We start from the raw sequence: 57,671 nt of genomic DNA on the forward strand, positions 1-57,671 counted from the left end.
ATTATAAAAATCGATGTATTCTTCGATCTGAGATTTTTTCTTCCCTTCCGCCGGTTCATTAATAGGAAACTTGATACGACCATTCCCATTACTCATTACCTTACTCATAAGAGCAGTATATTCGGTAGAAATATCCTTATCATCGAATGAAACCAATTGAGCGAATCCCATCACTTTAGCATAGAACTCAACCCATTTGTTCATCTCGTTCCAGCCCACATTACCCACCATATGATCAATATACTTAAGACCTGTGTCTTCTGTTTCTGCTTTTGTGGTCCAGGTCCTGTAGCCTGGAAGGAATGGGCCTTCATATTCGTTTCTTTCCACAAAAAGATGAACGGTTTCTCCGTAGGTATGTATCCCCGAGATTACTGCTTTCCCATTTTCATCTTCCAGTTCATAAGGCTCCGCATAAGATTTAGCGCCCCTTTTAGTAGTTTCTTCATGGCTTTTTCTTGCGTCGTCCACCCAGAGAGCCACAAATTTAACTCCGTCTCCATGCTTATTGATATGCTCATTCACATCCCCACCTCTTTCAAGCGGAGAAGTTAAGACCAGTCTTATTTTCCCCTGTTGCAGCACATAGGAAACCGTATCTTTTTTCCCGGTTTCAAGTCCGGCATAAGCCACAGGCTGAAATCCCCATGCATGCTGGTAATAATAAGCTGCCTGCTTGGCATTACCTACATAAAGTTCAACGAAATCTGTCCCCAGAATTGGAAGAAAATCCTCTGCATCGGGAACAACTTTTTCCAGTTTTAATGATGTGTTATCTGTAGTCATAATATTTTTAATTTTTAATGTGCGAAATAATAAATCCTTTTGAAAAAACTTCAAAGTTTACCACATCGCCCTGTCCTTGGCTAAAAGATCTTCTTTCATACTTATTCCCTATCCTCTTCTTCCAGCCATGATTTGTGATAGCTTTCATCTGCTATTTCCATAGCATCCTCGGTAAGCATCAAAGGTTTGAAAGTATCTACCATTACGGCAAGTTCTTCGGTCTCCACCTGGCCAATACTTCTTTCAACCGCTCCCGGATGAGGCCCATGGGGTATTCCGGCAGGATGAAGTGAGATATGACCAGCCTCAATATCGTTACGACTCATAAAATCTCCATCCACATAATAAAGCACCTCATCACTATCTATATTACTGTGACTATATGGTGCCGGAATAGCATCAGGATGATAATCATATTTACGCGGGCAGAAGCTGCAAACCACAAAAGCATCAGTCTCGAAAGTTTGATGTACCGGAGGTGGCTGGTGAATTCTTCCGGTTATTGGCTCAAAATCGTGAATTGAAAATGCGTAAGGATAATTATAACCGTCATAACCCACCACATCAAAAGGATGGGTTGCATAAACCATGTCAAATATCTTCCCTTGTTTTTTGATCTTGATAAGAAAGTCCCCTCGTTCGTCGTTGGTCTCCAATTCATTAGGTTGCCTTAGGTCACGTTCACAGAAAGGTGAGTGTTCCAGCAACTGGCCAAACCAGTTCCTGTATTTCTTAGGTGTATAAATAGGCCTTCTTGATTCAACGATAAACAGCCTGTTATCCTCTTCATCAAAATCCAGTTTATAGATAGTTCCCCTGGGGATCAGCAGATAATCTCCATATTTAAAATCAAGATTTCCCAGATGGGTGCGCAGCTTTCCAGTTCCTTTATGTATAAAAATCAGTTCATCAGAATCTGCATTCTTGTAAAAATAGTCATCAGTGGACTGCTGCGGAGAAGCCAGAATAATATCACAATCTGAATTTGTAAGAACCGTCTTCCGGCTTTCCAGATAATCTGGATGGGGGGTTACCTGAAATCCCCTGAACCGGTATGACTTCAGGTTATTTTCAACAGCCACCTTAGGTGTAACATCATAGCTACCCTTAATCTCCTTTACCTGAGTGGGACGATGTTCATGATACAGGTTTGATGACATACCATCAAATCCAATTGTTCCAAATAGTTGTTCATAATAAAGACTTCCGTCTGGCTTTCTGAACACCGTATGACGTTTATGTGGGATTTTACCAAGCTTATGATAAAAAGGCATAATTTTTAGATTTAAAATCGATCAAAACGCTATAGTTTTTTGAAAGATTCCGATTATTTCTACTTTATTTTTCGATTTATACAAATATCATGAAATTTTAGCGAATTATTCTTAAATGTAGTCTAAAAACCGAGGCTTAAAAGTGAAAACAACTTACTGCCAGCCAAATAAGCAAAACAGGCACTAAAACCAAAACCCGAGACTGAAGAACCAAAAGCTTTCTCCTACTTCAGGCGAATAGGTATATTTCACCTCCATAGGACCTAAAAAAGTATCCAAACCATAGCCCAGCGCATAGCCAGAGTAGTCTGGCCAGGTGAACCAGTTCCCGGTAGTATATAAACGGTTTTCTACATTGGCGAAATTGGCACTGGCGATAATATGATTCTTGGGATACGCCTCATAATCAAGCTCAAGTAACCCCCTAATATAACTATCCCCCGAAAGGCTAATAAAATCGTATCCATAAAAAGGAATGAAATTATTAATCAGATTATTTCCGTAGCCTCCGAGGAAAAAATCGAATACATTGATATTATCGTTCCCTACCTTAAAACCGGTATCTGTAGAAAGCCTTATCACAAATTTATTTGACAATGGTGCGGCATAACCAATCTCTCCCTTGGCGATGGAAAATTCAGCAAAATCGGGATCATCATTAGAAGCCAGAAGATAAATATGGAAATCTCCATTGAAATAAAGCCCCTTTCTTGGAAAATACTTATTGTCGTAACTGTCATAAGTGAGATACCCGAAGGTGCTGAAATAATGGTTGTTCTCAAACACATTACTACTGTTTTGAGGCATTGGATTATTGATGGTTGAAGATGCAATTTTCAGATATTTATGTTCGGCTCCCATCCCAAATAAGAAAACCTGTTTGAACAGGGTTTGAACGTAAAACTGATTTGTAAAATCCTTATAGTCCACTTCTATTTCCCTAACTCCGCCAAGATCATCCAGACCTGCATTTTCCCTGGCAAGGTCAAAACTTACCTCCTTCTCGAAATTATTATACCTTGATTTCAAACCTATACTCCAGTAATAACCTTTGTCAAGATAATAATCAAAATTATACCTGAACTTATCCCCCAGGATCACGTCCAGAGAGACCACATCGTTGGTGAACATCAAACTTTTTTTAGTAAGGTTCACCAGAGCCGCACTCTGATATAGCTCATCATAATGAAGCCCCAGCCGAAGAAAGGTCTTATTTTCACTTTCCTCGATCTGCATTGCCAGGGTATAATCCATTGGTTTCTCAGTGGGAATGAGCTGATAGTTTATCTTATTGAAGTTCCCGGTTGCCGACAGGTTATTTATCCCAATCCCAAGATCATCCAGATCGTAAGGTTCATCATAATCCAGTTTCAGCTTTCCGAGTATATAAGATCTCGGGTAATCACTGTTACCTTCCAGTACTAGTCCGCTAATATTGAATTTTTCAATTTTTGGAACCGAAAACTTCTTTGACGGAGACTGATTTTTAGCCAGCTCCTTTAATTTATCTATTTTTCTCCGGCTTGCTACCCTACCGGAATCAATTATTGCTGCCCCTTCATCAAATGACAATATGGAAAAAGAAGAGATATCGGGCTTAATATAAATATCTGTGAGCGGGCGCTTCTCCTTCATATCAGCAATTGTATGAAAATTGTTGATCTGGGTGAGGATATCAAAAACACTTCTTAGATCTTCCCTCGCAATCAGACTATCCTGGACATCCACACCAATTATGATCTCAGCCCCCCGTCGGCGAAGTTCTTCAACCGGATAGTTATTTGCCACACCTCCATCGGTTAACAACCTGTCATCGATCTTAACCGGACTGAACAAAGAAGGTATCGCGCCGCTTGCCGAAATAGATTTAGCAAGCGATCCTTCATCCAGCACCACTTCTCCACCGGTTTCAATATCGGCTGCGACACAGAAAAAAGGAATAGGAAGGTTGTCAAAATCATCTATTTCGCTCACATGCATGGTAAGACGATTCATAAGGTTGTATATGTTCTGACCTTTGGATAAGCCCGAGGGAACCCTTACCTGAAAATCATCAAAAGGAAGGGTAAGTGCATATTTCTCGGTATCTTCCTTCTCATAAAATGTCTTGGCGCTTCTTGGAATATTATCCTGAATAAGGATATTAAAGTTGGTAGCATGAAAAATTGAATCGAGCTGGTTAGCCGAATAGCCTGCAGCATATAACCCGCCAATGATAGCACCCATGCTTGTGCCACCTATATAATCTACCCGAACCCCGGCCTCTTCAAGCACCTTTAAGGCACCGATATGAGCAAGTCCCTTTGCTCCCCCTCCACTCAAGACAAGTCCCACCTTTGGATCGTCATTTTTTTGAGCGTATCCAAGCATGGTGAAGACAATAAAAAGTAAAGGGAGAAATTTCCTCATTTAACCTGTATGATAATGCTGATAAATAATTCCGGCTTTTGATGATCCTACCACTTCAGCCAGTTCATTTTGAGAAGCCTCCTTCACCCTTTTCAAAGACCTGAAATGCTTCAGTAATTCTACTACGGTCTTCTCTCCTATTCCCGGGATAGCTTCCAGCTCTGTATTTAGCGCTGTTTTACTCCTTTTATTGCGATGGAATGTAATTCCGAACCTATGCGCCTCGTTTCTAAGCTGCTGAATTATTTTTAAAGTTTCCGATTTCTTATCAAGATATAAAGGGATTGGATCTTCGGGATAAAATATTTCTTCTAATCTCTTTGCTATACCAATAATCGCGATTTTTCCTCGTAAACCCAGTGTTTCCAAAGCTTTTACTCCGCTTGAAAGCTGACCTTTACCTCCGTCTACAATGATCAGCTGAGGAAGTTCTTCATCTTCATTCAACAACCTGCGGTACCTTCTGAATACAACCTCTTCCATTGAAGCGAAATCGTTGGGACCTTCAACGGTCTTGATATTAAATTTACGATAATCTTTTTTACTTGGTTTGCCATTTTTAAAAACAACACAGGCAGCTACCGGATTGCTCCCCTGGATATTGGAATTATCAAAGCATTCTATATGCCTGGGTTCCTCACTCAGCCTAAGATCTTCCTTCATCTGTGCCATCACTCGGTTCACATGCCTGTCTGGATCAACGATTTTCATTTGTTTGAAGCGCTCCTGCCTGTAGTATTTAGCGTTCCTGTGGGAAAGTTCCACAATCTTCTTTTTATCTCCAAGCTTAGGAACGGTCACCTTAAGGTCCTCCCCAGCATCTACTTTAAATGGGACATAGATCTCCTTAGAGTTCGAATTGAACCTCTGTCTTATTTCAATTATAGCAAGCTCCAGTAATTCCCTGTCGCTCTCATCCAGTTTCTTTTTCATCTCAATAGTGTGAGACCTAATGATCGCACCATGAGACAACTGAAGGAAATTTACATACCCATAGCCCTCATCGGTGACTATTGTGAAGACATCTACATTGTTGATCTTTGGGTTCACAACTGTCGACTTTGACTGGTAGTTTTCCAGTACATCGATCTTATTCTTGATTCGCTGGGCATCCTCAAACTCCATTTTTTCAGCATGTTCCTTCATCTGATTTTTAAAACGCTGCAAAGAATCCTTGAAATTCCCTTTAACGATCTGCCTTATAGCCTCAATGTTCCGGTTGTAATCTTCTTCAGTCTGAAGCCCTTCACATGGGCCTTCACAATTCCCCAGATGGTATTCCAGGCAAACCTTATATTTTCCGTTTCTAATCTTATCTTCTGCCAGATCATAATTGCAGGTTCTTAGTTTGTAAAGACCTTTAATGAGATCCAACAGAGTATTTACGGTTTTGAAACTTGTAAAAGGGCCATAATATTCACTCCCATCCTTTATGAGCTTGCGCGTGGGAAACACACGGGGAAACCTTTCATTTTTAATACATATCCAGGGATAGGTCTTATCGTCTTTCAGCATCACATTGAAGCGTGGCTGATGCTTCTTGATAAGATTGTTCTCCAACAATAATGCATCGGTTTCTGAGGCTACAACGATATGCCTTATCTCCCGAATCTTCTTTACCATCACCCCAATGCGGTGGCTGTCATGTTTTTTAGTGAAATAAGAAGTAACCCTTTTTTTAAGGTTCTTGGCCTTCCCTACGTAAAGTATCTTCCCGTTTTTATCAAAATATTGATAAACCCCGGGGCTGTTAGGCAAAGTTTTTAACTGAACTTCCAGAGCAGGTTTTTCCATTACTCAAATTTAAAACATAATTGAGAGCCAGATAAATTTTAAACAGGATTAAAAAATTCTTGATATTAAAAAAAGCTTTTGATTAAATGCATAATCTTTGCTTTACTTTGTACCGGCTTAACTTTTTATGGTTTTTAGTATATTGCAATATGGAGAAGATCGTGATTGGCAGGTTCGACAAGGCAGATTTCCCTGCCTTAAACCTTAACGATATCGCCGTAAAGATCGATACCGGCGCTTACACTTCATCAATTCATTGCGAAAACATAATCGAAAAAGACAACGAGATCCATTGTAGGTTCCTTGATGAGGAACATCCTTTATATGATGGACAGGAATTCGTTTTCGAAGACTACGATATTGTATTTGTTAGAAGTAGTAATGGTATAATCCAGAAGAGATATCAGGTTCAGTCAAACATCCGCTTATTTGGCAAAACCTTTAAAATCTCACTTTCACTATCAGACCGGCAGGAAATGAGATATCCTGTGTTGTTAGGCAGAAAATTTTTAACCAAAAAATTTATAGTGGATACCGAATTAATCGACGTATCCTATAATCAGAAGATAAATGAAGATAAGAATTCTATCAAGAAATAGCAGGCTTTACTCTACCAGCCGACTGGTGGAAGCTGCGAAGAAAAGAAATCATGAAGTTGAAGTGATAGATCCAATAAAGTGCGATCTTATTATTGAGAAAAAAAACCCCTGTATTTATTATAAAGGCCATTTCTTGGAAGATACCGACGCTGTAATCCCCAGGATTGGAGCCTCCATTACTTTTTATGGAACCGCCGTGGTGCGGCAGTTCGAGATGATGGGAACCTTTACCACAACAGAATCGCAGGCACTGGTAAGAAGCCGGGATAAGTTAAGGAGTTTACAGATCCTATCCCGGGCAAGACTTGGCCTTCCTAAAACGGTTTTCACCAATTATTCCAAAGACGTCAAGGAAATAATTGAACATGTAGGCGGAGCTCCTGTAATTATTAAGCTTCTGGAAGGCACCCAGGGCCTTGGGGTTGTTCTGGCCGAAACACAGAATGCAGCCGAATCGGTTATCGAAGCATTTAACGGACTACAGGCACGGGTAATCGTGCAGGAGTTTATTAAGGAAGCTGGCGGAGCTGATATTCGTGCGTTTGTGGTGGACGGACATGTTGTTGGGGCAATGAAAAGACAGGGAAAAGAGGGAGAATTCAGGTCTAATCTGCACCGTGGAGGATCAGCTTCTGTGATCCAGCTTACCGATGATGAGGAAAACGCAGCCATAAAAGCCGCTAAAGCCATGGCGCTTGGAGTTGCGGGTGTAGATATGCTTCAAAGTAGCCGAGGACCCTTAATTCTGGAAGTGAACAGTTCACCGGGACTTGAAGGAATTGAAGAAGCCACCGGGAAGGATATCGCCAAAACCATTATAAGATACATCGAAAGAAACGTATAATATATGCCTCGTATAGACAAGAACAACGTTCTTGAGATCTTAGGAGAAAAAGTACTTCCGGGAAAGGGAGCTACTATCAATTTCAACATGGCCAAGCTCTATACCACCACTTCGGTGGAAGTACCCGTGATCATAGAACGCTCCAAAAAACCGGGTCCTGTAGTTCTTCTTACAGCAGGAATTCATGGGGATGAGATCAACGGGGTAGAGATTGTTAGGCAGATCATTTCCAAAGGAATCAATAAACCTCAAATAGGCACTGTTATCTGCATTCCCATCGTGAATATATTTGGGTTTTTAAATATGTCAAGGGAATTTCCTGACGGAAGGGATCTCAATCGCGTTTTTCCAGGAACTAAACATGGCTCGCTGGCAAGTCGCTTTGCCTATCAGTTCGTAAAGAAAATATTGCCCATAGCCGATTTTTGCCTGGATTTCCATACAGGAGGAGCCGCTCGATTCAATGCTCCACAGATTAGGGTCAAAAAAGGAGATAAACAAAGCATTAAATATGCCCGCATTTTCAACGCTCCTTTCACCATTCATTCCAAAACCATTACCAAATCTTTTAGAGAAACCTGTTCAAAACTGGGAATTCCCGTTCTTCTTTTTGAAGGAGGAAAATCCCTTGACAGCAATAAGGATATTGCCAAATACGGTGTGGAAGGTGTTATGAGAATTCTTAGTCACCTAGAAATGCTGAATGCGAAATTCGATTATCCGGATGTAAAAATGGATACAGTGCTAATAGAAAACAGTTCATGGCTTCGGGCAAAGTATAGCGGACTTTTACATGTGAAAGTTCCCTGTGGAAAACATGTAGAAAAAGGAGAATACATCGCCACCATTACTGACCCTTACGGAAAATTCAGGCATAAGATAAAGTCAACCAGCGAAGGTTATGTGATCAATGTGAACGAATCTCCAATCGTGTACCAGGGAGATGCGATTTTTCATATTTCTATGCAACCAAAAACCGAGGAGCATGCATAAGAGTGAGATCAGGAAAAAATACAAGAAGCTAAGAACTGAATTAAGCGAGGCAGATATTGAAAGAATGAGCCTTGAGATCGCAAACCGATCGCTGGAACTACCCGTATGGGACTACAGGTTCTATCATATATTTTTGAGCATCGCTGAGCAGAAAGAGGTAGATACCGAATTTCTGCTGCATATTCTGCAGGGAAAAGATAAAGAAGTAGTGATCCCGAGAGCCGATAATAAAACAGGGAATCTTGTAAATTACTTACTTACAGATCAAACCGTAATAAAGAAAAGCAGATGGAACATCCCCGAACCGCAGGAAGGGATCGAGATCTCCACAGAGAAAATTGAAGTAGTATTCATTCCCCTGCTGGCTTTCGATGAAAAGGGCCATAGAGTAGGATACGGAAAAGGATTTTATGACCGGTTTTTAGCTAGCTGCAGGCCCGATCTTGTTAAAATAGGCCTTTCCTTTTTTAAGCCCGTTGAAGAAATAAAAGAGGTATTTAGTAGTGACGTACCTTTAAATTACTGTGTCACACCCGATAAGATTTATGAATTTCATCATTAAATAATTTTTGTAATGATGAGACTATTGCGTTATTTTTAACCTGACAAATCACTTTGATGCTCAGCGACCTACAGTTAAATAGCATTCTGGAAGATTTTGATATCGCCTACTGGAAAATTAACCTGTTTTCAAAGGAGATAACCTGGTCTGAGCACTTCAACTCTCTTGTTGGGAACCCTGAGATACGCGAAGATCGCTTTGAGTTTTTCATAAATCACATCCTTCACCCCGACTATAGGTACGATTTCCGAATTCATTTTGAACAGCTTATCAAGGAAAATGAGGCTTTCAGTTTCGAAATAAAATTAAAGCTGGAAAACGGGAAATATCGCTGGTTCGAATGCAAGAATCTTAAAAATAAGGGACAGAATCTACGCGAAACAGCTGTGCTTCTTTTCGTGAATATTCACCAAAGCAAGCGGGACCAGTATACCATTGAGGAAAATTTCTTCTATTATCGGGAAACGGCAGAAATGACATCTACCGGGGGCTGGTATATAGATACAGTGAACAAGCACATTTACTGGGATGATGTTTCCCGGAAAATCGTTGATTGCCCGAGAGATTTTCAGCCTGCCTATGAAGACCGGATGAAATTCTATGCCAAGGAGCATCATAACCGGATGCGAAATGCCTTTGATAAATGTGAGAATTATGGCATCCCTTTTAAACTGGAGCTTAAAATGGTATCCTTTCAGAATCGTGAATTCTGGGTGAGGCTCACTGGAAAACCAGTTTATAATGAAGAGCAGGAAGTAATAGGGATTAGAGGGGTTCTACAGAATATTGATGAGAATAAGAATAATGAACTTAATCTGCAGAATTCACTGGATATTATCGCGACTCAGAATTCAAGACTCTTTAATTTTGCACATATAGTATCCCACCATTTAAGATCACACAGTAGTAACCTAAGTCTAATCGTTGAACTACTCAGGGAATCCAAAAGCGATAAGGATAAACTGGATCTTCTGGCAAATGTGGAAGATGTGGCCGGCAATCTGGATTCGGCAATTTCAAGATTAAACGACATTGTAAGCATCCAAACTTCATTGAAGAAAGAAAGAGTTTGGATCAGGTTTGAAGATGCCATGGAAGTGGTTCTGGCATCAATTTCCTCCCTTATTAATCGAGAAAATGCAAAAATCGTCGCCGAATTTCAGGATTTAAAAGAAATTCGGTATATCCCTGAATATCTTGAAAGTATTTTATTAAATTTAATCACGAATGCAATCCGGTACAGGCAACCGGGACGTAAACCAGTTATTTTTATTCAGACCTATGTTGAGAATGACAAGGAGTATCTTGAAGTTAGCGACAACGGGATGGGAATAGATCTGGATGAGTATGGTGACAAGATGTTTGGAATGTATAAATCTTTTCATCATAACAATCCGGAAGCAAAAGGAATTGGTTTATTTATTACAAAGAACCAGGTAGAAGCCCTTGGAGGGACCATATCTGTGAGTAGTACCCTGGATATAGGGACTACTTTTAAAATACAATTCTAGATCTATTTGATATGGGGCAAAAAGTAGAGCTAGCGTGTATCATTGATGATGATAAGATATACGTGAACTTAGTTAAGAAAATCATCGAAATTAAAAAGCTTTCCGAGAATTTACTTATTTACAAGAACGGTAAAGAAGCACTGGACTATTTTAAGGAGATCATGGAAAATGTCACCGATGAAGACAAACTTCCTGATATCATCTTTCTGGATCTGAATATGCCTGTAATGGACGGATGGGAATTTTTGAACGAATTCATCAAAATCAAGAATCAGCTGAATAAAAAGATCACTTTATACGTGGTAAGTTCTTCCATAGACCCACGTGATCTTGAGAGGGCACGTTCTTTCAATCTCGTGACCGATTATCTTATCAAGCCTATTGAGCTGAAAAAGTTCGAGAAGATATTCGAGAAAACTGCCGCTTAATTATTCCGCTCCTTCTTCCTTAGCCTTAGGAAAAGCTTTTTTATTGAAAAGAAGCAATATTGCCACACCAACACTTATTGCAGAATCAGCAATATTAAAAACAGGTTCAAAGAAAGTAAAATACTTTCCACCCCAGAATGGTATCCACTCAGGTAAATATCCCTTCCATAAAGGAAAATAGAGCATGTCTACCACCTTCCCGTGAAATAAAGAACTATACCCGCCGTCAGCCGGCAAAAAGCTCGCTATCTGGCCGTAACTGTCGTCAAAGATGATCCCGTAAAAAACAGAATCGATGATATTTCCAAAAGCACCTGCAAAGATCATGGCTATAGCAACTATCAGGATCCTGGACCCCCCTTTTCTCACCGAATCCCAGAGCCAGTAACCTATACCAACAATAGCTCCAAGGCGGAAAAGCGTAAGCGCCAGTTTTCCATATTCACCAGGAATCTTAGTACCCCAGGCCATACCTTCATTTTCCACGAAAAGGATTCTGAACCATTCAAAGACTCTTACTTCATCACCTAAAGCAAAATTGGTTTTTATATAGATCTTGGAAATCTGATCTATAAGAAGGATCAGAATAATGATGATTCCGGCTTTTTTAAGGGACATGGAATTTTTTTTGTTGAAAACGGCTCAAAAATACTAATATTATTTAGTTTTTACGCACCTGAATATCCCCATCTATACTCGTAAGCCTTAAAGGGTTCCTGCCGGGCAGAAATTGAGGGATTTTAAGCTTCCCATTTCTCGTGTTTGCTTCGATCATTCCTGAAGCCGTTTCCACCAGGATATCCCCACTGTAAGTATTGATCACAGCCGACCCAGAAAATGCCAATAGATGGCAGTAGCCCTGTTTAAGATCGGCGTAAACAGATTTATAATCTCCATGCGCGATCACCGAGGCAAGGTTTGAATTGATAATTATCTCCATACCTATGGGAACTTCCAGTTGAATCTCCAGGGAAAACACCTTATGTGCACTAAGCTTATCGTAGCCGCCGGTAAGAATCTCGGGGTAACGTGTGGAAAGCCTGAACTCGCCATCCCGGATCGAGGTATCCAGTATTATTTCATCATAATACTCACCTTCAGAATGGGTTTGGATAGAGATAGTAGGTTTATTTGTGGTAGATATCCGTATCCTGAAAACCTCATCGGTATCAATACGAATAGTCCGGATTTTCTGTGCATCGATCAGCTCTTTCGTATCCCTTTGAGCTATTAGTGGACAGGAAATCATCAACACCAGCAAAAAGATACAAATCCTATTCAAAACACATCACTAAAAAGAAAAAACGCCCTGTTCCAAATAATGGAGGGGCGTTTTAAATTTATATATTATAAAGTAAAGTTTATCGTTGCATATTCTTAGCCTCGATGCTCAAGGTAGCATGCGGAACCAGAAGAAGCCTTTCTTTGGCTATAAGCTTTCCGGTCACCCTACAAACACCATATGTTTTGTTTTCGATTCGCATCAAGGCATTCTTAAGGTCCCTGATGAATTTCTCCTGACGGATCGCCAACTGAGAATTAGCTTCCTTGCTCATAGTTTCACTTCCCTCTTCAAAAGCCTTGAAGGTAGGAGAAGTATCATCGGTACCATTGTTACCGTCATTCTTATAAGCATTCTTGTAGATCTCCAGTTGTTCCTGTGCTTTTTCAATCTTCTTTTTGATCAGAGCTTTGAACTCCGCCAGATCCGCATCACTGTAACGTTCTTTTACTTCTGTAGACATAGCTTAATGTTTTTTAATAAACAATTTAGTGGCAATATCATCAAATTCTACTTCAGCGCCTTCATCTACCACTTCTGCAAATTCGAGTTTCGCAGTTAATGTTTCGTTCTTAATATAGGTTATATTATCGTTAACGGCATCCTCGACAATACCATCTTTTTGTAGGGTCACATCTATCGTATCAGTCACCTCGTAGCCCGAATCCTTTCGGAGGTTCTGGATCCTGTTAACCAGTTCCCTGGCAACACCTTCCTTCTTCAACTCCGGACTAATACTAACGTCCAGGGCTACTGTTAAATTACCACTGCTGGCAACTAACCAACCTTCAATATCTTGTGAAGTTATCTCAACTTCATCTAATGACAAATTAACTAAATTTTTGTTAATTTCCACTTCAATAGAGCCTTCCCTTTCAATTTTTGAAATCTCTTCAGGACCAAATTTGTTTATCTTACTGATAATCAGTTTTATATCTTTACCAAATCTCGGACCAAGAACCCTGAAATTCGGTTTTATTTGCTTTTTAAGAAGCCCTGAAGCATCATCGATCAGCTCAATTTCTTTAACATTTACTTCGGATTTAATCAAATCCTCAACTGCCTGAACCTCTTTCTTTTGCTCTTCATCAAGTACCGGAATCATTACTCTTCGCAACGGCTGACGCACTTTGATCATCTCCTTTTTCCTTAAAGATAGAACAAGGGATGAGATTGTCTGTGCTTTTTCCATTTTGCGTTCCAGGGATTTATCAACAAATCCTGGTTCATAAACCGGGAAATCAGCGGTATGCACTGATTCTGATTTGTCTTTCCCTGTCGCGGCATTGAGGTCTATGAACAACCTGTCCATATAGAATGGTGCAATAGGCGCGCCAAGTTTTGCGACAGTCTCAAGACAGGTATAAAGAGTTTGATAGGCAGAGATCTTATCCTGCTCATAATCTCCTTTCCAGAAACGCCTTCTGCTCAGCCTTACGAACCAGTTACTAAGGTTTTCCTGAACAAATTCAGAAATCGCCCTGGTAGCCCTGGTAGGCTCATAATCTGCATAGAACTTATCTACTTTTTCTATAAGCGTATGCAATTCTGAAAGGATCCATCGGTCAATTTCAGGTCGTTCTTCAAGAGCTACGTCCTTTTCAGAATAAGTAAATCCATCAATATTCGCGTAGAGTGTAAAGAATGAATAAGTATTATAAAGTGTTCCGAAGAATTTTCTTTGCACCTCTCCAATCCCCTCAATATCAAACTTCAGGTTATCCCACGGATTTGCATTGGAGATCATATACCAACGGGTAGCATCGGGCCCATAAACCGCAAGTGTTTCAAACGGATCTACCGCGTTACCCAAACGCTTGGACATTTTCTGACCGTTCTTGTCCAGCACAAGTCCGTTTGACACTACATTCTTATAAGCAACATCATCAAAGATCATGGTAGCAATTGCGTGCAGGGTATAGAACCATCCACGGGTCTGGTCAACTCCTTCAGCAATAAAATCGGCCTTACGCCACTTATTCTCTACCTTATCTTTGTTCTCAAATGGGTAGTGCCATTGCGCATAAGGCATGGATCCTGAATCGAACCAAACATCGATAAGATCAGCCTCACGCTTCATTGGTTTTCCAGAATCTGAAACCAGGGTAATACCATCTACCACATTCTTATGAAGATCTACTTTATCATAGTTCTCTTCACTCATAACTTCGGGATCAAAATCTTCGAAGATATCCTTATCCATAAATCCGGCTTCAACAGCCTTTTTCATTTCTGCTTTCAGCTCGGCTACAGAACCCATCACCTTGACTTCGGTTCCATCTTCGGTTCTCCAGATAGGTAACGGAATTCCCCAGTACCGGCTACGGCTCAGGTTCCAGTCATTGGCATTTGCAAGCCAGTTCCCAAAACGACCTTCACCGGTAGACCTTGGTTTCCAGTTGATACTCTGGTTTAGCTCGTACATCCTGTCTTTGAACTCGGTCACTTTAATGAACCATGAATCAAGCGGATAATATAAAATAGGCTTATCGGTTCTCCAGCAGTTTGGATAACTGTGAACATATTTTTCAACCTTAAAGGCCCTATTCTCTTCTTTCAGTTTTATTGCAAGCTCAACATCCACCGATTTTTCCGGTGCCTCACCTTCATCATAATATTCATTCTTCACATACTTCCCTGCATGCTCACCCATTTCAGGTCTGAACCTTCCCTGAAGATCTACCAGCGGCACAAGGTTTCCATTCTCATCTTTTACAAGCATCGGCGGAACCTCTGGAGTGGCCTGCTTGGCCACCATGGCATCGTCCGCACCAAAAGTAGGTGCTGTATGTACTATCCCGGTACCATCTTCGGTAGTTACGAAATCCCCAGAAATTATCCTGAAGGCATTCTCGGGATTATCATTAGGCTGTGCATATGGCAATACCTGCTCATATTTCACCCCAACGATGTCTGCTCCTTTAAAACTTTCTCCAATCAGATAAGGGATCTTTTTATCACCTTCCGAATAAGAGTTCAGATCTTCTTCAGATTCTGCTTTTCTGAACTTTTTATCGAACTGCTTTGCGGCGAGTTCTTTAGCAACTATAATTGTAATTGGCTCAAAAGTATACTGATTATATGTCTTAACCGTCACATAATCGATCTTTGGCCCTACTGTTAATGCGGTATTTGAAGGAAGCGTCCATGGAGTTGTGGTCCATGCGATAAAAAATAAATTTTCAGCGTCCTTCAGAAATTCAGGAAGTGTTTCTTCCTTTACTTTGAACATAGCAGTAACCGTTGTATCGGTCACATCCTGATAGGTTCCGGGTTGGTTAAGCTCATGAGAGCTCAAACCGGTTCCAGCTTTCGGAGAGTATGGCTGAATGGTGTAGCCCTTATAGATAAGATCTTTTTTATAGATCTCAGAAAGCAGCCACCATACAGTCTCCATATATTTTGACTTGTAGGTGATATAGGGATCATCCATATCTACCCAGTAACCCATTTTACGGGTAAGATCATTCCATACATCGGTATAACGCATCACCGCATTTTTACAGGCTTCGTTATATTTCTCGATGCTTATCTTGGTTCCTATATCCTCCTTGGTGATACCCAGCTCCTTCTCAACACCCAGTTCTACAGGCAGGCCATGAGTATCCCATCCAGCTTTACGCTTAACTTGGAAACCTTTCTGGGTTTTGTAGCGGCAAAAAATATCCTTTATAGCACGCGCCATTACGTGATGGATACCCGGCAAACCATTTGCTGATGGCGGGCCTTCAAAGAACACAAAAGGCTCTTTTCCCTCACGTGTGGTCACACTTTTTTCAAAAATATCATTCTCTTCCCAATAGTTTAGGATTTCCTCTGCCACCTTAGGCAGGTCAAGACCTTTATATTCAGGGAATTTTCTGCTCATTTTCTCCTTTTTTCAAATGATTTGCGAAAATAATGATTTTTAACAAAAGAAGGTATCAATCAAGGTTAAAATACACATGAATTAATTCTTATGAGAAAACATAAAATATTGAAGCTTAACTTCTTCTGTTAAAAGAAACTTAAAAAGTATAGGATAAAGCAATGATCAGATTCCTTCCTGCCGCCGCAATTCCTGATGAATAGGTACGGTAACGCTGATCGGTAATATTCTCTATTGCAACGGTCGCAAGCCAGTTGGAACTAACCTCATATTGCCCTGTGAGATTCACCGTGTACCAGGAAGGTGAATAAGGATTTCCGTTCTCATCTTTCGCATAAAGATAAGGCTTACCCTGCTCCCCGGGGGCAAGGTCTTCAAAATCGAACTGCCCGTTATATTCAGCAAAAAGATCCAGTTTTAATCTTCTTTTGTTCCAGATAAGATGTGTATTCCCAAACATTGGAGCCGCATGTCTTAAAGGAATATAATCTCCACCCTCATTTTCCTTTCCTTCTGTATAACTGAACTGGGATTTCAACCTTAGCGCCACTGAAAAATCCACTTCCATCCCTGCTTCGATCCCATATACATAGGCATTTGCCGCATTCTGAATGGCCTGCACCCGGCTGGGCTCTCCCTGATAATCTATCTCTGTGACTCCATTGAGATTAAAGTCACGACGCACCATGGCGTCATCCAGATAAGTATAATATCCGGTTAGATCCAGCCTGATATTGTCAGAAATGTTCAGATCTGTACCCAACTCTGCATTATAGGCGTATTCCGGTTTAAGACCGGGATTAGGAACTACAACCGAACCGGGTTCAGAATCAAAGATTTTACCTATATCATCAATATTTGGAGCGCGAAAGGCTGTTGAAAGTCCCAGTCGCCATCCTACAAAATCATTCTGTCTCCAGTTAAGGCCAAAACTTCCTGTTAAAGCTCCTGTACTTATATCGGCCTTATCAAAAGGGAAATCATATAAACGCTCATCAAAAGCAGCATTTACCAGAATGTGGTTATATCTTATACCCGATTGAAGCGAAAGGTCCTCCCTGAGTTTCCATTGATAACTGGAATATATCGCCATTGACTGCCATTTTGAACCATCGGGATATCTGCTGGCCGTCTCGCCGGTCTCAGCTGTTTCAATATTTCGAAAACTTCCTTTTGAATCTATATTGTTAAGTACATATTCAATCCCATAGAACAAACGGCTCTGAGAAAAATCCTTTTCAAAATCAAGGTTTGTTGAATAGGCATCTACATTTTCTTCTGTTGTAAACAGGACAGGATCTCCAAAATTCCGGTCATTCCTGCTTTCTGCAAAAAACTGGTATGCCCCTGTAAACTGCAGCTTATCATAAAACTCAGAATCACTGCGGTGATTGACTTTCAGATCACCTAAAAACCAGGTTTGCGGGCCATAGTACCACTCGGCAGCCCTAAGCACCCCATCCCTCTTTCTGTAAAGCCTGTCGTATCTCGGAAAATCTGATGTATTTGAATATATCAATCCGAGATTCAGATCCCAGTCCTTTGATGGCATATATTTTATCTTTTGCAAGAGGTTGATCTGATCATAACCTGTTGGCTTTTGCACCAGTGGATCCTCATTTTCAACCATGATATCCTCCCCATCACGACGCACCGCATAATCTGGCCGCAGATAATCGTCGGGGCCATGCTCTCCCATTTTAAGATCTCCAAAGTCTGAATAGGTCACTCCGGTCCTGAAGGCCCAGTTCTCCCTGCCTACATTTACATCGGCATGGACCGTATTTTCATTATTGGCGGTAGCAAACCTCGTGTAGATATTCCCGGAAAAAGAGGTCGCTTCATTAAAGCTGAATTTTGGCTTAAGAGTAAAGAAATTCATCACCCCGCCAATCGCATCACTTCCATATACCACAGAACCAGGCCCAAGAATTACCTCGGTACTTTCAATAATCATAGGATCTATGGAGATCACATTCTGAAGATTTCCGCTTCGGAAAATAGCTGAGTTCATTCTCACACCGTCTACAGTAAGTAACAACCTGTTGGTCGCAAAACCACGAATCATTGGACTCCCTCCGCCAAGCTGACTTTTCTGTACATAAACCTGGCCGGTACTTTCCAGTAAATCGGCAGAGGTCTGAGGGCTGGTCAACTGAACATCATCAGGTGAGATACTCACGATCTTTTGCGGAATCTCATCCTTATTAAGTTGGAACCTGGCAACAGAAATTGTCACCTGATCCAGCTGATTTTCAGTTGACTCTAAAAGAACAATATTATTATTGCTAAGGATCTCCCTTTTTCTCCTGTATGTCTCCTCATAGGCAACCGATTTAAAGATGATAACCTCGGTATCGGTAAATTCTGAAATATCGGCTTTTCCTAATGTATTAGTGATTTGAGATTTAGATTTGTCTTTATTATAGATCGCCACATTCGCCACAGGTTCACCTGTATTGGCATCCAGGACCATAATTTCCTGTGCCTGAGAAACTGAAAAAACAAATAAAAAGAGAGTAAGTAATTTAAATCGCATCTAACCGAATATTTCGTTTAATACACTTAGAGACCTGGGTTTGTGAAAGCCTTCAATATGCAATTCATAATACAACAATAGCATATTTAGAAACTCATTCCTGGAGGTCTGATTCATTTTTATTTGCTGCATGGCATCAAAATCGGTGCCTAACAGCTTTTTGAGAAATTCTACATTCTTTCCCTCAATGCAATAATCATTTGTAGGGATTTCCTGAAATACTCCATCCAGTAGGTTAAAGACCGGCATGTTCTTATTTTCTACTTCAGGCTGAAAGCCCAGATATCGTGTTAGATTAAGTAAAAAAAGCAAATGAAAATTAGCGATCTTATCGGCTGCATCCAGGAATTCAAAACTATATTCAAGGTAATTGAAAAGTGCCGGATTGCCTTCCTCTTCTTTGATGGTATTCTTAAGCATCTCTGCCAGAAAGATGGCCATCGTCATTTTTATGGGATGGGTATAAATGCTCTGATAGCTAGTTGTTACTTTAGCTTCTTTGAGATATTCCATCTTACCACCACCCCGGTGATTGGCTATAATCTCGAGCCTGGTAAGGCTTTGGAACATCGATGCTTTAAATTTTCCTTTTTTCGATTTCAGTACCCCTTTAAGCATATAGGTTTTAAGCCCGTCACTCAGGGTATAAGCTTTTACAATAAGATCGGCTTCACCATATTTTAACGCGCTTATTACAATCGCCTGGGTACGAACTAGCATTCAGGAAAATTTGGTGTGAATTTATAAAAAAAGCCGCTTTTTACGGCGGCTTCATTTATTTTTAGAAAAGATACCTTATACAACACCCTGGGCAAGCATTGCATCGGCAACTTTAACGAAACCGGCAATATTCGCTCCCTTAACATAGTCTACATAACCATCTTCACGGGTACCATATTCAACACATTTCTCATGAATGTCGTTCATGATCTCATGTAACTTTTTGTCCACATCCTCAGCGGTCCAGCTATATCTCATGGAGTTTTGTGACATTTCCAATCCTGAAGTGGCGACACCACCGGCGTTAGAAGCCTTTCCAGGTGAGAAAAGGATCTTCTCCTTATGGAAAACTTCGATCGCTTCAGGCGTACATGGCATATTCGCTCCTTCACCAACACAAATACAACCGTTGTTGATAAGGGTTTTTGCATCTTCTTCCTGTAACTCGTTCTGAGTGGCACATGGAAGGGCGATATCGCACTTTATTCCCCATGGAGTCTCGCCCTCATGGTATTTGGCAGAAGGGTATTCATCAACATATTCGCTGATCCTTCCTCTTTTTTCGTTCTTCAATTCCATAATGAACTGAAGCTTATCATTATCTATACCTTCTTCGTCATGGATGAATCCACCAGAATCTGACATGGTAACAACCTTAGCGCCCAGTGCGATTGCTTTTTCAGCAGCATACTGCGCAACGTTTCCGGCTCCCGAGATCACAACCGTCTTTCCTTCGATGTTTTCACCTCTTGTTTTAAGCATATTCTGGGTGAAATATACATTTCCGTAACCTGTGGCTTCTGGTCTAATTAGCGAACCTCCGTACGAAAGTCCTTTTCCGGTTAAAATACCGGTAAATTCATTCTGGATTCTCTTATACTGCCCGAATAAATAACCTATTTCACGGCTCCCAACTCCAATATCTCCCGCAGGAACATCACAGTCGGCACCAATATGGCGGTTAAGCTCGGTCATAAAGCTCTGGCAGAACTTCATCACTTCATTATCTGACTTTCCTTTAGGGTCAAAGTCTGACCCCCCTTTACCACCTCCCATAGGAAGGGTTGTAAGACTGTTCTTGAATACCTGCTCAAAAGCAAGGAATTTAAGGATACTTAAGTTTACTGATGGATGAAAACGCAAACCGCCTTTATAAGGTCCTATAGCCGAATTCATCTGAATACGGAAACCACGATTCACCTGAACGTTCCCTTCATCATCTAACCATGGCACTCTAAACATCACAACTCTCTCCGGCTCAACCATTCGTTCCAGAAGCATTTTGTTCTGGTATTTTTTATTTTCTTCTATAAAAGGGATTACTGTTTCGGCAACTTCATGAACCGCTTGCATAAATTCCGGTTCGTTCTGGTTTCTGGTTGACACCTTATCCAGAAATTCTTTGATGTTTTTTTCCATAATGACTGGCGCTGTTATTAAATTATAAAAATCACGTCCATTTTACGTGGCAAATATAAATATTCTTTAACGATTAGTGGTTTCATTTTTCTATTTGATATAAAATTAACTTTTATATTTAGAGCGCACGGTTATACTAGCGCCATTTAATTTTTCGTTAAGGTATTTTGTTATATTTGCTATCACTCCAAGCCTGTTCTCATGATTAACACCAGAGCAATCTTATTAATTGGTTTGTTTCTCGCGCTTTGGTCAGGGAAGGCTTCTGCCCAGCTCAATATTTCTCATGAAATCGGGATTCTTACCGGCCCGGCAGGGTTCTTTACCGACTATGGCGAGCGCTGGAATATTCGCAATAATCTCGAAAATGAAGGTTTTGGTGTCGGGTTGGTGCATTATATGAATTTTGCCTTTAAACCGGAATGTAGCTGCAGACCTACCAAGTTATTCTTCACCAAGCATTTCAGGATAAGAAGTGAGATAGATTATATGCGTTCAAAGCTGGATCACTTTGGCCCAGTTGCACAGGGAGGTGGTGAGAGCGGAAGGTTACTCAGGGCAATGCATGGAAGTACTCAGCTTTTTCAGGGCGGACTGGCTCTGGAATATCATTTATTCGGAATAAAGGAAGCTCGGGACTTCGCTGTACTATTTGCTCCATATATAAGCCTCGGTCTTCATTATGTTTATTATGATCCTCATGCCTATTCAGATCTTGGGCCTCTGGATAGCCCCAAAGTTCTATTTCCAACTTTTGAAGATGGTATATTCCTGGACAGCGGGCATACGTTTGCCATAGTGGGAAGTGGCGGAATGAGATACAGGCTTGGAAGATATAACGACCTGATGGTGGAAGCCAGAGCTCATTACTATGATACCGATCGCCTGGATGGTCTGGAAGTACAGGGAGCTCAGAATAAATTCAACGATTTTGTGCTGTGGATAACGGTAGGCTATATCTATTACCTCAATTTCTAAAGTTCCAGATCGCCTGATTTAATTACTTTTCCTCCCTTTCTCAGAATATCGATCCTCGCTTTTTCAAAATCTTCAGCCTTTAAAGCTCTTGTTCCATCTTCAATAAGTGTACAGTCAAAACCCTCGCCCAGGGCATCCTTAATGGAAAAATAGACACAATAATCGGCGGCCAGACCCACAAAATAAAGCTCAGTCGCATCCTTTTCCTTTAGATAACCAGCAAGACCCGTCGATTTCAAATGCGCATTATCATAAAACCCACTGTAACTATCAATCCTGAGATCGGTACCCTTTCTAAAGATAGCTTCTATTCTTGAGGTCTTCAGGCCTGAATGAAACTCAGCTCCATTCGTATTTTGAACACAGTGGTCCGGCCACAGAACCTGATCAAGACCATCCAGTTTGATCACTTCAAACTCCTTTCCATTCTCATGACTGGAAGCAAAACTGGCATGTCCCTGCGGGTGCCAGTCCTGAGTGGCGATCACCAGATCGAATTTGGATTGCAGTTCGTTAATCAAAGGAACTATCTTATCTCCCTCCGGCACGGCCAAAGCACCTCCCGGCATAAAATCATTCTGTGCATCAATAATTACCAACGTTCTCATTTCACGGAATTTTTATGTGATCTTATCAGTTTTTCTCTTTCATCTCTCAGTTGTGTACTGATACCTATTTTATAAATATGCGGATTATTAAATCTTTTGTATTCTATAGGCATTTCAGAAAGCCGGCTCAGGCTGTAATCGGCTATCTCGGTGAGAGACCTTTTCTCTATCAAAATCTTACCATTTTCCATTACTTTTTTTAGCAATGGCTCCTGCTCGAAATCAGCAATTTTCAAAGACTTATAAGGTTCGAATGGATGGAAAATCTCCTCTATATGTTTCTGATCCCGAAGCCCAACTGCATCGGCACCAATACATTTTCCATTCTTATCCTTGATTCTGAAGACCTGCTTTTTATGCGGGAGCGTTATTTTTACGATGCTTTCTGAAATCTTTATTCTGGGCTTACCATTAGACCAGGCAAGTTTATAAACACCATCCAGTGAACCATCAGGGTCGCCCGTCACAAGGTTCGTTCCTACACCAAATACATCAATAGGAGCCTGCTGCTCAAGCAAACTTTTTATCACATTTTCATCAAGCTGGTTAGAAGCTGCTATCTTCACGTATTCCAGTCCGGCCTTATCCAGCATCTTCCTGCTTTGTTTCGCAAAATATGAAAGGTCGCCACTGTCGAGTCTTATAGCCAGCAGTTTCTGTCCGCGACCTTCCATCTCTTTAGCCACCTTTATGGCATTGGGAACACCACTTTTAAGGGTATCATAAGTATCTACCAGCAAAACACAGTTTTCTGGCCTGCCTTCAGCGAAATCCCTGAAAGCTTCAAGTTCGTCATCATAACTTTGGATAAAGGAGTGAGCCATTGTCCCCGAAACAGGGATCTGAAATTCCCGGCCGGCCACTACATTGCTGGTGCCATCAAATCCACCTACCATGGCAGCACGGGTAGCATAATAGCCTCCTGTAGCCTGGGCCCTGCGTAATCCAAAATCCAGAAGTTTGGCATCACCTGCAACAAGCCTCATACGGCTCGCCTTAGTAGCTATAAGTGTCTGAAAGTTCAGCATATTCAACAGGATGGTCTCAATGATCTGGGCTTCTATGATATTTGCTTCCACCTGGAGCACAGGCCTCGTGGGGAAAACCAAATCACCTTCCATACACGAAAAAATATTTCCACTGAATCTGAAATTCCTGAGATATTCGAGAAATTCTTTCTTAAACCCATTTTCTTTCAGGTATTCTATGTCCTCCTCACTAAAACTCAGACCCGATATTATTTCCAGAAGATCTTCCAGGCCTGAAAAAACAGCGTAGCCACCTTTAAAGGGCAATTTTCTAAAAAAATAGTCGAATACCGCTTTATGATCTTTATGACCTTTTTCAAAATATACCTGCGCCATGGCAAGCTGATACTGGTCTGTATAAGTAGCAGAGAATTTTTCCATTTAATCGAAAGATTGGTTAGCCTACGGCGATTTCTTTTAGTTTTGATTCATACAACTGAAGGTCCTTATCGCCAAAAACAATAAATTTAATCCTTTTTAGATGCTTTATTCTTGGAAGTTCCGGTAAAATAGTATTAAAGACTACCTCAACGGCCTGCTCTTTCGGATATCCGAAAATACCTGTTGAGATTCCCGGAAAGCCGATGGATTCCAAAGAGTTTTCCTCTGCCAGTTTCAGACTGTTCCTGTAACAGGAAGCCAGTAACTGGTCTTCAGGTTTATCCTGGCCATACACCGGACCCAGACAATGAATAACATGCTTGTTCGGCAAACCATAAGCATTAGTGATAACAGCTTCCCCCGGATCAATAGGCGCAAGGGGTTTACACTCCTCATAAAGCTGAGGGCCCGCCGTACTGTGAATAGCTCCGGCAACTCCCCCGCCAGGCGCCAGTTCAGCATTTGCTGCGTTGACTACAGCATCCACATCGGGCTGGTTAGAGATATCTCCTTTCACCACTTCGATCTCAATATTCTGAAGTACAGTTTTCATAGCTAAATACTTAACATTTTAAACATTAAAATATAACCAAAATCCGGCAGAAAGCCGTAGCAAAGTCTTTTTAAACCGATGCCTTTCTAATTATTTAAATTAATGTTATTTTTATAATACCCTGTTTTTCACAGAACTACCCTCCATGCTGATAACTGAAGTCATTGTTAATCTTTAATACCCGAAATTATGAAGACGAATAGAAAATTCTGGAGGTACGGTTTATTAATCTTTCTTAGTCTATTGATAGCTCCCATCTTTAATCAGATGGTTCTGGCTCAGGAGAGTAAAAGTTCTGGGGTTAGTTCCGAAGCAATTCACAATAAAAAAGCACCAGAATTTTCCCTTCAAAGCCTTAACAATGAAACGGTAAGCCTTGAAGATTTTAAAGGTAAAATCCTGGTTCTGCATATTGCGACCACATGGTGCCCTTTTTGCAATGCCGAGGCTCCTCACCTGGAAAAACTTTACCAGGATTATAAAGATAAAAATGTAGAGGTTCTAATAATCGATGTTAAGGAACCCGGAGATCTGGTTAAAAAGCAGCTAAAAGAAAAGCACAATCTCAGCTTTCCCATTCTGCTGGACCCCGAAGGAAAAGTAGCCGCAAGCTTTGCTCCCAAAGATGTACTCCCTGATCTATCCCGGGACGAGGTTATGCTAGCTTCAAATCTTATAATAGATCAAGAGGGCAGGATCCAGTTCATATCACTACTTGACTCCAAAAATTTTGATGCTGAGCTTGTAGAATTAAAAAAGCGTCTCAATGAACTACTTTAGCCTCCTGCTCTTTGCGCTAGTCTTCTTTATTTCAGCCTCACAGGATGAATTTGTATACTTTGAGGAAGAAGAAACCGAAGTAAAAACTTCTCAAAGCGATTACGAAATAAGCCTTTCTTTTAAAATACTGGATGGATACTATATACAGGCAGAGTCAGGTGTTCCAGAGAATATTATTCCCACACAGGTTTCTTTTCGAAGAAACACATCTTACGAAGTAACGGGTTATGAATTTTCTTCAATGGGAGAACAAACCATTTTTTTAGACACCACAGCACATAATGTATTGAGTGATCGTTTTGAGATTATGGTTTATATTAAAATCAAGGAAGGAAAGCTGAAACAGGTAAATAAACTGGCCGGGGAACTCTACTATCAGGCATGTAACACACGACAATGTTTTTATCCCCGAACACTTAATTTTGAGGTTGAGTTTATCTAATAAAAAAAGGCGCTGTAGTAGCGCCCTTTTTTACTTTATAAAGAAATTTTATTCTTTCCTGTAACTTTCGTTATATTCTTCCATCAACTTCATAATACTGTTAACTAGGTCTCTGGTTTCCATCAACAGGCTAAAATAAAGGGTGGTGTTCTTTGGGCTTGACTCCTCAGAACGGGTTCTGGCTACCTGCTTCTCGATTTTATCAGAAAGGGTATTCATGATTCCTTCCTTATAAGCCAGAATATGCTCGATCCTGTCAAATTTTCGCGTACTGAATATCTCTTCGATCTCGCCAAGCATTTTTTCTAATGAATTGTCAATTTCCTTCAGATCATTTATCTGATTGTAACGAAGAGGTTTGTGATTGTTATTTACGTGCTTGTAACTCTTTTTGGAAATAAATTCAAGGCTTTGGGCGATATCGGTAAGATATCCGAGAATGATAATGTAGAAACTGCTTCCCCGCACGCTCCTTTCATCCAGCTTTTTAATAAAAAAGAAAATATGATCTCTTAATTCCTCAATCTCGGCATCAAGTTTATCAACCCCTTTCTTACTCTTTTTCAGTTTCTTTTTTTCCTGGAGCGCAAGGCCTTCCAATACATCAGAATATATCTTATTTGTCCTTGTAACCACGTTCGTAATATTATCGGCACTTTCATAGATTATACCCTGTACGGTCTTACTTTCCGATTTTACAAGACCAGATTTGACAGTCTTGGCCTCCTCTTTCTTTTTATGTGAAAGATAATTTCTTACCAGTAACCCAATAGCTACCAATAATAAAATGGCTATTGCAGGTCCTTTGCCCAGGAAAATGATATACGTTAATATCCCGGCAGCTGTGAACGCGCTAAAGGCGGTGAAGAACCAGCCTCCAATAACGTTCAGCACACCGGCCACCCTGTATACGGCACTTTCACGTCCCCAGGCTCGATCAGCCAGAGATGTACCCATCGCCACCATAAAGGTCACATAGGTTGTTGAAAGCGGTAGTTTATAAGAAGTAGCGATCGAAATCAGTACCCCGGCCACTGTTAGGTTGATCGAAGCACGGATCATGTCAAAAGCTGGCTTATCCTCATAATTCATATAAGAGTCTTCTTCAGGCTTTGAAAAGCTTTCGCTCAGCTTTCTCTTTGCCCTTACCGGAATAATTGCTTTTATTCCTTCAAAAAGACTGGTACTTCCCTTTACAAGACTCCTTGACAACATATTAGGATCGAATTTCTCTGATCCGTATCCCTGTCTTGAGAGGCCGATTTCTGTTTCGGCAACACTGCGGGCTTTTTTAGACAACCATAATGTAAGCACCATTATTCCTCCCGCGATGAAAAGCAAATAAGGCTGTGCAGGCACTTTACTTTGAAGCACTTCCATAGAGAAGGTTGAAGCCGCCTCCCCGGATGCAGACCAGGCCAGGAAAGAGTGATAAGCTGCCATTGGCACACCGATAAAGTTTACAAGGTCGTTCCCCGAAAATGCCAGGGCCAGACCAAAAGTTCCTATAGCGATCACGAAGATCAGGATGCTCCTTTTGAATATTTTCATATAAAGATATGAAAATGCCGTCCAGAAAACGAAGCTTCCGAGAATGATCCAAAGCGCCTGGCTTTCAAGAATATCTTTAAAGCTGTCGTAATAAGGCGTCCCTTTAAGACCTTTAAAAAATATGAAATACCCGATCGCGGTTAAACAGAATCCCCCAAAAAAGGAACCGAAATTTTTGATCTTCTTCTCATACTCAAAGGTAAAGACAAGACGGGAAAGCCATTGTACAATAGCTCCTACGGTAAAAGCAATAAATACCGAAAGGAATATCCCTGATATGATCTGCGTGGCTTTTTCAGTATTTATATAATTCACAAGATCTGCAAAACTACCTGTATCACTCGCGCTTATCTTGATAAGAGCCATCACCACAGCAGCACCAAGCAGTTCAAAAACAATGGAAACGGTTGTAGATGTTGGCATCCCCAGTGTATTGAAGAAATCGAGGAGCAAAATATCGGTTATCATGACGGCCATGAAAATGATCATGATCTCATCAAAATAAAATTCCCCCGGCATAAATATTCCCTTCCGGGCGACCTCCATCATCCCGCTGGAAAAAACCGCTCCTATGAATATCCCTAAACTCGCAACGATCATTATGGTTTTAAATGAAATTGCCTTTGATCCTATGGCCGAATTCAGAAAGTTTACAGCATCGTTACTCACCCCAACCACAAGATCGGCGATCGCGAGAACAACCAATGCCACTAACATTAAAAGATAGATATTTTCCATTCCTTTTTATTTTTTGGGAGCAGCCTAAACGGAACCTCCTCTAATGAATGATTTTTTAATAATGAACACCTCTTATTGAGGGATTCTTAATTCCAGGCCAAAAATAGAATAAATTAGAGAATAATAAACAAACAAATCAATATGTTCCCCGCGTATTACTTTATGCAGATCTTTCAACTATGCTACAGAATAGGCTTTACCTTCCGGTTCCTTTATTAAGCTTTTTCTTTTCACTCGCACTCCTCTTTACAAGGAGAAAATATTTTAATAGATACGCATATTTGTTTCAATTAGCTTAGTACTATCACTTCATATTCGTTTAACACTGGTATGCTTAGCATAGATCTTCCATTACGCTTTGATATATTCAGATCTGATTCTAAAACTCTCGCTCTTGCCGAAGAAAATTCACCTGCGAGGTCTATGTTGATCGTTCGAAATATTTCCGGTTTCCGGAATCCTGCTCGTGTTTTTCCCGAACAATTAATAAGATGCAGGAGTGCACGCTGCTTATCTGGCTGATACATGAATACCATTTCAACCCTGGGAGGAGCATTTGTAATGATCTGACGATCATTCCCAAGCAGGGATTCCATAATATTGGAAAATCCTTCTATATCACCGGTTAGTGCCTCGCCCTTATAATACTCGCTAATATCCCATGGTCCAAAATAAGAGATTTGTCCCTTTCCTACATCGCTTGTGATCTGGACTGGTTTATCTTCCAATTTTAAATTTGAAGGCATTCCGAATGATGGCGGCCGATCGATAAATAATGCACGACCTCCTTTTTCAACATATTCCTGAAGACCATCGGTCAAGGCACCGGGTGTAACGATTACAAGATCATAATCCTGTGATTCGTTTACCAGAGAATCAGGATTTTCTGAAACAGCAACAGGAATATGTAATTCTGTCAACAGCGCATATATGCCTTTGTTTGTATGATTCGCCCTCGGAGAAATTTCAGGCTTACATAGAAGCAGTACCCTCGAACGATTCAGCTGAAGGCCGTAAAGGTCTGAATTTTCTTTATACCATGCATTCAGCCTGGCTGCCTCTTCAAGCTCAACCTGATGTGACACGTTCAATAAATTCCCTTGTGTGCAAAATGAAATCGGCGAACCATGGGCCCCAAACTGATAATATCGAACCTTCATTTCTTCCACTAAATTTGAATCAAATTCAGAAGGATCACCAGAATAAGAAAACCACTGGTCAATACCCACTCTGTCAGGATAGGAAATTCGCTGTCGGTTGATTTGCTCACTTGAGGAATAGATCCAATCCCCCGCATGAGTTTCCAGATGATGACCATGACTGGTATCATTCTCATCTGCATTAATATATAGCGTCCCGGGGCGCTTCTTATAAATTGCGTTTGCGATCTTCCTTGAAGTGTTATCGGCTGCTTCTTCAATGAATTCGATGAAGTCTGCATCAGGCTCATCAGGCAGAGGCCTTCCGTATTTCTGCCGAAAATCGTTCTTACAACTATCACAATAACAGATCTTTTCATGGCCACCAAAGTTCAAAAACCAGTTTATATAAACTATATCCGGATCGTACTTCTCAAGCACTTCAGAAATAATCCTTACGCCCTGGGTGGGATAAAAACTTGAGTTGAGACAGGGTTTAGGTCGCCCATCGGCATCCGTCTCAGTACTGCCATCTTTATGGCGAATAAACCATTCCGGGTGAGCCTCCAGTGCCTCTTTACTTTGATGTGTGAAATCGAAACGAGTTCCGGTCCTCATATTGTTCTGTCTGGCCAGTTTAGCCACACTTCCATAAAGATCCCCTCCCTCCGGAAGTGCAGGGCAGGCTTCGTTAAAAGGAATATTGGATGGATAGTAGGCTCCTTCATCTACAGCGGTATTCATGATGCAGTTAAAATCAGCCTTCACCAACCTGTCAAATACAGCTTCAGGATCTGCAGATGCATGCTGCGGGCTTAAATGACACCAGGCCAGGCGTAAAGGTTCTGTATTGATCCAGGTGGGCTTTAAAGGGGCTGGAGGAAGATCTGTTTTTGCTCTACTCCCGGTTACCAGATCGCTAAAGGTGCGGGCGGTCATAACTGGCAATACGGAAGATGTGATCGCTATTCCGCCAAGACAAATGAATTTTCTTCGCTTCATTATATTGTTTTAAAGGTTTATGGGCTTTATTGTTAGGTTCTCTATATCTGTCACCAAATAGTATTAACATGAACACCAAAAATGGAGCAGAAACTTAACATAAAAATGATAAAAATAGATAGAATAAAAAGAATAAGATTGATGGAATTGCCCTGCAGTTTCTCTAAAAATGAAAAAATCTATTTCTGTTCTCCAACCTAGAAGTGCTTTCCCAGCATTATGAATAAACTTTTATGGCTACGGCACTTCAGAAAATAATGAAGCTGTTAGGATGGGCTGTACCTATAAAAAAAGCCTCTCGAGTTCTCGAAAGGCTTGTTATTAGTGGTTCCTCTTCCTGGCCTTCCTTAGGCTAGTCTCAGGATTAACTTCTCAATTAATTTTAAAATAAATTTGATGTTTAATCATCTTCTTCATCCTCATCGTCGTCATCTCCATTCCCATCTTCCTGACTAAGAAAATTCCCTTCCTGATCAAATTTCAGCTCTACTCCATTATTAAGAGTAACTTCATAACCCTCATCTTCCCTTTCGGCTTCGATGATCGTATTATCAGGATAATTTTCGGCTATATAATCAAGGATTGTTTGTGGTAGCTCGGCTGGGTCAATATCTTCTTCATCCTCCCCTTGGTCATCGTCATTTTCATCCTGCGCCTGACCTAGAAAATTACCATCTCCATCAAAAATGAGTTCCACATCATTCTCCAATTCAACTTCATAATTTCCATTATTTTCCAATTCAGCCTCTTCTATATCTACACCAGGATAATTATCACTTATAAAATCCAGAATATTCTGAGGTAATTCAGAGGGGGCTATGTCTTCATCACCAAATTCATTTTCATCGTTATCAACACCTAAAAATTCTCCCTGGGAGTTAAAGATCAATTCAGTACCGTCGCTAAGCTCAATCTCATAATTCTGATTATCCTCAATTTCAGCTTCAATAATTGTGAGGCCTGGATAGTTATCAGTTATATAATCCAGAATATTTTGAGGTAAGGTGGAAGTTCTTACATGCGCATCGGCCGAAAAAGCCATTCCATTCAGGTCTGGCTTCACTGAATCTTCATTTTCGGAACACGCCTGAAGCAGAAGAAATATAAATAAAACTCCGGGTAAAATTCGATATGCTTTCATCATTATTCGGTTTAATTTGCCTTAAAATAACGGCAAGAAATCCATTACATTGTTTGAATTAACATTCAATATATTTTAAAAAGAGGATACTGGGTTTTTCTTTTCCTTAATTTTAACATATACAAATGAAAATCAACACTTTAAATAATTTCAAAAAACAAAAAAACCAGCCTTTTTCAAGACTGGTTTCACTTTGATTTTGCTCCTCAGTCCCGATAGCTATCGGGAGGGCTTCCTTCGACTGCGCTCAGGATAAACTTCTCGTCCAATTCAGTTTCAACAAAAACCCACATAGATTTTTTGAATAATATCTGCGCTAAAATCTATTAAAAATGGAATGCCTAGCTTAGATATCAGGCATAATGATTTATATGTTTTGATATGATATTTTTTAAATTATCTGCCTTTAAGGGCTTTACAATATAATCTTCCACAAAATCATAAGCAGAGGCTTTTTCCTTATCTGAGGGATCGACTGAAGATGTGACAATATAAATAATAATGTCTTTGCTTTTTTCCATTTTTTGTAATTCATCCAGAAACTGCCAACCATCCATTACAGGCATATTAAGATCTAGAAAAATAAGATTTGGAATACTTCTATTATCTATTTTTGAAGCCTTTTTCAGATCTTTTAATGCTTCTCTTCCATTCTCACATATTTTTACGTCTTCAAAAGCATCCAACGACCTCATTATTCGCCGCATATAGTAGAGAAAAATAGGATCATCATCGACAATCCAGGTACAATCAATTTTTTTCATATTTAAAAGATATGGTAAACCGTGAGCCTTTGCCTACCTTGCTTTCTGCTTTTACTTTGCCCCCCACAGCTTCGATTTGATTCTTAGTTATAAACAATCCTATACCCCTGGAACTCTTCCCTTTATGAAAGGTTTTATACATTCCAAAAATTTTATCTGAATTCTTATTAAGGTTTATTCCTACTCCGTTATCCTCAATAATCAAATTAATATACCCATTATTTTTTTCAGCCTGAAATCTTACCCGGGGTTGTCTTTTTACAGATCGGTAATTAATAGCATTAGTTGCAAAGTTTAGGATAATACTTTCAAGATAGGAAGGAATGCAAAGAACCTCATAATCCCCTGGTATTTCATTCTCGATTAAAACATCATACTTCTGAATTAAAGCACTAATCGAATCCATCGTATTATTAACAGCATGACGTAAATTTAGGGCTGTGAGTTTCTTCTCGGTAGTAGTATTAATTAATGAAACCTCATTCAAATGATTTATAGTTTCGCTTAATCTTTTAGAAGCAGCAACAAGCATCTCCATTAATTCATTCCTTTTTTGCTCTGGATAATCTTCCAGATAAAGATCTAACAACATTTCAATGTTTCCTGAATGTGATCTTAAATTATGAGATACTATATGCGCAAAATTTTTAAGCCTTTCATTCTGATCCTGGGTTATAGATAGCATATAAGACAATTTTTCCTCTGCCTTTTTTTGTCGGGTTACATCACTTATCTGAGAAATAAAATACAATGGATGATCAGAATTATCCCTTACCACGGAAACGGCAATATTCAAATAAATAATTCTGCCGCTTTTATGTATGGCCCTTTTTTCCAATTGATAACTGTCCTTTTCTCCTTGAATAAGTTTTCCAATTAATTCAATGTCCTTTCCCAAATCATCAGGATGCGTAACCTCCTGAAACTTAAGTTGTGTAATTTCTTCTTGAGAATAGCCCATAATCTCACAAAGACTTTCATTGGCTCGTATGCATTCCCCTTGTAAACCTGTAATGGCCATTCCAATAGCCGCATCTTCAAAATTTCTACGAAAAGTTTCTTCACTTATTTCCAACTTTTCTTGTGCCTCTCTGGCTTCGGTTACATCATGAAGCGCCACGACGGCACCATCAATTTCTCCTTGTTTATTATAAAGCCTACTACCGGTTACGGAGACAATAACTGGGTCTCCATCCACTGATTTTATGACTATTTCGTTTTTTTCAATAACCCCTTCATGGAGCATATTCAGAAGTGGAATTTCATCAGTCTTTAATAATGTCTTACCATCTTTATCGTATAAACTGTAATACCTGGCAAGATTTTCCGGTTTCATTTTCCTTTCCGCAAGGCCATGCATATTCCTGGCGGCCTTATTGAATAAAAGCAATTGAGCACTTTTGTCACAGGCAATTACCCCCGTATTTATACTGTTAAGGACACTTTCTAACAAAAATTCTTTTCTGAAATGGCTTTCAAGTTTTTCTTCTAAAACTGAGCAATTTGCACTGTGAACAATTATTCCCTTAATTTCTTTTTTATCTTTTTTCCAGCTTTTGCAGCACCATTGTTTAGCTAAGTCACCCCTCTCTTTAATTTCAAAAGAAACTTCCTTCTCTTCTTTAAGGCAGGACTCCAATCTGGATATTTGTCTATCAGAAATCTCAGGAACCAGATCACTGATTAATTCCCCTTTGCTGCCATCTTCTCCGGCATATCTATCGTTCCATTTAGGTGAGGCTACCATAACTTTAAGATTATTGTCCAATAAAGCAACAGCTCCTGGAAGCCGTTCTATACAGTTTATTAATTCCATATATACCTTTCCCTTTTATATTTTTCTGAATGACACCTCTTTTTGATCTTGAAAATATTTTTAAACTAATTGGTATGATAAACTGAATCTTCATAAAGATAATGATTTTTAACGAAAAAGCATTTGATCGATTTTTTCACACACTTAAACCTTTGAAATATAGTGTTTTAATATTAAAACAGTTTAAATAAAAAGCCAAGGTTATAAAAGTAAAACTTACCAGGAATTTAGGTTCAGAGATCTTTAATAAAAGATAAGACAATAATACGTGGTGGAGGTAAATTCTTTCTGCCTTTTTAAAATTTGGTGGGAAGGGAAAAAGTATAACGGCTTTCTATAAAACTAGCTAAAAAGTTCTAAAATTTAAATAGACCAATTGTTTGATTGGCGAGAATTTTTGCTAATAAGTACACTATAATTAATAAAAGTATTAAAGTAACCAGAAACAACATCCTGCCGAGATATTTTAAAATTGGTGCTTTGGAAGCGAGTTTAACCTCCATTTTCTCTAATTCTATAAATCTTTCAACTCCCATATTTAGAGCCAGCTTACCTTTAGTTGTTATGGAATAAGTACCATCTGCATTCAGAACAATTAATTTGTAGCTATGCAGGGATTGTAAAATTTCCTTCTCTTTTTTACCGAAATCTTTGGGCGGAATAGGATTATTCTGAAAATAGTTAAGCAATTCTTGAGGGCCCCAACTCTTCATTGATTATTAATTTTCAACCAAATACCCGCTAAAATTGAAATTTTCTTAATCTTATTGTTTTAATTTAACATGGTTTTAACTAATTTAATAGTGTTTTGGCATAATTTCTTTGCTTTTTGAATTAATCATAATATTCATATGGATTCTTATGCTTCTATTATAATTCTTTCATCTGGTTTTTTGATTTTCTTAATATTTTATATTTGGACTAGGAGAAAAAGAAAGCGCATTTTAAAGCAACTTGAATATATTAAAAAAGAAACCGGGAAGAACGATATCCAATAACAGATGTACCTTTTTTGCCTCGTTAAATGATCTGTTATATATTAAAAGGAGATACTTGCTATCTCCTTTTATTCTTTCTACGTTATTACAATTGATTTGCTGACCCCCTTCTTCAATTAAAGGAATTTCCAGATAAAGCCACCTGATGATTTTCTTTTATCCCGGCATGTTTTGAAATGCAATATTTACTTAATCATATTTTTCTTAGAAACTTACTATTTGCCAGCATTAAAATAAAAAACCAGCCTTTTTCAAGACTGGTTTAGCGTTTTTTTCGCTCCTCAGTCCCGATATCTATCGGGAGGGCTTCCTTCGACTGCGTTCAGGATAAACTTCTCGCCCAAACATATTTCAAAATAAAAAACCCTTACCTGTCGGTAAGGGTTTTAAAAGGCTCCTCAGGTTGGGCTCGAACCAACGACCCTCTGATTAACAGTCATTATAAGAATTCTTACCTATTATTTCTATTATTAATATTTCTCTTCATACATGGTAGGTTTAAGTATTTAGTGTTATTGGTGTTTTCAAATATTAATAGATATTAACAAGGAATGTTTGACCTATGTTTGACCTAATTAATCTTTTTTACACTATAAGTGTCTTTATCAAAATCTAATTCAAGAATCAATGGCCTCTTGCCTATATACTTATTTTCAAGTAATAATTTCACATGAAATAAATCATCTGCTTGCCTTCTAATATCAATACTATTTTCTACTAATTTGCCCAGGTCAGATAAATAAAAATCTGCATACTCCCTAACAGCAGTTTTAACCTTACTATTAGAAGTAAAGGGATGAAAATTTTTAATGGAATCCTTTACAATTTGCTCTTCAATCTTTTTAACAATGCTTTTCTTATCTGTTCTCACAAATGTGTCAGAATATTTTTCATAACCATTCTTCAAAATTTCCCTATAAATTTCGATTTGAACTTCCTCTCTGGAGATTTTTTGACTAGAATCAAAATTGAATTTTTCTAATTTCTTTGCATACCCTGTAGTGTCAAATTGTTGTACTAGTGTATCCTCTCCTATGGCATAAAATCTACTATTTAAAAACCCGAAATTTCTATCATTTGATTCTATTGAGACGTATGAACTATCTTCCTCATTCCATGCATAAATTGTGGAGTCTACAGCCTTATTATGGTTGTAAAAACTTATAATTGAGTCATCTTTCACTCTAATTTGAGGTGCCATAAAATAAGGGTTAGGCTTGAAGTTAGATTGATAATAATATCCGTCAAATTTATTTTTTTCACTACAAGAAATTACAAATAGAGTTAATATTAAAACAAGGACCTTTCTCATATTAATTATTTTTTAGTTGGTATAAAGCTCCATAATAGCTGAGTAACTTATCGTAAATCCGAGAGCTATAATCACCCTCAGAAAAAATTAGCTCAGTTGTATTAAATACAAATTGGTTTTCTCTTTCATCCCAATATAAACTCACATTGGAAGCTGGTTGAGACCATTTGTTTATTAATTTGAATTTTTCATCATAACTCAAATTCATATTTATGGAGGTTTCAAAAATTATATATATCCAGTTTAAACTACCCTCCTGACTAAAAACTGTAATGTCTATTTGAGTTTTATCTGTTGGTTCAAAGAGATTGAATTTATTTCCTATTCCCTGTACAGTTAAAATAACACCATCTAATGTTTTATCTCTAAACTCATCTTTAATATCCAATTGGAACTCTTTTAAAACTTGTTTTAAGTCATTTTCTACTTCCGAAACCGAAGCATTTTGACTAAAGTTTAAGAAGGGAATTAGAAACAAAATTTTAAATAAAAGAATTCTCATATTACTAGTTGTCATAAATGATAACCATTTCGAGCAAATATATACAAACTTTGAGTTGTCTTAAATGACAACTAAATGAGAGATGAAACCTTACAGAAAAAAGTAGGTAAACGTATTCAGGAGTTAAGATTACTCAAGAATATCTCTCAACAAGATTTGGCTGCAAAATGCAATTTTGAAAAATCTAACATGTCCAGGTTAGAAGCAGGTAGGGTCAACTCCACACTGGCAACTTTGAATAAAATTGCTAATGGACTTGATGTAAATATAATTGAACTATTTAAATTTTAGCTATTATAAAGAAACTCTAAACTGTAAAATTGAATCAGGGTTTTGAGTCCTGTAAAAGGCTTTAATCATTTCCTTGTCAATAAATCCTGAATCACACATCATCATTATTTTAATATAAAGATCGGGATAAGTACTCTCCAAAGATTTTGCAAAAGCTAATTTATTTGCATTAATTGAACAATATAAATCCTCACAAAAATCTTCTCTCCTACTACATGAACACAGAGGAAGCTCCACCTTATCAGGGAAAAATAGACCTATTGTTAGAGATTTAAAGACACTTAAATTTTCTTCTAATCCTTCCCAGTCCCATTTAGTATAAAACTCCCGTAAGACTGGAACAGACCAGTGTATATTTTTATTTCTTGAAACCCATCTAAAATCCAACTGATCTTGATAGGCCTTCAATTCTTCTATGGTGAAAGGGTAAATCTCAGATACTAATTTATTTAATATTTCAAATGAATAATGATTCAATTATCGCTATTATAATTAATATTTAAATTTAGTCAGTTCCGAAATTTACCCATTTTAATACAGAAATGAATACTCTTACGTGTATCAAACAATAAGATTCTCATCTAAAAAACTAAAATAACCCTTAGAGGTGATAATTAAATGGTCCAATACTTTAATATCCAAGTAACTTCCAGCCTTTATCAACTTTTGAGTTAATAGTTCATCAGCTTTACTTGGTTTTAAGTTACCACTTGGATGATTGTGAGCAAGTATTATATTGGAAGCATTACATTTAAGGGCTACACTAAAGACTAACTTAGGGTCCACCAATGTACCTGAAACACCTCCTCTACTAATTGGATAGATGCCTAATACATGATTACTCCTGTTTAGTAAAAGAATTTTAAATTCTTCCTGTAGTTCGATAGTACCTTTGCTCCAAAAAGAAAGAAAAAGTTTATATGCTATATCACTCCCTGTAATTTTAGTTTTACTGTCATTCCCATTTGAATATGAAACTTGAATTTCACTAATAGTATTTCTCATGGCTATTAAAAATTTAAGCGTAAGGGTTAGCCTCAAACTAACCCCTTTTAAACTATTCTACACCATTCACTGAGAATGAAGATTGTTCTGCTTTCACAAAATCATTTATAGTAGACTCACTTTTCTCAACCTTAGTGGATGGTACCCTCTCTTCTTCCTGGTACTCATATCTGTGACTCAATTCAATTACTTCCCCGGTTTCTTTTATAGTATATTCATAAGGTTCTGTTTCAACCTTTACTACCTCCCCAGGAAGCTCTGTACCAATAATTGATTTACAAGTTTCTTCATCAAAGGTTGATGGAATAGTAGCCTTTTTGGCTGTCACATAGAACTTGTTTGTTTCTTTGGATTTAACCATCTGAATACCTCCCTGTAGTTCTAAAACATAAAAGGAGTCTCCTGATTCTGTGAATCTTTGAATGTAGTTAACAATTCTAACCATATCTTTTCATTTTTGAGTTGAATAAAAACTTCCAAAGTATCAAACCTCATCTTGAGATGAAAACACAGCTATCACCTTGGTTTTGAAATCTCAGACCAAAATTTGAAACCTAATATGAAAGGCAGGGGGGATTCCCCTTTACTAGAATTGGGTGGGGGTTTTGAGCCAGGGTCAGTCATAAATTCATTAACCCTTCCATAATTTTTTTAAAAAAAAATTTGATCTTAGCAATGCCAATACTAACATGCCAATGAGTTCAGAAGATATTGACCAATATTTACTAATCAGAGCACAAGAGGTAGACAAAAGAAAACGTAGAGTAGCTCTATTTTTCTATATCATACCAATACTCTATTTTCTTCTACAGTTTTCAGTGATAAAGGAAATTAAGTTATGGGGATTCAATATCACACAGATTGAAATTATCAACCTAATTACTCCAGTAGTATATAGTCTTTTTATCTTCTATTACTATTTTCTGAATGAGGATTTCAAGGCATTAAAAAGTGAAGTAGTGATACCAGAGAAGACAAAAGAAGATGTCTCTTTTTTCTATTCCAGAAGTTATTTATTTTTCCCGCCTAATCTCATCTTTGAAGTGTTAAGAAACATGAGATACAGGAATTGGTTTTCTGAGTTTGGAACCATATTCATTTTTTCTCCTCTTGCACTGGTTATATTAATTGGGCCACTTTTATTCTTAGCTTACTCCATTTACATCTCTGGATGGGGGTTAACTATTTCAAAGTATAATTTGAATTTTATTTGTTCAGGATTGAGTTTATGGATTTTCATTGCCACTTATTTGTATACCCATAACAGAAAAAATGAACCAAAGAGATAAAACCTATTTTTAGTATTCAGATAATAATTCTATTTTTAGCCTTGCACTTACCCTACACTATTTAATCACAGAATTTATATGCCCACACTCAACTGGATTGGTAAAGACAAAATAGTTAACCATCATCAAAAAGTTCCATTTAAAATTTTAGAAAAAAAGTATACTTATAGTAAAGGTACTGAGACTATTGATGGTGAGAGTAAAAACAAAGTAATTCACGGTGATAATCTTGAAGCTCTTAAAAGTTTGTTGCCAGAGTATGAAGGAAAAGTAGATTGTATTTACATAGATCCTCCGTATAATACTGGTAATGAGGGTTGGGCTTATAACGATAACGTTAGTCATCCAAGACTAAAAAAATGGTTAGGTGAAGTAGTAGGTAAAGAAAGTGAGGATCTTACTAGACATGATAAGTGGCTGTGTATGATGTACCCAAGACTTAAGCTTCTACATAAGCTCTTATCACCAGAAGGATTTATATTCGTAAGCTTGGATGATAATGAAATTCATTCTTTAAAATTCATGTTAACTGAAATCTTTGGAGAAAAAAATTTCCAGGCTGAAATAATTGTTCAAGCCAATAAAAGGGGGCAAACATACAAAGATCTAGCGAAAACCCATGAGTATTTAATGTGCTTTGCAAAATCTCCAAGTGCAAAAATAAATGGACTTCCTGGGGGAGCTGATTTATTTCCCTATGAAGATTCTCATGGAAGATACTCTATAAGAGAACTTAGAAACAGAAATCCTAAATTTGGAAGGTTTAACCGTCCTAACCTCTATTATCCTATATATATTAATAAGGATTTACCAGATAAGCACGGTTTCTGTCCGACATCCTTAAAAAAAGATGAAAACTTTAATATTGAGGTTCTACCATTAAATAGTAAAAATGAAGAAAGTTGTTGGAGATGGGGTACAAAAAAATTTGAAGATAATGTTGTTTCCCAAAATGATAAATCAACAATTTTTGGCAAGCCCAAACAAGATGGAAGCTGGGGTATTTACGAAAAATATAGAAAAGGTACAGTAAAAGCAAAAACCATTTGGACTGAGACAGAATTTATAAGTGAGCAAGGTACTACTATGCTCAATAAATTAGGTCTGAGCCAAAAATTCCAATTTCCAAAACCTGTTGAATTGGTAAAAAGAGTAATTCAATTATCTACTAATTCAAATTCCATTGTTCTTGATTCTTTTGCAGGATCAGGAAGTACTGGACAAGCCACATTAGAATTAAACAAACAGGATGGTGGTGACAGGAGTTTTATTTTAATTGAAATGGAGGAATATGCAAATAATGTGACATCCGAAAGGATTAAACGAGTTATTAAAGGTTACGGTAGTGGTTCAAAAAAAATTGAAAAAACGGATGGAAGTTTTAGTTACTATGAACTTGGCAAACCCTTATTTGACGAAAATGGGCTACTAAATAAGGATATTGATGAAAATGAAATAAAGAAATATATATGGTTTTCGGAAACAAAACAAAAATATATTCAGGCCAAAGAACCATATCACTTAGGGTGTTGGAATAGCACAGCATATTATTTCTATTATGACAAAAAGAAACAAACTACATTAGATGAATCTTTCCTTAGAAGTATTAAAATCAAAGCAGAACAATATATTATTTATGCGGATAACAGCCTACTCGATAAAAAGCTCATGGATAAGTATCATATTGTCTTTAAAAAAATACCAAGGGATATAACTAGATTCTAAATAAATTATATGGAATTAAAACCTTATCAGCAGCAGGTAATTAATGATTTAGAGGAGTTTCTTCTATTCCTGGAAAAGCACCAATCACCAAATAAAGCATTCAATAATTACTGGAAAGAAAAAATTGGTGATTACCAATTAAAACTTGATGGTAGCTCTGTAGGAATGAGGCCCTATATAGATAATATTCCTGGTGCAGTTCATATTGCTATGAAAGTTCCTACAGCTGGAGGAAAAACTTTTATAGCCTGCAATGCTCTACATAGTATTAATAAATATTTTAATCAAGGCAATCCAAAGGCAGTGGTATGGTTGGTTCCCTGGTCTAATTTATTACAGCAAACAGTTACAAACTTATCTTCTCCAGATCATCCTTACAGAGCAAAATTGAACAGCCTTTTTAATGGAAGGGTTGAAGTTTATGAAAAAGATGAATTACTTCAGGGGGCTAATTTTAATCCAGCTTCAGTAACTGAACAACTGAACATTTTCGTATTCAACTTTAGTAGTCTAAGAATCAATTCCAGGAAGAAAGATGACAGGAAGGTTTATCAAGAGAATGGACAATTAGAATCATTCAAAGACTTAATTGATCCTGAGTTATTACTGCCAGAAACTGATGAAACTGCATTAATAAATATTATTAGAAGTTTGAATCCCGTGGTGATTGTTGATGAAAGCCACAATGCAGAAAGTGATCTAAGTGTTGAAATGCTTAATAACCTCAACCCATCTCTTGTATTGGACCTGACTGCAACCCCAAAGGAAAACAGTAACATCATCAGTTTTGTCAATGCAATGGCTTTGAAAAAGGAGCATATGGTGAAGTTACCAGTAGTAGTTTATAACCATCATAAAAAGGAAGAGGTAATTACTAGTGCATTACAACTTCAAAGAAAGCTAGAGTTATTGGCTGAAGAAGAGGAAAAAATGACAGGTAAATATATCAGGCCAATAATTCTGTTTCAGGCTCAATCAAATATCAAAGGTAAGAATAACACCACCTTCCAAAAGATTAAAGAAAAGCTGGTCAGCTTAAAAATCCCTGAAGAGCAAATCAAAATAAAAGTTAGTGGTACAGATGAGTTAAAGGATATTAACCTTATGTCCAAGGATTGTCCAGTAAGATATATTATTACCGTAAATGCACTAAAGGAAGGATGGGATTGTCCTAATGCTTACATCTTAGCTTCACTCGCAGATAAATCTTCTGCTGTAGATGTTGAACAAATTTTAGGAAGAATTCTAAGGCAACCTTATGTGACCAGGCATCAAAGCCCTCTATTGAATCTTTCATTTGTTTTAACCGCATCTTCTAAATTCAATGAGACATTGGATCATGTTGTAAATGGCCTACAAGAAGCAGGATTTAGTAAAGATGACTACTATGCTGAAGAAGCACCTGAGGAAGAGCTAACCACAGATGAAATCCTTCAGAAAGACTTATTTGATGAAGAACCAGATAAAAAGTCCGATGAAGACTTTAATTTAGAAGAAATTGAATTTGATCCTGAAAGTACTGAGCCTGTAATTATTGAAAATGATAAACCTTCCATAGTAGATACAATTACTGAAAAAGCTGAAAAGGAAGGAAAGGAGTATGAAGCTAAGGTTAATGATATTGATATTGACAACACTACTAATTTTTTTACTGAAGTGAGCAAAACCCAACCAAAATATTACTCCATTGATTCAAGATACAGGGAGGTTGTAAAGGATTTAAAACTTCCTCAGTTTTTCAGGGTAATTGACCAGGATGAGATCCATGAGAATATTTTATTTGAAGAGCTAGCTGAATACGATAGATTCCTTAATAAGACCAATCTTTTAGATGGCTTCAACCTGGCAAATCAAAACTCCAATATTGATTTTGATGCTGTAGATGCTGATATCTACACTGTAGATTTTGATGAACATAAGAGACAGGCTACAGTAAACCACATCAAAGAAAGAACTAAAAAAGCCCTTTTAAACAACATACTCTCTAAGCCAAAGGATAAACAGATTTCAGAGGTAAGTGCTCATATAGTTTCAAAGTTAGGTGATATGACACCTATTTCTGAACAGGAGCTGAGAAAATATGTAGGTAGAGTATTCGATAACTTCTCAACAGATCAGATAAGAGATATAATTGATAATCCATTTAATTATGTTCAAAAGATCAAACAGAAGATTAACTCATTGACTCAGGAATATGCCAAAGATAGGTTCCAAGTTCTTCTGGATGCTAATGAAATAAAAGTTAAAGAGAGCTTTCAGTTCCCGGAAACTATTATGCCATACAACCCTAGCACCTCTATCACCAAGTCATTATATGACAGGGAAGACTCCATGAACAATTATGAGCAGAATATGATTATGGAGATAGCAGGTTTAAATAATATAGTTTTTTGGCATAGAAATCTCTCCAGAGGAAAAGGATTCTTCCTAAATGGTTTTGAAAGCAATCATTATCCTGATTTTATTATTTATACGAAAAAAGGAAATGTAATTCTGATAGAAACTAAAGGTGATGATAGGGACAATGATGATAGTAGAGATAAGAATAGACTAGGAAAAGTCTGGGCTAATAAGGCAGGTGAGAACTATAAGTATTTTATGGTGTTTCAGAGTAAAGATGTGGAAGACACCTATACAGCAAAAAGTATAATCGAAGTCTTAAAACTACTTTAAAAAATTATTAACAGTGTTTGTTCACAAAAATGTGAACAAATAATATATATTTGCATAACATTTATGACGGTTTCTTTTGAAAAAGAATATCTAAAGGATCTATATGAAGGGAATACAAGAAAGTATAAGGAATATAAATCCAATCCCCAATTGGTGAAGCAGTACGTCAAAACCGTAAACAAACTCAAAAATATAACCAGAATAGAACAACTTTATCAGATATCTAGTTTAAATTATGAGAAAAAGGAAGGTAATTTAAATGGTAAAAGTGCTGTCTGGATTAACAAACAGTATAGGATTATATTCCAAGAATCATCATCAGATAACTCAGAAATAATTGATATTCTAGAACTGGAGGAACTAAGCAAACATTATCAGTAATGGCAACAGCAAATAATATAACCCCCTATTTAGCTACTCATCCCGGAGAAATCATTAAGGATGAACTGGATGCTAATTCTATTACCCAAGCAGATTTTTCTAAACTTAGCGGAATAAAAAGAAGTCAGCTTAATGAAATAATTAAAGGAAAAAGAAATATTAATGCAGAGTTGGCTATTCTTTTGGAAAAAATTCTTGGCGTGGATGCCGAATATTGGATGGAAGCCCAAAAAAACTATGAATTAGATTTAGCTCGTATAAAAGCTAAAGAAAGCAAAAGATTAGAGGCTATCGAAAAATTTAATTTTATTAAAGATAAAATAGCTTATAAGTTCCTGAAAAAAGAAAAAGTAATTTCTGGAGATCCAATTGAAGATATAGAAAAGATTCAAAATATTTATGAAATTGAGCATTTTGAAGAGCTGGCAACTTTAGGGGTCCAACCTGCCTATACAAGATTTAGGAAGTCTCCCAAATTAAAAATTGATCCTATCAATATTATTGGTTGGACAAAATTAGTGCAATACCAAGCATCTAAAATTCACGTAGGTGAATTCAATTATGAGAAATCTGATGATTTAATTAGACACTTGAGATTAATTATTAATGAAAACAACAACACTTTAGAAAAAGTTCAGAATTGTCTAAAAGAATTTGGTATTAAATTAATTTATCAACCTAAAGGAGAAAAAACTCCAGTTGATGGAGTATCTTTTTGGAGCGAGGGTAATCCTGCAATAGGAATGTCTTTAAGACACAAAAGGATTGACAATTTTGCTTTCACTTTATTTCATGAACTAGGTCATGTCTTTAAACATCTTTTGAATAACAATGAGGCACAATTCATTGATCTAGATCCTAAACAGGAGTCAAAAGAATATAAAAATAGTATTGAAGAAAAAGAAGCAAATAAATTTGCTGAAGAAAACCTTATTACCCAAAAAGAATGGGAACAATATTTAGAGCTATATGAATCAAATCCTTTTCTTGATGAAAATATTATTTCATTCGCAGAAAAGATTAATATTCACCCGTATATTCTCAGAGGGAGAATCTGTCATAAGTTAGAATCTTACAAACACAAAACTTCAATCAGTAAAAAAATTAATTAGAATTTTATTCAAGGTGAGTAGAACTACATGAATTAAATAGTTGCGCTCATCAGAGTATGATGAGCGCATTCTTCAACTCAAAAACCAGCGATAATCTGAATTACCACTGATTGCTTTTGAGAGCCCTTGAGCAATTTCAAAGGCATTCACCCCTCTATCAAGGAAAGTATCTATATATGAGCTCTTATTTGCTCCTGTGAATAGATTATATACCCTCCATAAGTTAATATCACCATTTTCATCCCTACAAAAGCTTGAATCTTTGTAATAGTCTTTTGCAACAGTGGAAAAATGATTGTCTGTTAAATCCAATTTTGGAATATTTGCTTTTTCCTTCTTGGAGAGAAAATGATATAATCTCATTTTTCCTAACATCTGAGCAAACTGACTTTCAGTTAGGTAATAATTTCTCATATCACTCAGTTCCTGATATTGATTCTCCATATCAAATTGTGAAACGACTTCACTGATTTTCTGACTTAATTCCTTATATGAAGATGACTTTAATTCTCCTGCAAATCCATCTGAGGAAATACATAAATTACAACAAACCAAGTTTTGAAAGCCAATAAAGAACTTAAATTTCTCTAAGCTCTTCTTGCTATACAAATTTTCATTGTTGTATGCTCTAACCCCTCCAAAGCACAAAGCTATTTCATGATCTCCAATTTTTCTTGTAATACCAGGAATTAGACAGGAAAAAGCCATTCTTTCATAATAAATTGTCTTTTGGTAGGGTAGTAAATCTTTTGTAGGAATATGTATTGCATCAGGTGTTCTTCCCTTTATCATATGAGAAACCCTGACTTCAGGATTATCAATATTTTCATTTGGAAAATGTTTTGATACTACTTCTAAAGCAGAGTTAATGAATTCCTGATGTGCAATTGTTTGTTCATTATCCTTTGCAAAAACAGGTATGATACAATCCTTTTCTAAATGAGAAAGGCTAACCTTATCTGTGTTAGCCTTTATGAAATTAGTAGAATTAATAGAGGTCTCACCTAACTTCCCTGTACAAGGAAGTTCAGTGACTTCATTTCTGTTTCTTTGTTCAGTTCTATTTTCAATTGTTTGTAGTTCCATTTTGTGTATGTTTTTGATTAGTTAATTGCTCCAGTAATTTCTTTTGATCAATAAAATCTTGCTGGCATTGTTTAGATAGGTCCTGGTTCTCTCTGAACAGAGAGGTTAACTGTTCAATTGTTGAACATGATTCTACCTTTGATTTTAATTCTGAAAGTGTAAGAGAGTTTTCACACCACCTTTTAATCTGTCTGCCTATTGAGGAATTAATTTTGAATTCAGGTTTATCTATAAACAAGCCTGTTCTATCCTTGGAGGCTATGACCTGATGTTTAATATTAATATCAAAGACCAAGGTAAATTCATAATCCATCCCATCCCTCTGGATAGCTTTTAATCCAACCTTTTCAGGTACATATTTGCCATCTCTTTGATTAAGTACATAATCTTGTTTTGTCCTAATAGTTGAAATAATATGACAGGAAGATTGAAGAATTGCATTAGTGAATTCTTTCTGTCTTGGTGTAACCTTATTCCAATTAGCAAAGCTGTTACCAGGCAATGAAGAATGATATTCAAGTAAAAACTCCCAACAATGAGTTATACTATCAATAATGATCACTTCCATACCCTCACTTTCACAAATACCAATAGCTTTCCTGTACCTTTCAGGTGAGAATGGTGGTTGAAGAGATAGCACCTTGTAATTTCCTAAGTGTGCATACAGGTCTGATGAATTATTTTCAGTATCAATTACAGCTACTTTAGAAAAATCACCTCCAATTAACCCATGAGCAAGTAATAAAGCTGAATAGGTTTTTCCTGAACCAGATGGTCCCTGTAAAGCCATTTTTATCTTGGCTCTACTTCTTTTTGATTGTCTAAGTTTCATAAGATTAGTTTTTAGTTTATAAGTGGAAATAAAAAAGCCCACGCGCTAGCGTGGGCCAAAATTATGCTTCAGTTATAATTAGTATAATTCTATTGGCTCTTCAATTAGTTTACGATTAACTAGATCTAAATCATGACTATCAAATTCTTTCAGATAAGACATGGTTACAAGAACACTAGAATGACCCATAGATGCTGATATTTTTTCCACAGATACTCCTTCGTGATATAGTAAAGTAGCATATGTATGTCTTGCTACATAACTAGTTAATTGCTTATCTATTTCAGCTAAATGGCCTATTTCTTTAAGTTGTAGATTATAATTCCTTAAAGTCTTATGCTTTCTATATTTTACCTGTTTTGGTGTTAGATTTTCTTTTAATAAAATTGGAAAAACATAATTAGTTGATGAATGTGTTTTTTTGAAAAAATCAAGAATATCCTTTACTGGATCCAAAACTTCAATTATAAAGGGCTGTTTAGTTTTCTTTCTTGTATAATGAATTTTTCCATCATAAATATCCTCCCATTTCAAACTCATCATATCAATCCAGTTCATTCCTCTACAGTAATAAGAGAACATGAATAATTTGTGGGCTTGAACCAAATGTTCATTTTTACTTAAATCAACATTAATAAACCTATTAAGTTCATCTTTATTTAAAGCAATCTTTCTACTCTTCCCCTTAAGTTTAGATATTTTGTACTTTCTGAAAGGGTAGAAAGAGTAATCTACTATATCCTCATTAATAGCATTATTATATAATGCCCTGAGGTGTCTCATTTTAAATGCAATTCCTCCCTCTGTATGATTTTGATTTCTGAGATAGAATTCAAAGCTTTTCAGAAAATTGAAATCAACTTCCTTGAATTGAAGGTTTTTACTTGTGAATTTAAACAGGGAAGATTGAAGGTCTTTATATGGTTGAGCTGCACCATATCTACCTGTGGTCTCAAAATCATCAATTAGTTTGGTTAAATATGAGTTTACATTTTTCCTTTCTTTATTTTCTCCTCTAAACTTCTTCTCAAATAACTTTAAGGTGAAGTTCATATTATTATTAATTGTGAAGTCTTCTATTACTTTTAAGGCTCTATCCTCTAGATTAAGTAAAACCCTATTCTTCTTTTGATAATTCCTGGATCTTTTATTGAACCTATTTTTATCTGAATCCCATTCTTCATCTTTAGCTTTAAAACCAAGTGAAATTAATTTCGTTTTTCTGTCTTTGGTAATTCTAAGTACTACAGGTTTATTATTATTAATGTCAGGTTTATTTCTAAGATATATTTTTATTGTGGCTTTCATTATCTCTGGTTTAGTTAGTGTTACAAAATCCATATATAATATGTTTGGATTTCGTCACTATTAGTTATTAATCAGTTTTATAAAATTTTTCTGAAGTAAGTTTCTTATCCTCTGTTTGGTTTGGAGTAAATCATTTTCAATTAAAAGGCTATGAAAGGCATTCGTGTATCTACTCCTTGTCTGTCTATTATTAAAGGTTGACCAAAAGTGAGGATTACTAAATTGAATTAGCTTATTATATTGTTCTGTAGGTAGTGCATTAAATTGATCAACTATCTGAAGTTCATCAAATCTTTTCATGCTTTTAATGAATAACTTTCTATAGGTGTTTTTCCTATATAAATCTCTTACTGTATAAATGCCCAATTCATGGATTCCCTTGCTTTTGAATCTTATTTCAAACCTTAATATATTCTCATGTTTAGGACGTTTATATTGCTTGGCTTTATCATAAACCTTTATATCGTAATTTGAGTGTGTGAACTCTTTATAGCACATAGTAGAATTTCTTCTATACCTACTAGGATCTTTAAATTTGTGCATCAACAAATTCTTTGTGATAATTGATTGTGCTTCTTCTCTTGTATATAGATTAAAACCAAACTCAAGTCGTGTTAGCTTTCCATCTGGTAACTTAGGGAAGAAATGTTTCAGATAATTTAGATTATCCAATGTCTGACTGAAAGTCAACTCATTGTAATTATGCTCTCTTCCTGTAAGTCGAAGATTATGAAGTTTATGTATTGAATTTTGAATAACACTGCTGTTCTCATAACAGTTTATATTCATATTTTGAATCTTCCCTTTTAATGGATAGGATCTTTTTTCCTCAGTAAATGAATCAATTGTTTGATTGACAGAAGCAATTTTATGTCTGTTAATTGAAGGCTCAGGTAGGTTTTGAAGCAATAAAATATTATCCTCTAATTCATACTTCTCCTTATTCCTGAACTGAATATTTACAAAATCTATCATGACCTGGAGATTTTGTTATTATCATTCAGGTAGTTTTCTACCTCATCCTCTAATTCACAAGTGGATTGAACTTTCCCTTTCTTAATCCATTCATGTAAATCAGCTTTAAAGAAGAAAATCTTTTTGCCACCAGGCTGATAAAATTTAATTTCTCCTTTACTGGTGAGTTTATAAAGTGCTGATTTAGATAACCTCATGTACTTTGAGGCTTCATTCAGATCAAGGAATTCTTTTGTATTTAAGATATGTTCCTCAATCTTACTTTCTATTTGTTCAAGTTTTTTATGGATATTTTCCATCATGAAATTATATGATGGATATGCGCATATCTCAGTTAAACACTGTTTCAAATAAAGCGCACAAAAAACCCTTCATTTCAAATATGTAAGGAAGGGTTAAGATTAAGTGTAAGGTAAAGTGTAAGCTATACTGAATAATGATCTCTCAAGTCTTCTATTATTTCATCAATTTTATGTTTCCATAATCCAGATTCCTTATTTTTTCTTGAAAGAGCAGTATACAAATCTTGCTTTTTAATTGGTTTATTCTGCTTATTGTAAAATGCTTTGCTTTTCTCTATTGACTTTGGATTCAAATTATGAAAAAACACTCCTATCGATTCCAAATAGTAAGCTACTTGATAATTAGGCTGGATAAATCTTATAGTGGCAGAAGGCTTAGGAGAGGTAAGTACATCAATGAAATCCTTTTCACTTACCTGAACATCATCTATTAGGTTTATTATTGATGTTTCTGTATGTAATTTCTGGAAAAAAGAGGTTTTAAGATCTTTAACCTGGAAATAGCTTTCATTAGGATTGACAGGTTTAAGTACTGTAAATATTGGATGGTATGAAATTATTGAAGAAAATTCTTTTGAGAACCTATAAATAACTTTTATCAGTTCATCTTCTACAATATTTATATATACATCTTCCCTGTCTTTACTCTCAATTTCCTCATATATCAACTTTAAATCATCCAATATGACTTTTAAAGCATTCTTGGAGTTATGGGCTTTAAGACTATTGATCTGCTGAAATAAATTCTGCCTTTCTTCTTTAAGCTGAATTTTAAAAAATTCTTCTCTGTCTATTGAATCTACAGTGAAGGTTGGGTCATTCCCATCAATTACCATTTCCTCTTTTAGATAATAGTCATAAGGGGAATTCAAATAGGTATAGCCATTTTTCTCAAAGTATTCATTACCCAGAAAACTATTCTTTAGTTCCTGGATTTTATCCTCAAAGGCTAATTGAAAGTAAAATTCCAATATTGGATTTTGCATTCCTGTGGGAGATGTTTGACCTATGTTTAACCCAAACATAATAAAAAAAGCCCGACATTTCTGTCAGGCTTTAGTTTTAAAGGCTCCTCAGGTTGGGCTCGAACCAACGACCCTCTGATTAACAGTCAGATGCTCTAACCAACTGAGCTACTGAGGAAGGTTTTGCTTTAAAAGCGGTTGCAAATATAAATCAATTTTTAAATGCTGTCAAAAGATTTTTTTAATTTTTTTGATCTAATTTTTAATTGTATTTCTACTACTCAAAAAGCCAGCGATATATGTCATTTCCGTTTGCATATAAAACCAATGCAATAAGGAGAAAGAAGCCTACCATCTGGGCAATTTCCATAAATTTATCGTTAGGTTTTCTTCCGGTCACCATTTCATAAAGCAGGAACATTACATGGCCTCCATCCAATGCAGGTATTGGCAAAATATTCATAAATGCAAGGATGATAGAAAGCAAGGCCGTGGTGTGCCAGAATCCGGCCCAGTTCCAGGTATCGGGAAACAATCCGCCAATGGCTCCAAATCCTCCTAGCTGTGAAGCTCCTTTTTTGCTGAATACATACTTGAACTGATACACATAATCTCTAAGCGTCCAGTATCCATAATCAAAGCCTTTGCTTATGCTTTCTGCAAAGCCAAAGGTCTTTCTTTTTATCTCTATCCCGGTAACCGGCGCGATTCCAAGTTTTCCGTCTTCATCTGGCTGTACTTTTGTGCTTAGAATCTCCCCATCCCTCTTGTAAACAACTTCGATCTCTTTCTGCTTATTTTCAGTTGAAATTGGCGCGATCTCATGCCAGTACCCAATTTCCCTATTATTTAGAGAAATAATACTATCTCCCTTTTTGAGTCCGGCCTTGGCAGCTGCCATATTCTCCACTACAGTGTCCAGAACCGGATGGTTAATTGGCACAAAAGGCTGCATCACGCCCTGTTCGAACATCTGAACTCCTATTTCTTCAGGAATGTTGATGGTCTCCTCTTCTCCATTCTCGTGCAGCACCGTAATATTTCTCACATCTCTCATAAAGAGATGCTTGTTTATGTCCAGGCTGTTCTCAAATTCCTTTCCGTTAACCTGCAGAATCTTATCACCGTCTTCAAAACCATATTCCTTAAAAGAATCAACCACAGCAAAACCTTCAGGCATCTCTTCAGGTCCAACATAAGCCTTACCCCAAACGAACATGATCATCATATAGATAAGGAAACCCAGAATAAGGTTTACAGTAACACCTCCAAGCATTATAATAAGTCGCTGCCAGGCCGGCTTACTTCTGAACTCCCATTCCTTCGCCGGCTGAGCCATCTGCTCCTTGTCCATGCTCTCATCTATCATCCCCGAGATCTTCACATAACCTCCAAGGGGCAACCAGCCAATTCCGTAAACGGTATCACCTATCTTCTTTTTGAAAAGGGCAAACTTCACGTCAAAGAATAGAAAGAACTTCTCTACCCTGGTCTTAAAAAGTTTTGCCGGCACAAAATGACCAAGTTCATGAAGAACGATCAAAAGTGACAGGCTTAATATTAGTTGTATGGCTTTTACTAAAAATGGATCCATTAATTAATTTCAAATTTAAAATCGCACAAAAGTAAGTTTTTATGAGCTCCCAGAAAAGTTTATATTCTAACAGATTTCACCTTCTGAAATTTTTAGAAACTCAATTCGACTATTTGATAGTCAGACGCTAACTTTGCAGAAAAATAACTCTATGCTCAAGTTCTTTGCCAAATACAAAACCTTTGCCATAGTTTTCTTCATCCTCTCGGTAATCATCATTTATATCATTTACACCCTTAAAGTTCCTGAAGAAAGACTTCCTGTTTATCAACCAGATATGGTAAATGCTGAACTTGTAGATTCTACCGTGCAATATGTGAGAAAATATCATAAGATTGCCGATTTCAGGCTCATCAACCAGAATGGAGACACTATTACCCAGAATTATTATAAAGATAAGATCTATATAGCGGACTTTTTCTTCACAACCTGCCTAACCATTTGTCCCATTATGACCGATCATATGGTAAAGATCCAGGAAAAGATAAAGGATGACGAGAATGTTTTATTGCTTTCACATACCGTATTCCCTGTAGCAGATAGTGTTCCAGTACTTAAAAAATATGCTGTAGAAAAGGGTGTGATAGACGAAAAATGGAATCTGGTGACCGGTGATAAAAAGGAGATCTATGAGCTTGCAAGAAAATCTTACCTGGCCACAAAATCCACCGGTGATGGCGGACCATATGATATGATACATACCGAGAATTTTGTCCTGGTAGATAAGGACCGGCAAATCCGTGGGTTTTATGATGGTACTGACCCAGAGGCTATTGAACGTTTAATGCACGATCTAAAAGTGCTCAAGGCCGAATACAACTAAACTCTACTTTTTCCTTCTTTAACTTTTGTATTGGACTAAATTCCATTACTTTTGCCTTGTTTAAAATCAATCTAAATAAAAGTGAAGGTAACAGTTGCTAATCTTAGAAGGGGCCAGCGCGGGATAATAAAGGAGTTCTCGGCCGATATGGTTCCGTTGAAGCTACTTGAAATGGGTTGCCTTCCCGGGAACGAGGTAGAGCTTGTACAAACTGCACCATTCAAAGATCCTATGTATTTAAATATAAACGGTAGCCACCTGGCAATTAGAAAAGAAACAGCTCTGCTAATAGAAATTGAATTAATAGGCTAATATGGCTAAGCAAATTAATGTTGCTTTAATTGGAAATCCCAACACCGGCAAGACCTCAGTTTTTAATCAGTTAACAGGCCTTAACCAAAAGGTTGGTAACTATCCTGGAATCACCGTAGAAAAAAAAGAAGGTATCTGTAAATTACCACGGGGACTAAAGGCCCATATACTGGACCTTCCGGGAACCTATAGCCTTAATGCCTCATCCTTTGATGAAAATGTGGTAATTGAACTACTGCTAAATAAAAATGATAAGGATTTTCCCGACGTAGCCGTTGTAGTTAGTGACGTTGAAAATTTAAAACGAAATCTGCTGCTTTTTACCCAGATTAAGGATCTTGGAATCCCTACTATCCTTGTGATCAATATGGCCGACAGGATGGAACGTAAAGGGATCACCCTTGATGTTGAAGTACTTGAAGAACGGCTTAAAACCAAGATAGCACTGGTTAGCGCCAGGAAAAGAATGGGGATCGAATACCTTAAAGAGCTTATCATCAATTACCGCCATATTCCAATTGAACCCTGTGTTAATGCTTCAATCATAGATCCTGAGTATTTTGGTAATCTACGAAAGGCCTTCCCCAACCAGTCTCTTTATAAGCTATGGCTTGTTATCACACAGGATGTCAACTTTGGGAATATCAACAGAACCGAAATAAATAGTAATTCAGATTTTCATACCAAATCTACAAGCGACCTTAAAAGGCTTCAACAGAAAGAAACGATCCTGAGATATCAGTTCATCAATGGTGTACTGAGAGAATCCATGACCATAGATAAGAATGCAGCCACAGATTTGAGATCGAGGCTTGACAGGATACTCACCCACAAGGTTTGGGGATATTTGATCTTTTTCGGGATACTGTTGCTTATTTTCCAGGCGATCTACAGCTGGTCAAGCTACCCTATGGATATGATAGATGCCGCCTTTGCCTCCCTGAGCGAATGGACAAAAAGTACATTCCCTAATGGTCCCTTCACAAATTTAGTATCTGAAGGGATTATTCCCGGTTTGGGAGGTATTGTGATCTTCATTCCGCAAATCGCATTTCTGTTCCTCTTCATTTCCATACTTGAGGAATCGGGCTATATGAGCCGGGTCGTATTCCTTATGGACAGGATCATGAGAAGATTTGGTTTAAGCGGAAAAAGTGTGGTTCCCCTGGTATCGGGTACGGCCTGCGCTATTCCGGCAGTAATGGCCACCAGGAATATTGAACACTGGAAAGAAAGACTTATCACCATACTCGTAGTGCCTTTTACTACCTGTTCGGCAAGACTTCCAGTATATCTTATCATTATAGCCCTCGTGATACCAGACAAAGCATTTCTGGGCTTCAATTTACAGGGGATAACCCTGATGGTCCTTTATCTTCTGGGCTTTCTCATGGCGATTTTTTCGGCATGGGCACTCAATAAGATCATGAAGACAAGAACCAAAAGCTATTTCGTGATCGAAATGCCTAACTACAAGGTGCCAATGGTCAAGAATGTAGCTATAAATGTGGTTGAAAAAACCAAGTCTTTCGTGTTTGGAGCAGGGAAGATCATCCTCGCAATTTCAGTGATCCTATGGGTACTGGCCAGTTATGGACCCGGTGAGGATTTTGAAAATGCCGCAGAAATAGTCTCTTCAAAATACACTTCCGAAAGCAACATCTCTCAGGATGAAATAGAAGAAGAGATCGCATCCTATAAACTAAAGAATTCCTACATAGGAATCATGGGAAGAGGTATTGAGCCCGCAGTCGCACCATTGGGCTATGACTGGAAAATTGGGATCGCCATTATAAGTTCTTTCGCAGCAAGAGAGGTCTTTGTGGGTACTTTAGCTACTATCTACAGTGTGGGTAGTGATGAGGAAGAAACCATCAAAAACAGAATGGCAGCAGAGACCAATCCCGTACTGGGCGGGCCTTTATTCACGTTTGCCAGTGGAGTAAGCCTTCTCCTGTTCTATGCTTTCGCGATGCAGTGTATGAGCACCCTTGCAATCGTAAAACGGGAAACAAATACATGGAAATGGCCTATGCTTCAGTTAGTTATAATGAGTAGCTTTGCATATGTGGTCGCCCTTATCGCATTTCAGTTACTGAAATAGTAAGGAATGAAATTTCAAACGACTTAAAAAACATGGAAATCTTACAGGAAATACTGGTAATTATAACATTTCTGATAGCTTCCGGATATCTGTTTACCAAATTTATCTGGAAACCTTCCTTTTTAGGTGGTAAGAAAAAAACCGGCTCCTGTGGTGTATCGGATTGCGGTTGCGGTGATTAATTATTTTCCCCAGCTTCGGAAACCGTTAGCTCCACACTATATTCTTCCTGGCTTATCTTATAACCAGCTTCCGGATAAGGAGTCACAACAAACTTCCTGATATTAAGTTCTTCGGTATCGAAGAAATCGGCAATTGAAATATTAAATCCAGGTATGATCTCCGTTTCGCCTACCGATATATTAGATCCCGTTATGATCTTATCTCCCTTAAATTTCCCTTCATCATAGAATTCCACCAATACCTTCACTTCACCCGCCCATATACAGGTTACTCCTTTAGGGCATCTGGAATCTGAGATCACCTGTTTGATCTTAATGGTTTTTTCACCCAGCACCATATAGTCACCAAGGCAGAGAATAGAATGGTGAATCTTATTTTTTGATGTATCCTTATCCTGACCAAACATTAACACTGAATGGAACAAGGCAAATAAAATTATTGTGATTCTCATAAGGGTCTTTATTATAAAGACGACAACTTAATAATAAAGTTGCAGGTAATTCTACCCCAGACCCACATCCAGCGTCATCATGACCATAAAGCCTCCAATGAATCCCATGGTAGAAATATCGGTGAAATTACCCTGCTGAGCCTCGGGCACAACTTCTTCAACTACAACAAATATCATGGCTCCGGCTGCAAAGCATAATGCATAAGGAAGGATTGGCTGAAAAGTGAGAACGGCCCAAGCTCCTAACACAGCGGCCATCGGCTCAACGATCGCGGAAAGCTGCCCATAATTGAAACATTTCCAACGGCTAAGTCCCTGTCTTCTTAAAGGCATGGCTACAGCAAAACCTTCCGGGAAGTTCTGTAAACCGATCCCCAGGGCCAGGGCAACAGCCCCTCCAATACTAGCCCCTTCAAATCCGGCACTCACACCTCCAAATAGAACCCCTACTGCCAGTCCTTCCGGGATATTATGAAGTGTGATTGCAAGGGTAAGTAATACTGATTTATGCCAGGGAGTTTTAATCCCTTCCTTTTCACTCATTTTAAAATTTACGTGCAGGTGGGGCAATACCTTATCAAGGCCAAATATGAATAATGCTCCAAGTGCAAAGCCCACAACAGCAGGAACCACCTTTTCAAAACCTTCACCGGGACTCATTTCAATACCCGGTGCAAGCAAACTCCAGAAACTGGCAGCCACCATTACTCCCCCAGTAAACCCCAGCATTCCATCGAAAAAGGCTCGATTCATTCCTCTAAAAATAAAGACCAGAGAAGCCCCAAGAGCCGTAAGCCCCCAGGTAAATAAGGTGGCCAGGAAAGCTGCGTAAACAGGATCCAGTTGTTGAAAGTAATCTATAACCGTGTTCATTCTAAATTGTTTTAATAAATAGGTTTGTTGATATCTGGTGAGATATCCTTATTTCATTCTTTTCCATTTTGATAAGCATCGACTGATCAAAATCCTCTTTTTCTAAAACCTTAATTTCCTTACCAAGGGATATTCCATTCTTATCCAGATACTGCAGGAACTCTACAGATGAATCCTTTACTCCAACACATATTCCCGATTCCCCTTTTTTAAGTGCCGATAATAATATCCTGTCGGCTACTGTAAACTTACCATTAGCATCCGGAATTGGATCTCCATGAGGGTCCTTTTTGGGATAATCAAGGAATTTGTCCAGTTCGTTGGTAAGTTTTTCCGATTTTATATGTTCCAGCTGCTCGGCTACCTCATGTACCTCATCCCAGTTAAATCCGAGCTTTTCCACAAGGAAAACTTCCCAAAGCCTATGCTTGCGTATCACTTCAACCGCAGCCTTTTTTCCAGCATCGCTTAGCTTAACCCCCTGATATTTCTTATAGTTCACAAGGTCCTTATCTGAAAGCCTTTTTACCATATCGGTTACTGAAGAGGCCTTTGTCTGCATTTCCTCTGCCAGCGCATTTGTACTTACCCCACTTTTATAGGCGGTTTCAAGATGAAATATGGCT

Annotated in this window: 54 protein-coding genes and 1 tRNA gene (2 of these 55 only partly in view); 19 read left to right on the forward strand and 36 right to left on the reverse strand. The window is 37.7% G+C overall.

Annotated elements, in window-relative coordinates:
- From hppD to uvrC, 4 genes are all read right to left on the reverse strand, one after another.
- Nucleotides 1–786 carry the 5' portion of a 4-hydroxyphenylpyruvate dioxygenase gene (gene hppD, locus NE848_RS08930; protein ID WP_252112634.1) on the reverse strand. It extends 357 nt beyond the left edge of the window, so the window shows 786 of its 1,143 coding nt (coding positions 1–786); its start codon is at nucleotides 784–786; the stop codon falls past the left edge of the window.
- Between the two features lie 101 nt (nucleotides 787–887).
- Entirely contained in the window at nucleotides 888–2,060 is a 1,173-nt protein-coding gene (locus tag NE848_RS08935) for a homogentisate 1,2-dioxygenase (RefSeq protein WP_252112636.1), read from the reverse strand.
- Between the two features lie 183 nt (nucleotides 2,061–2,243).
- The gene (locus NE848_RS08940) at nucleotides 2,244–4,469 is read right to left on the reverse strand and encodes a patatin-like phospholipase family protein (protein WP_252112638.1); all 2,226 of its coding nucleotides are present in this window, start codon (nucleotides 4,467–4,469) and stop codon (nucleotides 2,244–2,246) included.
- Complete coding sequence (uvrC, locus tag NE848_RS08945; RefSeq protein WP_252112640.1) at nucleotides 4,470–6,263, reverse strand: excinuclease ABC subunit UvrC; 1,794 nt, start codon at nucleotides 6,261–6,263, stop codon at nucleotides 4,470–4,472.
- A gap of 149 nt (nucleotides 6,264–6,412) precedes the next feature.
- Here uvrC and NE848_RS08950 point away from each other — a divergent pair, with 149 nt between their 5' ends.
- The 6 genes from NE848_RS08950 to NE848_RS08975 are packed head-to-tail and all read left to right on the forward strand — an operon-like array spanning nucleotide 6,413 to nucleotide 11,200.
- Nucleotides 6,413–6,862: an ATP-dependent zinc protease family protein gene (locus tag NE848_RS08950; RefSeq protein ID WP_252113448.1), complete on the forward strand. Its 450-nt coding sequence runs from the start codon at nucleotides 6,413–6,415 to the stop codon at nucleotides 6,860–6,862.
- Entirely contained in the window at nucleotides 6,834–7,706 is an 873-nt protein-coding gene (rimK, locus tag NE848_RS08955; RefSeq protein WP_252112642.1) for a 30S ribosomal protein S6--L-glutamate ligase, read from the forward strand. Before NE848_RS08950 ends, rimK begins: the two co-directional genes overlap by 29 nt.
- Before the next feature lie 3 nt (nucleotides 7,707–7,709).
- A complete protein-coding gene (locus NE848_RS08960) occupies nucleotides 7,710–8,699 on the forward strand; it encodes a succinylglutamate desuccinylase/aspartoacylase family protein (protein WP_252112644.1) in 990 nt (329 codons plus the stop codon).
- Nucleotides 8,692–9,261, forward strand: coding sequence for a 5-formyltetrahydrofolate cyclo-ligase (locus NE848_RS08965; protein ID WP_252112646.1), 570 nt, complete (start codon nucleotides 8,692–8,694; stop codon nucleotides 9,259–9,261). The genes NE848_RS08960 and NE848_RS08965 overlap by 8 nt, the downstream gene beginning before the upstream one ends.
- Before the next feature lie 56 nt (nucleotides 9,262–9,317).
- A complete protein-coding gene (locus tag NE848_RS08970) occupies nucleotides 9,318–10,772 on the forward strand; it encodes a sensor histidine kinase (RefSeq protein WP_252112648.1) in 1,455 nt (484 codons plus the stop codon).
- Nucleotides 10,773–10,783: 11 nt separating this feature from the next.
- A complete protein-coding gene (locus tag NE848_RS08975) occupies nucleotides 10,784–11,200 on the forward strand; it encodes a response regulator (RefSeq protein ID WP_252112650.1) in 417 nt (138 codons plus the stop codon).
- On the opposite strand, the gene NE848_RS08980 is transcribed toward NE848_RS08975, so the two are convergent.
- From NE848_RS08980 to gdhA, 7 genes are all read right to left on the reverse strand, one after another.
- Entirely contained in the window at nucleotides 11,201–11,818 is a 618-nt protein-coding gene (locus NE848_RS08980; protein ID WP_252112652.1) for a lipoprotein signal peptidase, read from the reverse strand. It abuts the gene before it with no gap.
- Nucleotides 11,819–11,861: 43 nt separating this feature from the next.
- Complete coding sequence (locus tag NE848_RS08985) at nucleotides 11,862–12,482, reverse strand: DUF4097 family beta strand repeat-containing protein (protein ID WP_252112654.1); 621 nt, start codon at nucleotides 12,480–12,482, stop codon at nucleotides 11,862–11,864.
- Between the two features lie 79 nt (nucleotides 12,483–12,561).
- Complete coding sequence (locus tag NE848_RS08990; RefSeq protein WP_131396991.1) at nucleotides 12,562–12,945, reverse strand: TraR/DksA family transcriptional regulator; 384 nt, start codon at nucleotides 12,943–12,945, stop codon at nucleotides 12,562–12,564.
- Between the two features lie 3 nt (nucleotides 12,946–12,948).
- The gene (gene ileS, locus NE848_RS08995; protein WP_252112656.1) at nucleotides 12,949–16,350 is read right to left on the reverse strand and encodes an isoleucine--tRNA ligase; all 3,402 of its coding nucleotides are present in this window, start codon (nucleotides 16,348–16,350) and stop codon (nucleotides 12,949–12,951) included.
- Nucleotides 16,351–16,489: 139 nt separating this feature from the next.
- Nucleotides 16,490–18,889: a TonB-dependent receptor gene (locus NE848_RS09000; RefSeq protein WP_252112658.1), complete on the reverse strand. Its 2,400-nt coding sequence runs from the start codon at nucleotides 18,887–18,889 to the stop codon at nucleotides 16,490–16,492.
- Nucleotides 18,890–19,609 carry a DNA repair protein RecO gene (recO, locus tag NE848_RS09005; RefSeq protein WP_252112660.1) on the reverse strand — a complete coding sequence of 240 codons (720 nt, stop codon included), beginning with the start codon at nucleotides 19,607–19,609 and terminating at the stop codon, nucleotides 18,890–18,892. It abuts the gene before it with no gap.
- A gap of 75 nt (nucleotides 19,610–19,684) precedes the next feature.
- Nucleotides 19,685–21,028: an NADP-specific glutamate dehydrogenase gene (gene gdhA, locus NE848_RS09010; protein ID WP_252112662.1), complete on the reverse strand. Its 1,344-nt coding sequence runs from the start codon at nucleotides 21,026–21,028 to the stop codon at nucleotides 19,685–19,687.
- A gap of 201 nt (nucleotides 21,029–21,229) precedes the next feature.
- Between gdhA and NE848_RS09015 the strand changes: the two genes are divergently transcribed.
- Nucleotides 21,230–22,006 carry a THC0290_0291 family protein gene (locus tag NE848_RS09015; protein ID WP_252112664.1) on the forward strand — a complete coding sequence of 259 codons (777 nt, stop codon included), beginning with the start codon at nucleotides 21,230–21,232 and terminating at the stop codon, nucleotides 22,004–22,006.
- Here NE848_RS09015 and pncA read toward each other — a convergent pair.
- The 3 genes from pncA to NE848_RS09030 are packed head-to-tail and all read right to left on the reverse strand — an operon-like array spanning nucleotide 22,003 to nucleotide 24,576.
- The gene (gene pncA / locus NE848_RS09020) at nucleotides 22,003–22,614 is read right to left on the reverse strand and encodes a bifunctional nicotinamidase/pyrazinamidase (RefSeq protein ID WP_252112666.1); all 612 of its coding nucleotides are present in this window, start codon (nucleotides 22,612–22,614) and stop codon (nucleotides 22,003–22,005) included. The two genes, NE848_RS09015 and pncA, sit on opposite strands and share 4 nt — an antisense overlap.
- Nucleotides 22,611–24,023 (reverse strand): nicotinate phosphoribosyltransferase, encoded by a 1,413-nt coding sequence (locus NE848_RS09025; RefSeq protein WP_252112668.1) that lies wholly within the window; start codon nucleotides 24,021–24,023, stop codon nucleotides 22,611–22,613. The genes pncA and NE848_RS09025 overlap by 4 nt, the downstream gene beginning before the upstream one ends.
- A gap of 16 nt (nucleotides 24,024–24,039) precedes the next feature.
- The gene (locus NE848_RS09030; RefSeq protein ID WP_252112670.1) at nucleotides 24,040–24,576 is read right to left on the reverse strand and encodes a macro domain-containing protein; all 537 of its coding nucleotides are present in this window, start codon (nucleotides 24,574–24,576) and stop codon (nucleotides 24,040–24,042) included.
- A gap of 189 nt (nucleotides 24,577–24,765) precedes the next feature.
- Here NE848_RS09030 and NE848_RS09035 point away from each other — a divergent pair, with 189 nt between their 5' ends.
- On the forward strand, nucleotides 24,766–25,356 hold the full coding sequence (locus NE848_RS09035) for a peroxiredoxin family protein (RefSeq protein ID WP_252112672.1): 591 nt from the start codon (nucleotides 24,766–24,768) through the stop codon (nucleotides 25,354–25,356).
- Nucleotides 25,343–25,798, forward strand: a complete 456-nt coding sequence (locus NE848_RS09040; protein ID WP_252112674.1) for a hypothetical protein — start codon at nucleotides 25,343–25,345, stop codon at nucleotides 25,796–25,798. Before NE848_RS09035 ends, NE848_RS09040 begins: the two co-directional genes overlap by 14 nt.
- Before the next feature lie 48 nt (nucleotides 25,799–25,846).
- Here the strand turns inward: NE848_RS09040 and NE848_RS09045 are convergent, their stop codons facing one another.
- The 8 genes from NE848_RS09045 to NE848_RS09080 form a co-directional block, all read right to left on the reverse strand.
- Nucleotides 25,847–28,087, reverse strand: a complete 2,241-nt coding sequence (locus NE848_RS09045; protein ID WP_252112676.1) for an inorganic phosphate transporter — start codon at nucleotides 28,085–28,087, stop codon at nucleotides 25,847–25,849.
- Nucleotides 28,088–28,377: 290 nt separating this feature from the next.
- Complete coding sequence (locus NE848_RS09050; RefSeq protein WP_252112678.1) at nucleotides 28,378–30,228, reverse strand: beta-galactosidase; 1,851 nt, start codon at nucleotides 30,226–30,228, stop codon at nucleotides 28,378–28,380.
- 400 nt (nucleotides 30,229–30,628) lie between these two features.
- Nucleotides 30,629–31,369, reverse strand: a complete 741-nt coding sequence (locus NE848_RS09055; RefSeq protein ID WP_252112680.1) for a PepSY-like domain-containing protein — start codon at nucleotides 31,367–31,369, stop codon at nucleotides 30,629–30,631.
- Nucleotides 31,370–31,722: 353 nt separating this feature from the next.
- Nucleotides 31,723–32,133 carry a response regulator gene (locus tag NE848_RS09060; protein ID WP_252112682.1) on the reverse strand — a complete coding sequence of 137 codons (411 nt, stop codon included), beginning with the start codon at nucleotides 32,131–32,133 and terminating at the stop codon, nucleotides 31,723–31,725.
- The gene (locus tag NE848_RS09065) at nucleotides 32,120–33,949 is read right to left on the reverse strand and encodes a sensor histidine kinase (protein ID WP_252112684.1); all 1,830 of its coding nucleotides are present in this window, start codon (nucleotides 33,947–33,949) and stop codon (nucleotides 32,120–32,122) included. Before NE848_RS09065 ends, NE848_RS09060 begins: the two co-directional genes overlap by 14 nt.
- Nucleotides 33,950–34,305: 356 nt before the next feature.
- On the reverse strand, nucleotides 34,306–34,662 hold the full coding sequence (locus tag NE848_RS09070) for a hypothetical protein (RefSeq protein ID WP_252112686.1): 357 nt from the start codon (nucleotides 34,660–34,662) through the stop codon (nucleotides 34,306–34,308).
- Nucleotides 34,663–35,518: 856 nt separating this feature from the next.
- Nucleotides 35,519–36,259 (reverse strand): hypothetical protein, encoded by a 741-nt coding sequence (locus NE848_RS09075; protein WP_252112688.1) that lies wholly within the window; start codon nucleotides 36,257–36,259, stop codon nucleotides 35,519–35,521.
- 1 nt (nucleotide 36,260) lies between these two features.
- Nucleotides 36,261–36,761, reverse strand: coding sequence for a hypothetical protein (locus NE848_RS09080; RefSeq protein ID WP_252112690.1), 501 nt, complete (start codon nucleotides 36,759–36,761; stop codon nucleotides 36,261–36,263).
- Between the two features lie 75 nt (nucleotides 36,762–36,836).
- Here NE848_RS09080 and NE848_RS09085 point away from each other — a divergent pair, with 75 nt between their 5' ends.
- Complete coding sequence (locus NE848_RS09085; protein ID WP_252112692.1) at nucleotides 36,837–37,052, forward strand: helix-turn-helix domain-containing protein; 216 nt, start codon at nucleotides 36,837–36,839, stop codon at nucleotides 37,050–37,052.
- Between the two features lie 3 nt (nucleotides 37,053–37,055).
- On the opposite strand, the gene NE848_RS09090 is transcribed toward NE848_RS09085, so the two are convergent.
- The 3 genes from NE848_RS09090 to NE848_RS09100 all read right to left on the reverse strand — a co-directional run bounded on the left by NE848_RS09090 (nucleotide 37,056) and on the right by NE848_RS09100 (nucleotide 38,502).
- A complete protein-coding gene (locus NE848_RS09090; protein ID WP_252112694.1) occupies nucleotides 37,056–37,529 on the reverse strand; it encodes a hypothetical protein in 474 nt (157 codons plus the stop codon).
- 84 nt (nucleotides 37,530–37,613) lie between these two features.
- The gene (locus NE848_RS09095; protein WP_252112696.1) at nucleotides 37,614–38,057 is read right to left on the reverse strand and encodes a JAB domain-containing protein; all 444 of its coding nucleotides are present in this window, start codon (nucleotides 38,055–38,057) and stop codon (nucleotides 37,614–37,616) included.
- A 52-nt stretch (nucleotides 38,058–38,109) separates the two neighbouring features.
- Nucleotides 38,110–38,502 carry a hypothetical protein gene (locus NE848_RS09100; protein WP_252112698.1) on the reverse strand — a complete coding sequence of 131 codons (393 nt, stop codon included), beginning with the start codon at nucleotides 38,500–38,502 and terminating at the stop codon, nucleotides 38,110–38,112.
- Nucleotides 38,503–38,752: 250 nt separating this feature from the next.
- Here NE848_RS09100 and NE848_RS09105 point away from each other — a divergent pair, with 250 nt between their 5' ends.
- The 5 genes from NE848_RS09105 (at nucleotide 38,753) to NE848_RS09125 (ending at nucleotide 45,237) form a co-directional block, all read left to right on the forward strand.
- A complete protein-coding gene (locus NE848_RS09105) occupies nucleotides 38,753–39,346 on the forward strand; it encodes a hypothetical protein (protein WP_252112700.1) in 594 nt (197 codons plus the stop codon).
- A 78-nt stretch (nucleotides 39,347–39,424) separates the two neighbouring features.
- Nucleotides 39,425–41,071 (forward strand): site-specific DNA-methyltransferase, encoded by a 1,647-nt coding sequence (locus NE848_RS09110; RefSeq protein WP_252112702.1) that lies wholly within the window; start codon nucleotides 39,425–39,427, stop codon nucleotides 41,069–41,071.
- Between the two features lie 9 nt (nucleotides 41,072–41,080).
- Nucleotides 41,081–43,744 (forward strand): DEAD/DEAH box helicase, encoded by a 2,664-nt coding sequence (locus NE848_RS09115; protein ID WP_252112704.1) that lies wholly within the window; start codon nucleotides 41,081–41,083, stop codon nucleotides 43,742–43,744.
- Between the two features lie 63 nt (nucleotides 43,745–43,807).
- A complete protein-coding gene (locus NE848_RS09120) occupies nucleotides 43,808–44,125 on the forward strand; it encodes a type II toxin-antitoxin system RelE/ParE family toxin (RefSeq protein WP_252112706.1) in 318 nt (105 codons plus the stop codon).
- Nucleotides 44,125–45,237: a HigA family addiction module antitoxin gene (locus tag NE848_RS09125; RefSeq protein ID WP_252112708.1), complete on the forward strand. Its 1,113-nt coding sequence runs from the start codon at nucleotides 44,125–44,127 to the stop codon at nucleotides 45,235–45,237. The genes NE848_RS09120 and NE848_RS09125 overlap by 1 nt, the downstream gene beginning before the upstream one ends.
- 72 nt (nucleotides 45,238–45,309) lie before the next feature.
- Here the strand turns inward: NE848_RS09125 and NE848_RS09130 are convergent, their stop codons facing one another.
- The 8 genes from NE848_RS09130 to rseP form a co-directional block, all read right to left on the reverse strand.
- The gene (locus tag NE848_RS09130; RefSeq protein WP_252112710.1) at nucleotides 45,310–46,323 is read right to left on the reverse strand and encodes a DUF3871 family protein; all 1,014 of its coding nucleotides are present in this window, start codon (nucleotides 46,321–46,323) and stop codon (nucleotides 45,310–45,312) included.
- The gene (locus NE848_RS09135; protein ID WP_252112712.1) at nucleotides 46,304–47,155 is read right to left on the reverse strand and encodes an AAA family ATPase; all 852 of its coding nucleotides are present in this window, start codon (nucleotides 47,153–47,155) and stop codon (nucleotides 46,304–46,306) included. Before NE848_RS09135 ends, NE848_RS09130 begins: the two co-directional genes overlap by 20 nt.
- Nucleotides 47,156–47,233: 78 nt before the next feature.
- On the reverse strand, nucleotides 47,234–48,496 hold the full coding sequence (locus NE848_RS09140) for a site-specific integrase (protein ID WP_252112714.1): 1,263 nt from the start codon (nucleotides 48,494–48,496) through the stop codon (nucleotides 47,234–47,236).
- A gap of 27 nt (nucleotides 48,497–48,523) precedes the next feature.
- On the reverse strand, nucleotides 48,524–49,438 hold the full coding sequence (locus NE848_RS09145; RefSeq protein WP_252112716.1) for a hypothetical protein: 915 nt from the start codon (nucleotides 49,436–49,438) through the stop codon (nucleotides 48,524–48,526).
- Nucleotides 49,435–49,740: a helix-turn-helix transcriptional regulator gene (locus NE848_RS09150; RefSeq protein ID WP_252112718.1), complete on the reverse strand. Its 306-nt coding sequence runs from the start codon at nucleotides 49,738–49,740 to the stop codon at nucleotides 49,435–49,437. Before NE848_RS09150 ends, NE848_RS09145 begins: the two co-directional genes overlap by 4 nt.
- A 122-nt stretch (nucleotides 49,741–49,862) precedes the next feature.
- A complete protein-coding gene (locus NE848_RS09155; RefSeq protein WP_252112720.1) occupies nucleotides 49,863–50,726 on the reverse strand; it encodes a hypothetical protein in 864 nt (287 codons plus the stop codon).
- Nucleotides 50,727–50,809: 83 nt separating this feature from the next.
- Nucleotides 50,810–50,883 (reverse strand) — tRNA-Asn (locus NE848_RS09160).
- Between the two features lie 99 nt (nucleotides 50,884–50,982).
- The gene (gene rseP / locus NE848_RS09165) at nucleotides 50,983–52,299 is read right to left on the reverse strand and encodes an RIP metalloprotease RseP (protein WP_252112722.1); all 1,317 of its coding nucleotides are present in this window, start codon (nucleotides 52,297–52,299) and stop codon (nucleotides 50,983–50,985) included.
- Between the two features lie 151 nt (nucleotides 52,300–52,450).
- Here rseP and NE848_RS09170 point away from each other — a divergent pair, with 151 nt between their 5' ends.
- The 4 genes from NE848_RS09170 to NE848_RS09185 all read left to right on the forward strand — a co-directional run bounded on the left by NE848_RS09170 (nucleotide 52,451) and on the right by NE848_RS09185 (nucleotide 55,720).
- Nucleotides 52,451–53,122: an SCO family protein gene (locus tag NE848_RS09170; RefSeq protein WP_252112724.1), complete on the forward strand. Its 672-nt coding sequence runs from the start codon at nucleotides 52,451–52,453 to the stop codon at nucleotides 53,120–53,122.
- An 81-nt stretch (nucleotides 53,123–53,203) separates the two neighbouring features.
- Complete coding sequence (locus NE848_RS09175; protein WP_240097463.1) at nucleotides 53,204–53,434, forward strand: FeoA family protein; 231 nt, start codon at nucleotides 53,204–53,206, stop codon at nucleotides 53,432–53,434.
- Between the two features lies 1 nt (nucleotide 53,435).
- Complete coding sequence (gene feoB / locus NE848_RS09180; protein ID WP_252112726.1) at nucleotides 53,436–55,538, forward strand: ferrous iron transport protein B; 2,103 nt, start codon at nucleotides 53,436–53,438, stop codon at nucleotides 55,536–55,538.
- Between the two features lie 32 nt (nucleotides 55,539–55,570).
- Nucleotides 55,571–55,720, forward strand: coding sequence for a hypothetical protein (locus NE848_RS09185; RefSeq protein WP_252112728.1), 150 nt, complete (start codon nucleotides 55,571–55,573; stop codon nucleotides 55,718–55,720).
- Here the strand turns inward: NE848_RS09185 and NE848_RS09190 are convergent.
- The 3 genes in view from NE848_RS09190 to NE848_RS09200 are tightly spaced (at most 51 nt apart) and all read right to left on the reverse strand, a layout consistent with a single transcriptional unit that may run on beyond the window.
- The gene (locus tag NE848_RS09190; RefSeq protein ID WP_252112730.1) at nucleotides 55,717–56,172 is read right to left on the reverse strand and encodes a hypothetical protein; all 456 of its coding nucleotides are present in this window, start codon (nucleotides 56,170–56,172) and stop codon (nucleotides 55,717–55,719) included. The two genes, NE848_RS09185 and NE848_RS09190, sit on opposite strands and share 4 nt — an antisense overlap.
- A 51-nt stretch (nucleotides 56,173–56,223) precedes the next feature.
- Entirely contained in the window at nucleotides 56,224–57,045 is an 822-nt protein-coding gene (locus NE848_RS09195) for a ZIP family metal transporter (RefSeq protein WP_252112732.1), read from the reverse strand.
- Between the two features lies 1 nt (nucleotide 57,046).
- On the reverse strand, nucleotides 57,047–57,671 hold the 3' portion of the coding sequence (locus NE848_RS09200; RefSeq protein WP_252112734.1) for a metal-dependent transcriptional regulator. The gene runs 32 nt beyond the window's last position; the window shows 625 of its 657 coding nt (coding positions 33–657); its start codon lies off the right edge, out of view; its stop codon occupies nucleotides 57,047–57,049.

This window comes from Gramella jeungdoensis (genome assembly GCF_023805255.1).
Lineage (GTDB): Bacteria > Bacteroidota > Bacteroidia > Flavobacteriales > Flavobacteriaceae > Christiangramia > Christiangramia jeungdoensis.

What these genes read in the sequence shown, in the direction of transcription:
- NE848_RS08935 (WP_252112636.1), bottom strand. Translation starts at nt 2,060, where the DNA reads ATGCCTTTTTATCATAAGCTTGGTAAAATCCCACATAAACGTCATACG.
- NE848_RS08940 (WP_252112638.1), bottom strand. Translation starts at nt 4,469, where the DNA reads ATGAGGAAATTTCTCCCTTTACTTTTTATTGTCTTCACCATGCTTGGA.
- uvrC (WP_252112640.1), bottom strand. Translation starts at nt 6,263, where the DNA reads ATGGAAAAACCTGCTCTGGAAGTTCAGTTAAAAACTTTGCCTAACAGC.
- NE848_RS08950 (WP_252113448.1), top strand. Translation starts at nt 6,413, where the DNA reads ATGGAGAAGATCGTGATTGGCAGGTTCGACAAGGCAGATTTCCCTGCC.
- rimK (WP_252112642.1), top strand. Translation starts at nt 6,834, where the DNA reads ATGAAGATAAGAATTCTATCAAGAAATAGCAGGCTTTACTCTACCAGC.
- NE848_RS08960 (WP_252112644.1), top strand. Translation starts at nt 7,710, where the DNA reads ATGCCTCGTATAGACAAGAACAACGTTCTTGAGATCTTAGGAGAAAAA.
- NE848_RS08965 (WP_252112646.1), top strand. Translation starts at nt 8,692, where the DNA reads ATGCATAAGAGTGAGATCAGGAAAAAATACAAGAAGCTAAGAACTGAA.
- NE848_RS08970 (WP_252112648.1), top strand. Translation starts at nt 9,318, where the DNA reads ATGCTCAGCGACCTACAGTTAAATAGCATTCTGGAAGATTTTGATATC.
- NE848_RS08975 (WP_252112650.1), top strand. Translation starts at nt 10,784, where the DNA reads ATGGGGCAAAAAGTAGAGCTAGCGTGTATCATTGATGATGATAAGATA.
- NE848_RS08980 (WP_252112652.1), bottom strand. Translation starts at nt 11,818, where the DNA reads ATGTCCCTTAAAAAAGCCGGAATCATCATTATTCTGATCCTTCTTATA.
- NE848_RS08990 (WP_131396991.1), bottom strand. Translation starts at nt 12,945, where the DNA reads ATGTCTACAGAAGTAAAAGAACGTTACAGTGATGCGGATCTGGCGGAG.
- ileS (WP_252112656.1), bottom strand. Translation starts at nt 16,350, where the DNA reads ATGAGCAGAAAATTCCCTGAATATAAAGGTCTTGACCTGCCTAAGGTG.
- NE848_RS09000 (WP_252112658.1), bottom strand. Translation starts at nt 18,889, where the DNA reads ATGCGATTTAAATTACTTACTCTCTTTTTATTTGTTTTTTCAGTTTCT.
- recO (WP_252112660.1), bottom strand. Translation starts at nt 19,609, where the DNA reads ATGCTAGTTCGTACCCAGGCGATTGTAATAAGCGCGTTAAAATATGGT.
- gdhA (WP_252112662.1), bottom strand. Translation starts at nt 21,028, where the DNA reads ATGGAAAAAAACATCAAAGAATTTCTGGATAAGGTGTCAACCAGAAAC.
- NE848_RS09015 (WP_252112664.1), top strand. Translation starts at nt 21,230, where the DNA reads ATGATTAACACCAGAGCAATCTTATTAATTGGTTTGTTTCTCGCGCTT.
- pncA (WP_252112666.1), bottom strand. Translation starts at nt 22,614, where the DNA reads ATGAGAACGTTGGTAATTATTGATGCACAGAATGATTTTATGCCGGGA.
- NE848_RS09025 (WP_252112668.1), bottom strand. Translation starts at nt 24,023, where the DNA reads ATGGAAAAATTCTCTGCTACTTATACAGACCAGTATCAGCTTGCCATG.
- NE848_RS09030 (WP_252112670.1), bottom strand. Translation starts at nt 24,576, where the DNA reads ATGAAAACTGTACTTCAGAATATTGAGATCGAAGTGGTGAAAGGAGAT.
- NE848_RS09035 (WP_252112672.1), top strand. Translation starts at nt 24,766, where the DNA reads ATGAAGACGAATAGAAAATTCTGGAGGTACGGTTTATTAATCTTTCTT.
- NE848_RS09040 (WP_252112674.1), top strand. Translation starts at nt 25,343, where the DNA reads ATGAACTACTTTAGCCTCCTGCTCTTTGCGCTAGTCTTCTTTATTTCA.
- NE848_RS09045 (WP_252112676.1), bottom strand. Translation starts at nt 28,087, where the DNA reads ATGGAAAATATCTATCTTTTAATGTTAGTGGCATTGGTTGTTCTCGCG.
- NE848_RS09050 (WP_252112678.1), bottom strand. Translation starts at nt 30,228, where the DNA reads ATGAAGCGAAGAAAATTCATTTGTCTTGGCGGAATAGCGATCACATCT.
- NE848_RS09055 (WP_252112680.1), bottom strand. Translation starts at nt 31,369, where the DNA reads ATGAAAGCATATCGAATTTTACCCGGAGTTTTATTTATATTTCTTCTG.
- NE848_RS09060 (WP_252112682.1), bottom strand. Translation starts at nt 32,133, where the DNA reads ATGAAAAAAATTGATTGTACCTGGATTGTCGATGATGATCCTATTTTT.
- NE848_RS09065 (WP_252112684.1), bottom strand. Translation starts at nt 33,949, where the DNA reads ATGGAATTAATAAACTGTATAGAACGGCTTCCAGGAGCTGTTGCTTTA.
- NE848_RS09070 (WP_252112686.1), bottom strand. Translation starts at nt 34,662, where the DNA reads ATGAAGAGTTGGGGCCCTCAAGAATTGCTTAACTATTTTCAGAATAAT.
- NE848_RS09075 (WP_252112688.1), bottom strand. Translation starts at nt 36,259, where the DNA reads ATGAGAAAGGTCCTTGTTTTAATATTAACTCTATTTGTAATTTCTTGT.
- NE848_RS09080 (WP_252112690.1), bottom strand. Translation starts at nt 36,761, where the DNA reads ATGAGAATTCTTTTATTTAAAATTTTGTTTCTAATTCCCTTCTTAAAC.
- NE848_RS09085 (WP_252112692.1), top strand. Translation starts at nt 36,837, where the DNA reads ATGAGAGATGAAACCTTACAGAAAAAAGTAGGTAAACGTATTCAGGAG.
- NE848_RS09095 (WP_252112696.1), bottom strand. Translation starts at nt 38,057, where the DNA reads ATGAGAAATACTATTAGTGAAATTCAAGTTTCATATTCAAATGGGAAT.
- NE848_RS09100 (WP_252112698.1), bottom strand. Translation starts at nt 38,502, where the DNA reads ATGGTTAGAATTGTTAACTACATTCAAAGATTCACAGAATCAGGAGAC.
- NE848_RS09105 (WP_252112700.1), top strand. Translation starts at nt 38,753, where the DNA reads ATGAGTTCAGAAGATATTGACCAATATTTACTAATCAGAGCACAAGAG.
- NE848_RS09110 (WP_252112702.1), top strand. Translation starts at nt 39,425, where the DNA reads ATGCCCACACTCAACTGGATTGGTAAAGACAAAATAGTTAACCATCAT.
- NE848_RS09115 (WP_252112704.1), top strand. Translation starts at nt 41,081, where the DNA reads ATGGAATTAAAACCTTATCAGCAGCAGGTAATTAATGATTTAGAGGAG.
- NE848_RS09120 (WP_252112706.1), top strand. Translation starts at nt 43,808, where the DNA reads ATGACGGTTTCTTTTGAAAAAGAATATCTAAAGGATCTATATGAAGGG.
- NE848_RS09125 (WP_252112708.1), top strand. Translation starts at nt 44,125, where the DNA reads ATGGCAACAGCAAATAATATAACCCCCTATTTAGCTACTCATCCCGGA.
- NE848_RS09130 (WP_252112710.1), bottom strand. Translation starts at nt 46,323, where the DNA reads ATGGAACTACAAACAATTGAAAATAGAACTGAACAAAGAAACAGAAAT.
- NE848_RS09135 (WP_252112712.1), bottom strand. Translation starts at nt 47,155, where the DNA reads ATGAAACTTAGACAATCAAAAAGAAGTAGAGCCAAGATAAAAATGGCT.
- NE848_RS09140 (WP_252112714.1), bottom strand. Translation starts at nt 48,496, where the DNA reads ATGGATTTTGTAACACTAACTAAACCAGAGATAATGAAAGCCACAATA.
- NE848_RS09145 (WP_252112716.1), bottom strand. Translation starts at nt 49,438, where the DNA reads ATGATAGATTTTGTAAATATTCAGTTCAGGAATAAGGAGAAGTATGAA.
- NE848_RS09150 (WP_252112718.1), bottom strand. Translation starts at nt 49,740, where the DNA reads ATGATGGAAAATATCCATAAAAAACTTGAACAAATAGAAAGTAAGATT.
- NE848_RS09155 (WP_252112720.1), bottom strand. Translation starts at nt 50,726, where the DNA reads ATGCAAAATCCAATATTGGAATTTTACTTTCAATTAGCCTTTGAGGAT.
- rseP (WP_252112722.1), bottom strand. Translation starts at nt 52,299, where the DNA reads ATGGATCCATTTTTAGTAAAAGCCATACAACTAATATTAAGCCTGTCA.
- NE848_RS09170 (WP_252112724.1), top strand. Translation starts at nt 52,451, where the DNA reads ATGCTCAAGTTCTTTGCCAAATACAAAACCTTTGCCATAGTTTTCTTC.
- feoB (WP_252112726.1), top strand. Translation starts at nt 53,436, where the DNA reads ATGGCTAAGCAAATTAATGTTGCTTTAATTGGAAATCCCAACACCGGC.
- NE848_RS09185 (WP_252112728.1), top strand. Translation starts at nt 55,571, where the DNA reads ATGGAAATCTTACAGGAAATACTGGTAATTATAACATTTCTGATAGCT.
- NE848_RS09190 (WP_252112730.1), bottom strand. Translation starts at nt 56,172, where the DNA reads ATGAGAATCACAATAATTTTATTTGCCTTGTTCCATTCAGTGTTAATG.
- NE848_RS09195 (WP_252112732.1), bottom strand. Translation starts at nt 57,045, where the DNA reads ATGAACACGGTTATAGATTACTTTCAACAACTGGATCCTGTTTACGCA.